Below are 56,117 nucleotides of genomic sequence, written 5' to 3'. Positions count from 1 at the left end.
CATGGCCGATATCCCCATGGACGAGCCGGTGGTGATCGAAGCGACGATCACCATCCGGCAATAGGGTTATTCCTCGCCCAGCACCATGACGAGGCCGCCATTGGGCTCAAGCGTCACCGTTTGCGTGACCGATTCCAGCGTGCCCTCGTCACTGGCAAAACCGCCTTCGCCATCGTCGGACAGCGTGAACAGGGCCTCGCCGCTCTCCGCGATGCCGGTCAGGTCGAGATCGATCTCCATCGCCTCGCCCGTGCCGTTGATCGCGCCGACATACCAGGCATCGCCCTTGCGCCGGGCGACGACCGCGTATTCGGCAATCTCACCGGCGAGCAGCTTCGTCTCGTCCCACGCCGACGGCACGGAGCCGAGGAAATCGCGCCACTCATCCGGGATCGCGCGATAGGCGTCGGCACTGTCTGACAGGTGCAGCACGCCGCTTTCAAAGAGGATCGCCAGCGCTGCCTCATGGGCGTTGGTGGTAATACGCGTATTGTTGGCAAACTGCGAAAAATGCACCGGCGTGTAGTCCATCGATCCGATGACATTGCGCAGGAACGGGTGGATCGCATTTTGCGCCGGGGCCTTGGCGGTGTAATCCGCCTGGCTGTCGAAGGAATAGAATTCCGCGCCGCGCACGGCCTCCATCGTCATCATGTGCGGCCATGTCCGCTCCCAGCCGCGCGGGATGGTCGAGCCATGGAAATTCGTCATGATGCCGAACTCGGCGGCATCCGCCATCAGCGCGTGGTAATAAGCCATCATGTCCTGCTTGTCGGACTGCCAGAAATCGACCTTCACGCCGCGCACGCCATGGCGCTGGAGTTTGGCGAACTCGGCCCGGCGCTTGACCGGATCGTTCATGATGTTGCGCGGCTCCTCGCCGACGAAATTGTGCCGCCCGCCTGAATTGTACCAGAACCACAGGCCGACGCCCTTTTCGTCTGCATACGCCACAAGGTCTTCCATGGCGGTGTCGCCCATCGTGTTCCAGTTGGCATCGATCAGCGTGTATTCGACGCCCATTTCGGCGGCTGCGTCGATGGAGTTTTTCAGCTTGGCCATGTCGGTCGGCGAAGCATGATCCGACAGCCAGCTCCATGTCGCCGTGCCCGGCTCGACGAAACCGTCCTCCTCGACCCTTGATGGTTCGGCGAGGTGGAAGACCAGATTGCTCTCGGCAATATCCGCCAGATCATCGGAGACGATGGCAAAGCGCCACGGCATTTCCCAGGGCAGCGTCCAGCTCGCCGTGTTCTTGCCAAAACCCTGGGACTCTTCGGCCATCGGCGGGGCGATGGTGTAGACCCCGCCCGGCGCGTCCTTGGCCAGGTGCGAACCCTGATAGCTGCCATCGACATCGGATTCATGGATCAGCACATAGAGATCGTTGACCTCGAACAGCGACGGGAAGCCCCAGGCCGTGCCGGCATCATCCGGCGTCGGCGTGCCCGTCGGCTGGCTGGTATAGAACGTCTCGTAGGACGGGTGATGCGCCGTGTAGAAATCATAGGCCGCGCCCCAATGGGTTCCGCCCTCGCCGAAATTGAAGCCGGTCGCCTCGCCCGTCACCTCGTGGAAGAACTTGTCCTTCTCAGGCACGACATAGCGGAAGGCGACGCCCTCGTCATAGGCACGCAGGTCGATGCGCAACAGGCGCTCGGTCTCGTCATCGCGGAAGGTCAGCGACAGGCCGTTCCAGTCGGCCTCGTTCTCCAGCTGCTTGCCGGTATGCATGGTATAGGCGTCGGTACCTTCATCCTCATCAGCCGACACGAAGCTCAGGCCATCGCTGAAATCCGACACCGTCTCGATGCGCTCATAGCCCTGGATCGTGGCCATCGAGAATCCCAGCGGCGACCAGCCGATCGCCTGCCGGCTCTCCCCGTCACTGGCAAAATCGACGCGCCAGGAAACGCCCTCACCAGCCTCGTGCCGGGCGGTGATCGACAGCTCGCCATCCGGCGATGTAACGGTCCAGTCTTTCGCAGACGCAGTGCCCGCAAGGCAGGCAGCAATAGTGGCAAGTGCGGTCGCAGCGGCAAGGCGCATGATGTTTCCTCCATCCCATGAAACTTATTTCAAATATAATTAAGCTGACTGTAGCCGCTTTTTTCCGCCGGTGCACCCCTGAACCATGCGATCTTCATGTTTGCGCATTTGCGATATTTCCGGACATAGTGACAACCATAGGTGCATCAGGGATCATCGAGAATGAACAAGACAGCAGCAATTATCCTGTCATCAGCAGTTGTTCTCTGCACCGCTATCCTCGCCCATGCCGAGTTACCCGCACCATGCGCCGGTGATGGTCTCGACCCTGCTGACCGGCCAACCGTTCAAGGCGTCTTTGAGAGGGCAATGCTTCTGGATTTGGAGTTTGCCCTTGACCCTGATTTTCAAAGCACTCTGCGCAGCCATCTGCCGGCGGAGGAACACTCGGTTCTGTTAGACCGATCCGAGAAATACATGCGAGACCTTGTTGCTGGATACGCCCCCGGCGCCCATCCCGAAGGCAGTATGCGGTTTGAAAATGCCACAGGCTGGAACCCACAGCAGCATTACCTCTACAAGGGGCTTCTTGCGGTTGCTGAAGCCGCCTACGCCGCTGGCGATATACAGCGCGGCAATCGCCTTTCCGATGAGGCCGCCACACTGATCGAAGCCTATTCAGCCTCCTTTGATGACCAAGCATGTCTCACCTCAAGCTCCTGCGACGCACCCCCGGACGCGTTCTGGACAGCAGAGCAGGAAGGACAATCCGGGGTTCGCAAGGAAGTCCCGGGCTCGCTTTGGGAGGATTACCTGCGCATGCTCGACCGCGCCGGCCAATGGCAAAAGGCGCAGGCAGTGGCGCGCCATATCGATGAGCGAGAGATGAGCAGGATGGATGGGCGTTATGGCGAATATGAACGCTATCCCCAGTCGATCGCAGACGCCAGGCCAGAAGAAGATGCCGGCCACCTGCGTCGCTTGCTGTTGTCTGCAAATGCCGCCTTGAAGGCAGGTGACCCTGACCGGGCAACGATCTTCTTCGCAGCCGTCATAGATCAGACCCTCATCCTCGACTGGGAAACGTTGAATCCTTACTACAGGGCCCACGCCCTGATACCGGCAAGTGAGGCGGCGGCACGGCTTTATACGATAGACGGTGACAGGGCGCGCTTTCAGCAAACGATGGGAAGCCTCTATCCGCTTGCCATACTGCCCGATGCAGAATCGCACCCGGCAAAAACGAAGCAAAGCGAGTATGCCCGCGAGCTGGATCTGGGCAGCAATCCACCGGGAAAGTATGTGCAATATGTCATGTTTTCGCGCTGCTACCGTATACTGACTGATGAGCAAGCTTGCATGTTGCCTGACCCGGTCATGCTGGACACACTGAACGCCTGTATGGAAGACCCGGATGCTCGTGAAGATTGTGCGGCTTTTCTGTTCTGGCCATTCACGGAGCGCGCCAATATCTATTTCGGTTTCCTTGGCTGGGACCCGCTCAGGGATACGCCGATCCGGACGTTTCTGGACGACGAAAACTTCGACCACATGGTCAAGGCCTTGTCCCGTACAAAATACGAGCAACGGATGAAACGCCTCGCAGCCGCCACATCCCCGTCCATCGATCCCGGCCAGCAATATCTGCAAACCTGTTTGGCTCTACGTAACTCGCCACTGGTCCAAATCGGCGAGTCCCCCGTTGCAGCCATAAAGTTTGGTCGAGATATAGAAATGGTAGCGATTTCGCAAATCGTGCAGGCCTTTGGCTGGCGCGCCCTCGCTGACGGTAAGACAGATGTTGCCAGAGCCTATGCCGAGAGTGCCTACGCCGCCATGAACGAATACAATGAAACAGGTCTCAAGTCGCGATACTTGCTGGAGATCACCCTTCTGCTGGCCGCCACGATAGAATAGCTGCAAAACATCTTCTGGTGGCTCCGGCTCAACGTATGGTGCCTACTTTATGAGTCGGTCTGCCAATGCCCGGAAGGCGTCTATTTTCGCGTCGTGTTCGGCGAAGGGAATGTTGTCGACCGTCGATGTCTGGCGGCGTGTCACGCCGTCCACTGCCCCGGCGCGCTTGCAGGCGGCAAACAGCTTCCTGTTCATTTGCGGGGACAGGTAAGGGAACAGGAGGTCGCGCCGCTCCGGCATCGCCACCGCGAGGGCGGCAACAAGTCCGTATCCGCCCCAGTTGCTGACGCCGCACAGAGTCAGGTAATCGACCTTGGTGCGGCTGACGATGGTGCTGCCCTTGTCGACATATTGCGCGATACGGTCGATCCCGACCTTGCCCATGCCGATCTCGTTGCCGCCATCGGCAAAGCCCGCTGTCTTCCACGGGCAATCGCGGAACAGGGCATCGGCTGCGATGATGTGGGAGCTGATCTGCTGGGCGCGCATGTTGTAATACTCGCCATCCCGCGCCTTGCCCGGCCGCTCGATGGCGATGAGATGGGTGATGCCGAGCTTCTTCAACTGCGTCCGGATTTCCCGGCCATAAGGTGTCCCGTGCGAGCAATTGCTGTCGAGCAGTATCTTGTCGATACCGCCGCCCGCGCTGGAACCCGCGACTTCGATGACATTTTCGACAATGCCTCCGGCCTTGTGGTCCGACAGCATGACCGTTTTCCAGCCCAGCGCCGCAAACGCACCGGCCATCATGCCGGCGCCGATGGGACCATCATTTTCGAACTGGACAGCGCCATCCGGCAGCAGGATCGGGAAGCCGGTCAGGATACCGATACAGGGTTCACCGCCACCACCGGCGAGATCCTCGGCCAGCCGGTGCAGCGAAAAACTTGCCGGTGTACGGATGTTTCCGATACCGCGATTGGCACCATCGAGGATCAGCCCCCGCGCCTCGTCACGAAAAAGGCGCAGGCGCTCGCGACGGCCAGGCCCTTGTGCGGGACCGACAGGCGCTGGATCAGCTTTTCGTCTGGTCTGGCTCATAAAGCTCGCCTTTGAAGGGTCGGATCGGCTTGGTCTTTTCCGCTTCCTTCAACAGATAGTTCCAGAAGCTGTAAATGTCGTGTCGATAGCATTTGCGCAAATAGTCCAGTACCGGCTTCATCAGTATATAGTCGTCATTGGAGACGGTTACCAGAACGCGGATGATATCGATGGGGATATTCTTGTTATAGACCAGCAACCCCAGATCCTCGAAGAAATTGCAGATCATGCGGTACTCGTCCTTCCACTGGGACGTCGTCATGAAGTCAGCACAGTTATCGTAATACTGCTCCAGTTCCTGCAGCGATGGCGGCGGCGCGGCGCGGACGACATAGAGTTTCTGCAGCACCGCCGACCAGCGGGTCGCGATCTCGAAATACAGCTGCGCCTGTTCGGTTTTCTGTGTGCGCAGCATGTTCTGCGATGTCTGCCAGATACCGATGCCGAGACCAACAGCCGTGATGATCAGCAGGATGAAGCTGGAGCCATCGAAACTCATGGCGAAAGACCAGAAAGCCTCCCAGGCCTGGCTGAGTTTCTCCGGCAATCCCGATTGCATGAGTGCGTATGGCATGATCTCTCCCCCTTTTACGCATTACCAAACAGGCCGGTTGTCCACAGCTTGTAGACTGCGAGCAGCACGGCAAGAACCATCAGACCGGCCAGCACCAGCCGCAGGATGCGGTTCTGGCGCGGACTGGCAAACAGCCTGGCGAGCCCCTCGCCCGCCAGCATCCAGACATTGTTCATGACCAGCGCAATGCCGAACCCGGTCAACCCGGCTGCGGCAATGCCAGTCCACCCCTCCAGCTGTGCCGGCACGAAGGAGGCATAGAGCGTCGCAAAAGCGGCATAGACCTTGGGGTTGACGATATTGATGATGAACCCGTCGACCGGTCCCGGCTGGCGCTTGCCTTCCGCCTGCAACTGGCTGCGCTCGATCGGCGGCGCCGAGGCGATGCCCCAGGCGATATAGAGGACATAACACAGGCTGAGGGCCAGCAGCACGATCGCCGCTGCTGGCACCGCCGCGATCAGCGCGGAAAACCCAAACGCGCTCAACAGCATCGCACCGAACAGCCCGGACATGATGCCAGCATAAAAGGGCAGCGTCGCGCGATAGCCCCAAGCTGCACCGCTGGCCGCCAGCGCGATGGGCGCGGGCCCGGGCGAGCCCAGCATGGCGAATGCAGCCATGAATAGTATGACGAATTCCTGCATCGCCTTGTTATAGGCGGGTTTCGCCAAACCTGTCAGCAGGGCCTGTCAGCAGGGCCTTTCAGCCACATCCCGCAGGCTGATTTTCTCTTCCGCGCCCCCGTTGCACGGTGCCGGGCAGCGGCCTACATCATGTCCCATGAAAACAGACACAGCGCCGCAATCGGCCCCGAAAAAGATTTTCCTGAAGGACTATGCCAGACCGGATTATCTGGTCGAGCATGTCAGCCTTACTTTCGCCCTCGACAAGACGAAGACGCGGGTGACGGCCCGCCTGTCGGTCAAGCGCAATGAGGGCGTTGCCGATGACGCGCCGCTGGTGCTGAACGGCGAGGACCTCGATCTCGTCTCCATCGCCGTCGATGGCGAGGCGCTGGGCGAGGATGCCTGGTCCTACGAGCACAACCTGCTTACCGTGAAAGAGGTGCCCGCGAGCTTCACGCTGGAGACGGAAGTCATCATCAACCCGGATGCCAACACCAAGCTGTCCGGTCTCTACATCTCCAACGGCATGTTCTGCACCCAGTGCGAGGCAGAGGGCTTTCGCCGTATCACCTTTTTCCCGGACCGGCCGGACGTGCTGTCGACCTATGATGTGCGCATCGAGGCCGACAAGAGCGCCTATCCGGTGCTGCTCGCCAACGGCAATCCGGGTGACACGGGCGACCTCGACAATGGCCGCCACTTCGCCGAATGGGCCGACCCGCACCCCAAGCCCGCCTATCTTTTCGCCCTCGTCGGCGGCGACCTCGCCCACAAGCAGGATAGTTTCACCACCATGTCGGACCGAGAGGTGACGCTGCAGATATTCGTGCAGCCGCACAATCTCGACAAGACTGACTATGCCCTCGACGCGCTGAAGCGCTCGATGAAATGGGACGAGGAAACCTTCGGCCGCGAATACGATCTCGACATCTTCATGATCGTCGCCGTCGACCATTTCAATTTCGGCGCAATGGAGAACAAGGGCCTGAACATCTTCAACTCCTCCTGTGTGCTGGCCTCCGAGACAACCGCGACCGACGGCGATTTCGAACTGATCGAATCCATCGTCGCCCATGAATATTTCCACAACTGGTCGGGCAACCGCGTCACCTGCCGCGACTGGTTCCAGCTGTGCCTGAAGGAAGGCTTCACCGTCTTTCGCGACCAGGAATTCACCGCCGACCAGCGCTCGCGCGCCGTTGCCCGTATCCGCGACGTGCGCCGCTTGTGGCAACGCCAGTTCCAGGAAGATGCAGGCCCCCTCGCCCACCCGGTCCGGCCCGAGAGCTATATCACCATCGACAATTTCTACACTGCCACGGTCTATGACAAGGGTGCAGAACTCGTCCGCATGATGAAGACCCTGCTGGGCCCGGAGGACTTCCGCAAGGCGACGGATCTCTATTTCGACAGGAATGACGGCACCGCCGCCACGGTGGAAGATTTCGTCGGCGCTATGGAAGAGGCTTCCGGCCTCGACCTGACCCAGTTCCGCCGGTGGTATTCCGATGCCGGCACGCCGAAAATCGAAGCGCAGGAAGCATGGGACAACGGCACTTACGCGCTGACCCTGACCCAGCATACCGACCCGACGCCCGGACAGGACGAGAAGGCACCGCGCCACATCCCCGTGCGCATGGGCCTGATCGGGCCGGACGGACCGATGGTCGATGAGAAGGTGCTGGAGCTGAAAGAAGAGAGCCAGACCTTCACTTTCGATGGCCTGCAGTCCAAGCCGGTCGCCTCCCTGTTCCGCGGCTTCTCCGCCCCTGTCACCGTCAAGCGTGACCTCGACACCGAGGAGCGCCTGCGCCTGATCGCTCAAGACACGGACAGTTTCAACCGCTGGGCCACCGCCCACGCCTTCGCCATGGACCTCCTTAAATCGATGGCCGGTCAGCATGAGATGGAGAACACGCACGAGGCGCTGATCTCCTATGCCAAGGCGATCGAGACGATCATCAAGGACGACACGCTGGAGCCGGCCTTCCGCGCCGAGGTGCTGCGCGTGCCGACCGAGACCGATATCGGCCGCGCCGTCCCGCAGATCGATCCGGATGCCATCGCAGAGGCGCGCCGCAAGTTCCGCCGCGGACTGCTGGAAACGCTGCGCGGCACGCTATCCGATCTCTACAAGGCAAATATGGTCACGGATGAGTACGATCCCGGTGCCGACCAGGCAGGCAAGCGCGCGCTGAAAAACGCCGCCCTCGCCCTGTTGATGGCCGAACCGTCGGATTCCACCGTCGACCTCGCCCTGAAACAGGCGGCTGACGCAACCAACATGACCGACGAGGCGGGCGCTGTCTCCCTGCTCGCCCAGTCCGACAGGCCGGAGCGCGAGGGCGCCCTGTCGCGCTTCTATGACAAGTGGAAGCACGATCCGCTGGTCGTCAACAAATGGCTGGTCTGGCAGGCGCTCGCCGGTGGCGAGGATGCGCTGGAGAAGATCATCGCGCTGACGAAGCACGAGGCCTTCGACATGGGCAATCCGAACAAGGTCCGCTCGCTGATCGGTGCCTTCGCCATAGAAAACCCCAAGGCATTCCACCGCGCCGACGGGGCAGGTTACGACTTCTTCTTCGAAAAGGTCCGCGAACTCGACAAACGCAACCCGCAGGTAGCCGCACGCCTGCTTACTGCGACGGAGAGCTGGCGCAAGCTGGAGCCGAAACGCCGCGACATGCTCGGCTCCCGCCTGAAGGCCCTGTCGCAGGAAGACGGCCTGTCAAACAACACGTTCGAAATGGCCGAACGCCTGTCGGATTAATAAACGGACAGCTACGTACACAACCCATTCATCCTGCAGTGGATGAATGGGTTTTTTGTGCCCGTAGTCTAAACGCTGTGAAATCAGGCAGGAATGTGATCATTCCATTCTTACTGCGATTTAAGCTCAGTACACCCCGCCTGTTGCACGATCAACACACCCTGAGAGATGCCACAATAATACCCAAATTCTTACCGGAACAATCCTCCCCTCACGTCGTTTCTGGCACATGTCTGAAACGGAAAGGACGACATCATGAGTAAGAAAATCCTTATCGCGACCGCAAGTGCCCTTGTTATGGGCGGTGCCACGACTGCCATGGCCCAGGACTATGCCACTGAAGACACCGGCTTCTATGTCGGCGGCGGCTACACCTTCCTTGATGTGGAAACAGAGGATGACATCGGTGACAACACCAACGCCCTGACCGGCCGCATCGGCTATCAGTTCACACCGAACTGGTCGATCGAGGGTGAAGGCACGTTCGGCATCGATGATGGCGAGTTCGACTATGAAGGCAACGAAGATGATTTCGACTTCGACGCCAACAATGACGGCGACATCGACGACGCCCTGATCGGCACCGGCGACGTCGGCCTCGATTACCAGGCCGCGATCTTCGGTCGTTACACGATCCCGGTTAATGACCGCTTCGACGTTTTCGCCCGTGCCGGTTATGGCTTCACCGAGATCGATTCCACGATCGAACTGCCGGATGGTTCCGAGGTTCAGGTCGGTGGCTCCGAAAACGGCCCGGCCTTCGGTGCAGGTGCTGCATTCGACGTGACGGAATCGAGCTCCATCCGCGCCGATTACACCCGCTACGAGTATGACGACGCTAATGGCGATGCCGGCACCATTTCCTACGAATACAAGTTCTAGGAATATCCAACATCATTGCTGTGGCGTTCCCCTGCCCGGGCGCCGCAGCCTTAAAAGCCGCTCCGCATCTCGCGAAGCGGCTTTTTTGTGCTTCAGATAAACCCTCCACAATTGTGGATTGGGGAGAAATAACCGGTGAAATCAGGGGTTTGTTAACCCTTTTGGGCGTGACAGGGTGAGTCGAACCGGAATAGTTTCCAAAGAGTAAATATCCGGAATCTTCTGACCACGAGAACCCGAGCACTCATGGCTGACCTCGACAACACCAAATCGCCTCTGGCACTGGGCATACCGCGCGATGACAGCGCGGACCATCCCCGGTCGCGGGCTGGCGAGTTGTCCGGTGATGACGAGATCCTGGAGGCCATCTCCCGGCACCAGTCCGGACCGGAGAAGGCAACTGACGAGCGCTTCGTCATCGAGATGCCGTCCCTGAAAGCCGTCGGCATCATTGGTGCCGTGCTGATGGCAGCAATCTCCCTGCTCATCATGTTCCGCGCCGCTGGCGAGGCGGGTGACCGCCGGATCGAGACCGAACTGGTGCAGAACCGCATCGCCGTGGCCGCTGCCGATCAGGTCGAGGCGCTGAGGGCATCGGACCCCGCTGCCGAAACCAGCCTCATCCGCCGCACCATGCTGGACAATTCCGTCGGCCCGCGCACGGCGGTATACGAGCTTGCGGCCGATCGCGCCTCCTATATCAGCGCTGGTGCGACCGATTATTACGCCCTGCATCCGAATGACATGGCAGGCTTCAACCTGGCCCAGCCCGGTGTCTCGCTGTTCGACAAGGGCGAAGTGGCCAATGGCACCATCGGTGAAACCATGGTGACCTGGCGGCCAATGGCCGATGGCCGGGCGATCGTGGTCCTGTCGCCAGCACGGGACATTTTCGCCCGCACCCCGCCATGGATCACCTATTCCATGATCCTCGCCGTGTTCCTGCTGATCGCCGGCAGCCTGTTCCTGCTCGTGCGCCGTCAGTCGATGGCGATGACCCGCGCCAGCAATGCCCTTGCCGACGCGCAGGAGCGTCTTTCCGCCTTTGAGACTATTGGCGGCGGGACATGGTCGGTCGATCCCAAGGCGGGCCTGATCACGCTGCCAGCTGCACTAATGCAGCATCTCGGCATCGGCTCGAAGGACCGCAAGCTGGTCCTGCGCGAAATCTCCGGCATGATCCACCCGAAGGATGTGCGCCCGGTCCTCGCGCTGTGGTCCGGCAAGTCCGACAGTGCCCAGCCAATGCAGTTCCGCATGCGCTCCGGCACGCGCGGCTGGATCTGGGTCATGACGCGCCTGAACGAGTTGTCCGACCCGTGCCATGGCATTATCGTGCCGCTGGGCGACAGCCCGGTCGACAATGGCCGCGCCGCCAAGCTGCAAGCCCGCCTGACTGACGCAATCGAGAGTATCCCGGAAGCGTTCCTGCTGTGGGACGATCAGGGGCGCCTCGTCACCTGGAACAGGAAGTTCTGCAACATCTTCCGTATCCAGCCGACGCGGCTCGTTGCAGGTCAGACCATCGGCCTGGTCTCCGATCTCGCAGAGGAAGATGCAGAAACGATCACCGAATATTTCGGCCCGCCGGCCGATGGCCGGGAACAATCGCTGGAAGTACGCCTGCCCGGCAATCGCTGGGGCCATGTCTCCCGCCGCCGCACCCAGGAAGGCGGCTGGGTCTGCGTCGTCACCAATATCACCGACATGAAACGCCGCGCCCGTGCCCAGAAGCGCAAGGAACGTGAACTGGAAATGACGGTCGAGACGCTGGAACAGTCCCGTTCCGAGCTGCGCGAGGCGATGCAGAATTACCAGATCGAGAAGAAACGGGCCGAGGACGCGAACCTGTCCAAGTCAGAATTCCTCGCCAATATGAGCCACGAGCTGCGCACCCCGCTGAATGCCATCAACGGTTTTTCCGAGGTCATGCAATCGGAGCTGTACGGCCCGATCGGTCATGCGAAGTACAAGGAATATATCGACGATATTCTGGGTTCCGGCCGTCACCTGCTGGCGCTGATCGACGACATCCTTGACATGTCAAAGATCGAGGCCGGCCGGATGGAACTGCATCCGCAGCCCGTCGACCTCGAACGCATCCTTGGCGAGGGCCTGCGCTTCGTCGAACCGGAAACGCGCGAGCGCGACATCCTGCTGACCTCCTCGATCAGCGCCCTGCCCTCCGTCTGGGCGGACAATCGCGCAACGAAACAGGTCTTCGTCAACCTCCTGTCCAATGCGGTGAAATTCACCGAGGCCGGTGGCTCCGTCACGGTCACGGCACAGGCCGATCTTGATTCCGTCACGGTACTGATCGCCGATACCGGCATCGGCATCGCCCGGGATCGCCTGGAGAAACTGGGCGAGCCGTTCGAGCTGATCGAGGATCATCTGGCCAAGAGCCGCAATGGCTCGGGCCTCGGCCTTGCCCTGTCGAAATCGCTGATGGAGCTGCAAAGCGGCCTTCTCGTCTTGGCGAGCGAAAAGGGCCGTGGCACCGTTGCCGCCTTCACCATCCCGCGCCGCGCCGGGGTAACGGTGAAGGTGCCGGAACTCCTGCGCCGCCAGGGCCATGTGCTGACCAAGCTACCAAGCCCGGCAAAAGCCGCGAGGGGCGGTTCCCAGGAACGCGCTGCGGAATAACGACTATTCCTCTTCCGGCGGCCCCATATCTTCAACGGGCACAGGACGCATGTCACGGGACCCTTCCCGGTCTTCTCGCCATTTGTCCGCCCGGTCGCGCCAGCGGGCACGCATTTCCTCGTCCTGCTCGATAACGCGTTCGGCAAAGGCAATCCGCTCCTCGTCGGGCAGGCTCGCCACCATGTCCAGCACCGTTGCATACATCAGGGCCTTGCCCTCTGCGTCCAGCGTCCTGATCTCCTGCGACAGCTGGCGGAAGGCAGCCTCGTCGAAATCAGCCTGGCGCATCAGCTCCAGCGCCTCGCGGCGCTTCTTCCAGATTTCACGGTGAAGGTCACGGGCGGCGGGGATCTGCGCACGGATCTTCTCGCGCATTTCCTGCCGGAATTCCTCTGGCAGGTCCTCAAAGGCTCGGGGCGAGAGAAACAAGTCTTCCCCGCCTCTCATATCATGGTGGCGGGGGCCGTCTTTCGGCGGCTTGCCATTATGCAGCAGTGAACCACTGAGGATGGCGAAGGCAAGAAACACGTTGACGACGAGCGAAGCAATCAGGGCAAACCGCATATCAGAGGTCCTCTTCCAGCAGCGTGGCGAATGCATCGTCAGACTGCAGATAAATGGCAAATTCCTGTTCCGGCGTCACATCGCTCTCGGCTAGGGTGGCAGCTGGCAGGATACCCCCCGCGACAAGCCCTGCCACACCGGCAATGGCGAAGGCCTGCCAGACGGGCGGGCGAAACAGCCCGGCGATGGCCGAAAGGCCGAAATTCCGACCAGAACCCGGCCGCACGGATGAGCCACCTGGCTGCACCGTCGCAGCAGCACTGGCCTGCGGCACCTCCGCCATGATCCGCGCCATCGCTGCCTCGCTGAGGCGCGGTGCCGGATCATCCGCCCTGTCGCGGGCAATCGCCGCGGCAAGCTCCCGATCTTCAGGATTTCTGTCTGTATACGTGTTCATCTTCTTACCATCACTCATCATTGCCCCCGCAATTTCATCATTCAGCCATATCGTCAGCCAGCTCGTCGTTCAATGCGGCGGCCAGCTTCATGTCCTTGCGCATCGAGCGGCGCGCGCGCGCCAGCAGCGATTCCAGCGCCTCGACACTGATGTCCATCGCCTCTGCCGCTTCCTGGTTGGACAGATCCTCATAGTGGCACAGCACGATCGCCATCTTCTGGCGCTCCGGCAGCCGGTCCAGCGCCTCGCGCACGGCAAGCCCGCGCTCGCGCCCTTCCAGCATCGCATCCGCCGCGGGCTCGTCTGCCGCCTCTTCCGGCAGGTCATCGCCTGCAGCCTGCTCATAGCGTGTCGATGCCTTGCGCAGCCGGTCATAGCACAGATTGACCGTCACCCGGTGCAGCCAGGTGGAGAACAGCGCCTTGCCTTCTTCCCATTTCGCAGCCTGCCGCATCATCCGGATAAAAGCTTCCTGCACAATATCCTCGGCAGCATCACGCGCCCCGGTCATGCGATAGGCGACCGCCATCAGTCGGTCGGAATGGCGCAGCACCAGCCGCGACGCGGCAGCCGCATCACCCCCGGCCAGCAGCCGGATATCCTCGATGTCAGGGTCTTCCAAGGACAAGGCTGTTTTCCGGTCTCCTGAGGCGCAAGGCGACTGCCGCTCGCTGACATGACTATAACGGGCCAGCGGCACAAATCCGTCGCGGGTCTGCGAAAAAGCTTATAGCGCACCGACATAGCGCTCGAACAGGCCTCGCACCTCGGCCTGACGTGCTTCCAGCCAGCCCTCTATACCGTCAGGATCGTCGATGCCGATCTTGCGGGCAATCAGGCGGCGTACGGCGGCGGGCATGGTCGATGGGTCGGCACCGCGATCCAGCGTGATGCGGGTGACCTGGATCACCGCCTCATAGCCCTGCGCCGCCTCCATCAGCGTTTCGGCATCGGCGCGCTCCATCAGGCCGAGATCGGCCATCACCGGCAGGGCATCAAGGATATGCGCCGGGAAGCGACCCTTCTCGGCGGCGTGGACAAGGCTCAGATACTGGCAGATGAAGTCGATATCGGTCAGGCCACCATGGGCCAGCTTGACGTCGAGCACGCTGCGGCCGGGCTTGTTCTCCAGCAGGCGGCGGCGCATGTCGATGACATCCTGCGCGGTGTCTGCCGGGTCGCGTTGCCGGGTCAGGATCTTTTCGACATGCCGGTCGAGCCGGTCGGCAAGGTCGTCATCACCGGCGATAATCCGCGCCTTGACGAGCGCCATCTCCTCCCACGTCCATGCGTCTTTCCGGTAATAGGTTTCGAACGCGTTGCGGCTGACGGCGGCAGGGCCAGCCCCGCCGGACGGGCGCAGGGCCATGTCGATCTCGTATAGCTCGCCCTCCTCCGTCTGGGCCGACAGGGCGGTGACGAGGCGGCGGACATAGCGGGTGTACCAGGTCGTCGCATCCAGCGCCTTGCCGGTACCGCCTTTGGACTCCGCATCAGGCGGCGCATCATAGATGAAGATCAGGTCGAGATCGGATGTCGCGGTCAGCGACACCGCGCCGAGGCGCCCCATGCCGATGACCGAGATTGCGCCGTCAATCTCGCCATGGGCCTCGACCATCTCGCGCATGGCGATGTCGACACAGGCACCGATGCCGATATCGGCCAATGCCGCATAATTGCGGGCGGCATCGCGCGGGGCACTTCGCTCCAGCAAGAGGCGACAGGAAATCTGGAACCAGACTTCGCGGTCTTCGCGGCGAAGCGCGTTTAGCGCCTCCTCGTAATCGACGGCTCGTTCCACCGCGTCGAGGATTTCCTCATCGTTTATGGTGATATCGGCATCGGAGCGTTGCAGGAAAGCCTCGTCAAGCAATACCTCGACCAACCGTCCGTGCACGGCCATTTCCCGTGCCAGCCGCGGGGATATGCTGACAAGCCCGGCGACGAGATCGAGAATCTCCAGATTGTTCAGCATCAGGGAGAAGACCTGCACCCCGCCCGGCAGATTGCGCAGGAAACCGTCGAATGCGGCAAGCGCAGCATCGGGGTCATCGACATTGGCGCAAGCCCGGATGATCGACGGGACAAGTTTCGTCAGCAGCGCCCGGCCGCGGGCAGAGCGCGTTGCACGCATATTGCCCTGGTGCCACCTGCGCACGGTGGCAGACACGGCCTGCGGGTTCTTGAAGCCAAGCTCGGCGAGCGTGCGCAGGGTCTGCGGATCATGATCGACACCGGTGAAGACGAGAGAGCCGATACCGGCGGACAGGTCCTCCTCCTCGTGAAACAGGTCAGCATAATGATCATGAACGATTTTCAGCGTCTCGACCACATCCAGCTTCAGCGTCGCGCTGTCGTCATAACCAGACAGGTGGGCGAGACGGGCGATTTCCTCCGCACGCTCGGGGATCTCGTGGGTCTGCTCATCGTTGACCATCTGTATACGGTGTTCCAGATGGCGCAGGAACAGATAGGCAGCGCTCAGCTCTTCGCAGGTCTTTTGCGCCACCTGCCCTGCCCCGACCAGCGCCTGCAGGCCGCCGAGGGTCGTCTTTTCGCGCAGGGACGGGATACGCCCGCCAAGGATCAATTGCTGTGTCTGGACGAAAAATTCGATCTCGCGGATGCCGCCGCGCCCGAGCTTGATGTCATGCCCCTCGAAGACAAAATCCGCCTGCCCGCGCACGGCATGGATCTGGCGCTTGATCGAGTGGATATCCTCGATCGCCGAATAATCCAGATATTTCCTCCAGATGAACGGCGTGAAGATCGAGTTCATCGCATCGGCTGTCCGCTCGTCGCCTGCGATGAAGCGCGCCTTGATGAACGCCGCCCGTTCCCAGTTCTGGCCATAGGTCTCGTAGTAATGCTCCGCAGCCGAAACGCTGACAGATGCAGAGGACGAGCCGGGATCGGGGCGCAGCCGCAGGTCGGTGCGGAAAACATATCCCTCCGCCGTCTGGTCCTGCAGGGTCGCCATCGCCCGCTGGATCGTGCGGTCGAGGAAACGGCGCGTCTCCTTCATCTTCTCCGTCATGTCCCTCGGCGCGAGGAACGCCTCGACCAGTTTGGTCTCATGAAAGATGACAAGGTCGATATCGCTGGAATAGTTCAGCTCGCAGGCGCCATGCTTGCCCATGGCATAAACGGCAAAGCCTGCCTGTTCAGCCACCAATTCAGTGCCCGCAATGCCGGTCAACTCACGCATGGCATGGTCGAAGGCAGCGCGCACGGCGGAGTCGGCAAAACGGCTGAGACCCGACATCACCGCGCGATCATCCCACAGGCCGGACAGGTCGAGGACCGACAGGATCATGGCGACCTGTTTTTTCAGTGAGCGGAGCGTTGCCGGGGCCTGCGGGTCCGTGCGTGCGGCCTCGGCCTGTTCCACGATGCGGTCGATGGCTGCCTCGGGCGACAGTCTCAGCAGATCGACCAACACTTCCAGGTTCAGCCGGAACGTCCGCTCCAGAAAGGGGGAGCCAGAAGCGATCAGGCAGAGCAGATCGATGACGGCAGCATCGAGATCGCCCGCACGCCCATCCAGCTCGCTGCGCATGCGGTCTGCCCGCTCGTTGTTATGGCGTCGTGGCCAGCGGGCACGGTCCGCCCCGGCGATCAGATCTTCGATGGTACGGCCCTCAGCCATCTCGTTCCTTCCTGAATTGTGGCTGGCGCTGCATCTGCCCAACTCTTTTCACAAGAGTATAAGGCAGAGCGGGCACAAAAAAACCCGCCATCAAGGCGGGCTTTCCTGGAAAATCATGCGCGGCGCTTACTTTGTGCCTGCAGCTTCCTTCAGATTGGTCGACGGCTTGAAGCGCAGCGATTTGGAGGCCTTGATCTTGATCTCCTCACCCGTGCGCGGATTGCGGCCCTTGCGGGCGGCGCGCTTGGTGATGGTGAACGTGCCGAAGGTACCGATCGTGTACTTGCCTTCTTTTTTCGCTTTCTTCAGGCCATTTTCGATTTCGCCGAAAACCAGCTCGACAACGCGCTTTGCTTCGGCGTTGCTCATGTCACCGGATTTGGCAACGTTGGCGATAAAGTCTGCTTTGCTCATTTTGGATTTTTCCCAGATCTTTGTTGAAACGGACCCGCCCTCATTCCGTGGGCGGATGCTTAAACAAAGACCTGATTTTTACAGGGTTTCAAGCGGGAAGGTGCCATGAATCCCTTGTTTTTGCGGGTTTTCAGGCCGAAAAGGCACTTGCGGGGTCCAGAATCAGGGGCCGTTTGTGGCCTCAGCCTTTCTGGTTACCGATCTTGATCATCTCGAACAGGTTCTTGGGCGCAGGCGGGAAAGCGATTCTGATGCCGAGACCGTAATTGCCCGGCTGGTCTAGGGAGTGCTTGTCCTCATGGCGCGGCAGGCCCGGACCAACGGAAAGCTGGCCATTATGGAAGCGCGCAATGGCCGTGACCATCGACAGGCCGAGACCGGAGCCATGGGTGGAACGGCTTTTTTCCAGACGCACGAAGCGATTGAGAATGCGCTCGCGATCGATGGGAGAGACACCCGGGCCGTTATCGGAGACAGACATGAGTGCGCCGCCACCGACACGGGGCGCGACCTTGACCTCGATGGTCGGCTCGACCCCCTCCTCGCTCGTCCGGCCATATTTGAAGGCATTATCGAGAAGGTTCGCGAGCGCCTGGGAGATCAGCTCGCGCGAGCCCATCACCTGCGGCGTTGCCTGCAGGTCCACATTCAGGCGGAAGCCGGCATCCTGCGCGGCCGGCTCGTACAGCTCCGTCACTTCCTCGACGAGGGCGACGAGATCGACAGGCTTCATCGTGCCGTAGCGTTCGCCGGATTCGATGCGCGTGATCGACAGGAGCGCGTTGAAAGTCGCGAGCAGCCGGTCGACATCAGGGATCGTTTGCTCGACCACCGTCTTGTAATCGATCTCCGGCTCGCTGACGGCAGACTCCAGCCTGTTGCGGATACGGGTCAGCGGCGAGCGAAGGTCATGGGCGATGTTGTCGGAGACCTGCTTCATGCCGGTCATCAGCCGCTCTATCTGGTCGAGCATGGAGTTGAGGTTACGGCCCAGTGCATCGAACTCGTCTCCAGCCCCGGACAGCGGAATACGCTTGCCGAGATCGCCCGCCGTGATCGCTTCTGCCGTGCGATTCACGTCGTCGAGGCGGGCAAGGAAGGCGCGCGAGGAAAAATATGCAACGACGAGCGCGAGGATGAAGGTAACCCCCGCCATGCGCACGAACACATCGCTCGCCGCTTCGCGGATGCGCACGAGATCTGTGATGTCGCGGGCAACGAAGACAATCGCCTCCTGGCGGCGCGTTTCGGGATTGTACATGCGCCGCATCCCGCCGATGCCATAACGCATCTCGATCTTGTCCGGGTCCAGAATATTGTTGCGGGCGCTCGCCGTGATCCGCTCATAGCTGAACTCGACGATGTTTTCGCTGTCGAGTGCCTCCGGCGGGATCTGTGAGAGGTCACGCACCGGGGGCTGGCGATTGTCAGGATCAATCAGGATGTAAAGCGCATCCTTGGTATAGGCGCTGCCGCGGGCATTGTATGAAGACGAGCGAAGGCCGATGACACGGCGCAGGCCGGGATAGCCGGCCCGTTCATAGACCTGCTCCAGCGCGGCGACTTCCTCGGTTATCTGGTCTTCCATATCGCCGATGGCATCGCCGATCGTGGCGCGATAGACGAAGGCACTCAGCACGAACACGGAGATGATGAACAGGATCATGGTGATCAGGGTAAACCTGAACGATGTCGTCCTCACCAACCGGAAAAGGCGGCTAGAGCCCTTCCGGCTGTTGTCCTGTCTTTCCTCTGCCATGCCCCTCGCCCTGACGATCAGTCTTCGTCAGAGAGCGTGTAGCCTGCCCCCCGGACGGTCTTGAGAAGCTGTGTATCGAAGTCCTTGTCGATCTTGCCGCGCAGGCGGGAGATGTGGACGTCGATAACGTTCGTCTGCGGATCGAAATGATACTCCCAGACGTTTTCCAGAAGCATGGTGCGCGTCACGACCTGGCCGGCATGGCGCATGAGATATTCGAGAAGCCGGAATTCGCGCGGCTGCAGGTCGATCTTGCGGCCGCCACGACGCACGGTCCGCGACAGGATATCCATCTCAAGATCGCCGACGGAAAACTTGGTCGTCACGTTGGACGGGGCACGGCGACGGCCGAGGGCCTCGACACGGGCCAGCAGTTCGGAAAAGGCATAGGGTTTGACGAGATAATCGTCGCCGCCAGCCTGCAGGCCGGAGACACGGTCATCGACCTCGCCCAGTGCCGACAGGAACAGGGCCGGTGTCTCGTCACCTGCCTCGCGGCGTTTTTCCAGCATGGTCAAACCATCCATCTGCGGCAGCATACGGTCGATGACATAGGCGTCATAGCCGCCATTCTCGGCCATGTTCAGGCCGGTCGCGCCATCGATCACATGGTCGACAGAGTGACCTGCCTCGCGCAGGCCCTTGACCAGATAGGCCGCCGCATCCGCATCATCTTCGACTACCAGGATCCGCATGTTCGAACTTCCTTTCGTTCCCCGAAAATATCTTGCCGCCGGTCTATCAGCACCGTGTGGCACAAAAAAGGACAAACAGGCTGCCCTGAATAAAGACAGCCTGCTTGCTTATAATACTTGCCCGCAACAATGGTTCAGAAGCTGCAGCACGAACAGCCTTCAGGACTTTTTAAGCGGCAGCGCGCGGAAGTCCTTGCGATCACCGGCCTGGACGCGCAAAAGCACCGCTTCCTTGCCACTGTCCTGCAACGACTTGATCTTGCTTTCGACGTCACTTGGCGAGCTGACCGCATCATTGTCGATCTCGTAGATCACCATGCCACGCTGCAAGCCTGCCTGTGCAGCCGGGCTGTTTGGCGCGACGGATGTGACGAGCGCACCGCGCAGTTCTGCCGGCAGGTCATATTGCTGGCGAGCCTGATCCGTCAGTGCACTGAAGCGCACGCCCAGCTCGGAGGTGATTTCCGGCGTCGGGCTGGCACCATCATCGCTCGGGATGTCGGCTTCGGCGAGTTGCTCTTCATTGCGCTCGCCCAGCTTGACGCGAAGGTTTTTCTGTTCGCCATTGCGCCAGACGGTCAGCTTGGCGGTCTCACCCGGTGCGACCGCGCCGACAGCGCGGGTCAGCGTGCGGGCATTGTCGACCTTCGTGCCATTGAAATCGAGCACGATGTCACCGCTTTCGATACCGGCCTTTGCCGCAGGCGTACCGGACTGGACATTCACGACCAGCGCGCCGTCATCGCTGTCGAGACCGACAGCAGCAGCGTGATTGTTGTCGAACGGACGGATCTCGACGCCGAGCCAGCCACGGGTCACGGTGCCCTTTTCGATCAGCTGGTCGACGACGAAGCTCGCCGTCTGGGCCGGGATCGCGAAACCGATACCGACAGAACCGCCAGTCGGGGAATAGATCGCGTTGTTGACGCCAACGACACGGCCATTGAGGTCGAAGGTCGGACCACCGGAGTTACCGCGGTTGATCGGCGCGTCGATCTGGATGAAATCGTTGTAGACGCCCATGCCATTGTCGCGACCGATGGCGGATACGATACCGCTGGTGACGGTGCCGCCAAGGCCGAACGGGTTGCCGACGGCGAGAACCCAGTCACCGACGCGCAAATTCACATTGTCGGCAAAGGTCACGAAAGGCTGGTTGTTCGGTGCATCGACCTTCAGCACCGCGATATCCGTTGCGGCATCGGTGCCGAGCAGCACTGCATCGAGCTCTGACCCGTCATTCAGGCGGATCGTGATAGTTTCCGCGCCATCGATGACGTGGTTGTTGGTGACGATATGGCCGTCACCATCCACGAAGAAACCGGAGCCTTCGGCAGCGGCCTGGCGTTCCTCACCAAAGCGCTCCTCGAAATCCTCGCCGAACTGGCGCTCGAAGAACCACTGGAACTCGCTGGGGATCTCCGGCTGCTCGATGGTTTTCTCGGTATGGATGGAGACGACGGCCGGGCTGACCTGCTCGACCAGGTCGGCAAAGGACATCTGACCGCCAAAGCCGGTCGGCGGTGTCATCAGGCGCGGTGCCTGGGCATAGGTCGTGTCGGGAAGCGCGATGGCTGCTGCGCCGATGGCGAGCGCCCCCACGCCTGAAAGAATTAGTTTTTTGAATGGTGTGTTTGCAATCGTGCGGAGTGTCATCTTCTTACCCTTATCTCCAGTTTGATCCGAAACCTGCCCGGTTTTTCGAAGCGGAGGGCAGCGAGACGGTTATCTCTAGTTCCGGCCAGCCCCACTGGCAGCCAACTTCCCCTGTAATATGGTGACATTACTCTTACATGACCGTGTCGCAGGAGTTACATCTTAGTAATGGACACTGCACGCAAGTGACTGTTTTAACAGAATAAATGGAATGTTAACCGGGACGGACCGTCAGGCGGCGAGCTTTGCCTGCTCAAGTGCGTCCTGAAGGGAGACCTTTGCCCCCTCGCTGCCCAGCAGTTCGGCGATCGGCAAAAGGAAGGCTGCACGCGTTGCATAATCCTCCAGTTCCGGACCGGAGAGTGATTGCAACCGCCTGATCACCTGGCCGAGATACTGGTCCAAGAAAGTGACCGTCTCGCGATGCAGTGACCGCCAGACCTCGCTCTTGCCATAGAGCGGCGCCATCATGTCGCCGGCCTGCAGGAAATGGGCGGCGTCATGCCCGATGCGGACAAGACGACGAACCTCTTCTGAACCGGTCTGCCAGGACAGGTCGGGCACATCGCCATCGGAATCGTCGGCACGCACCCGCAACACGGCTTCAAGCGAACCGGCGGCGGTTTCGATCAACTGCTCGAACATGTCGGAACCAGCCTCGACCAGGTCGTCTAGCCGGTCTTCAAGCTCCTCGCCGCCAAGGAGCGAGCGTTTGCCGATAATGCCCGACAAGAGTTCGGAGAAGCCGAGGAACGGGTCGAGGGCACTTGCCTCTCCCGCCTCTGAGGTAACGCGTCGCGCGAGCCAGTCGCTTTGCAGGTCGAGTACAGAAAGCAAATGACGCGCGATCAGGGAAACGGGCTTTTGCCGCCCTTCTTCCTGCGCAGCCTCGTTCAGGGCAGCATGCAGCCATAGCGCCTGCCAGGGTTGTTCGAGATTCGACAGGATCGCGAATTGCAGATAGGTCGCGAGCGAAGGCCTGGCGCGATGAACGTCCATGATATGGGCGGCGATATCCCCGGCATTGGCCTTCAGTCGCTGGTCGATCAGGGGACGAACCTTGTTGAACTCCCCCTGGAATGACAGGATGAGCGGCAGCATTTTCTGCAGCTCGGCGAAGTCGCCAAGGCCGGTCTCTCCACCGAGCCGTGAAACGAGCGCGCGGCGCGTTGCCTTGTCCTCGCGGGCGCGAACCCAGAGATTATCGACGATCACGCGGGCTGCTGCATGCATTTCACTGGTGATATGGCGGTAATATTCTTCCGGCTGGTCTGCCCCTTCCAGCTCTGCCCGCATCCAGATATCACGGATGACGGCGCCGGAGCCTTCGTCATTCAGCATACGCCATATACCGGGCAGCGACGTCGAGCACAGATAGCCATCGATGCGGCCGGCATAGCGCGGCGGATCGATGATCAGCGACTCGAACGGCAGGAAGAAGGCATGCATCGCGTTGCGCGGCGGGGTGAAGACAGACAGCTCATCGCTGTCTTCCGCCTCCTCGCTATCGGCATCGAGCATCAGCGGTTCTTCGCTATCGATCTCTTCAGCCATCGCTTCTTGATTGCCAAGCTCGATACCGCGCCCTGCGGCGGCGTCACCGATCAGGCGCAGCAGGATGGTATCGACATCGCCGGAAGCACTCTTTTCGCCCGAAACGCTTTTGCCCAAGGCAGCGTAAAGGCCGCGCAACAGGTCCGCCGGAACGGCCTGGAACAGCGCTAAAAGCTTTTCTTCCTTTGCGGATCCAATCAAGTGTGCCGCCCCTTGTTGCCTGTCGAGACAATCAGCAACTATCAAGGGTAAAGTGTGTCGGGCGGGCGGCGCAATAGCCGAGCCTATAGTTTTAGCTTCGATCTGGGGTCGTCTTCGCGATCGCCATCCCAGTTCTTGGCAAATTCTTCCAAGGCCTCGTCCGGTTTGTCGGGGAGGACGATGCGCAGGCGGGCGATCTGGTCGCCATGGGTGCCGGTCTTTGAATTCTTCAGCCCCTTGCCCCGCAGGCGAAGGGCCGTGCCGGAACTGGCGCTCTTGGGCACGGCAATCGAGACCTCACCATGAACGGTGGGGATGGTGATCTTTCCGCCCAGCACGGCCTCGCTGAGGGTGACCGGCACGTCAAGGGTGACGGTGTCGCCTTCCAGCTTGAAAAACCGGTGCGGCTTGACCGTGACATCGACATAGACATCGCCGGGTTCGCCGCCATTCATCCCCGGCTCGCCCTGGCCACGCAGGCGCAGGGACTGGCCGTCGCGCAGGCCCTCCGGAATATTGATATCGAGCGTGCGCCCGTCGGGCATGGTCACCCGCTTGCGATTGCCGCGTGCCGCCTCGAGGAAATCCACCTCCATGCGATAGCGCACATCGCGGCCCTGTTGCGGAGCCGAGGCCCGCGCACCGCCACCGCCGAACATCTCGGAGAAGATATCGGAGATATCCTCGAAACCGGCACCGCCGGTGGAGCGATAGGTGCGCGACTGGCCGCCACCGGGATGGCCATAAGCGCCGGCGCGGAAACCGCCCGGGCCGCCTGCACCGCCACCATAGCCGCGCCCGGCAAAGGCGCGTTCATTGCCGTCGGCATCGATCTCGCCGCGGTCGTATTTCGCGCGCTTGTCCTTGTCGCCGACGATCTCGAACGCGGCGGAGGCAGCCTTGAACTTGTCCTCGGCAGACTTGTCGCCGGGATTGCGGTCCGGGTGATACTGCTTGGCAAGCGCACGATAGGCCTTGCGGATCGTGTCCTGATCCGCAGATTTGTGTACGCCCAGAACCGTATAGGGGTCTTTAGCCAAGTCGAAGTCCTTCTTAGTACCGGAATAGAGCCGTTCAGGGAGTATACGGCCTGTTTCATGGAATGTTCCATATGTCTGTTTTTCATCCGGTTTTTCAAGGGTGGCGATAAGCGGGCCTAAAGGCTGACGGTGATTGTCGCGGCCCGGCCCCGCCCGAAAATGGCAGAGCGCTGGGCGACGCGAATGGTCACCGTGCCTCCTGAGGGGAAGTCTGCCGCAATCATCGCCGCATCCCATATCACCGCAGGGACGGTCGAGGTGAGCGTGCGCTTCAGGCTTTCACCGTCCAGAATGTCGATATCGTAGAACTCGCTGTCCTCACCAAGGGGGACTTCCTCGACTTCCCAGTTGTCGCCACCGATCCGTGTGCGCCGTATCCAGCTGATCGCGATCCCGCCACTGACCACCTCTGCCTTTAGGAATACCGGAGAGCGTGGCCGCCAGCCGAGACCCTGCGGGGTATCGGTGCGCGTGACGTAGGCGTCGCTGTCGGGCGCATATTGGCGCGGTCCGGCCAGCCGGGTAACAGGAAGGAGCCGCGCTTCGACCGGCAGGGAGAACGCCTCGACGGCGCTGGTCAGCAGGATTGCGCGGGCACCCGCCTCAGCGCCAGCCATGGCTTCCCCCTCCGTACCGGCAAGCCCGCGCAGAAGATCGGTCAGCAACCAGCTGCCATCTGGCTGCAGGCTGGCGGTTGCAAAGCGCAGCACTTCCCACTCGCCGGTCAGGGACTGTACGGCGAGGCCATTCGCCCCGGCGAGCACGTTTTCTTCCGTCGCCGATGAGACCGTGCCGCTCGACAGGCGCATACGGAGGGACGATGCCCTGTCCCAGCGCCCGGTCGGGCCGGCGGGCAGGTCCGCTTCCAACCGGCCCATGCGGGCTGGCGCTTCGAGTATCTCCTCCAGCACCGGGTCGCCGCCCGTCTCGCGATAGACGGCGATGCCACCCGGCCAGGGGCTGGCATAGGCCGCGGCATGGAGCGAGGGCGTGTCGCCCGATCCCAGCAGCGGCAGGTCGACAAGCTCGAACACCGGCGCGCCATAGCTTGCGGGCGGCGCCTCCGTGCGGCGGCGGGAGGCCGCGATGTCGATGCCATAGATGCCGGGCGCCGTCGCGACCGCCTGGACCTGCCGCGCCTGACCGTCGAGGATTTCACCGATGCGCAATGTCACTGCGCCTTCCGGCAGGTCGAACGCGATGACATCGGTCGGCTCCAGTGCCATCATCGATGGCGGCAGGGCAAAGCTGGCGGCGCGAGCCATGACCATGGCGTCGGCAATCAGCGCCCGGGCCCGGCCTTCGGCCTCGCCTGTCTCCATGATCACCGGCGCATCGAGGCTGACCGTCCGCTTGCTGATGGAGTAGGATTGCCGCACGCCAGCGACGGAGAGGGCATAATCCTGCCCGTCATCAAGATAGGCGATTTCAAGCGCCGCTGGCAGGTCACCGGCCTGCGCCATGGTCAGTTCAAAGGGCTCCCCTTCGCCTGCGACAAGGCGGTCGGGCGAGATCGTGAGCGTTGCTTCACCGCCGCGCGGCACGAAGGAGATACCGGTCGCGGTTTCCAGCGCATCGACCTGATAGAGCCCGAGCAGCGGCTCCAGCGCCGCACGCGGGCTCATCGGCCGGTCGATGACATAACCGGTGACGAGGCCCTGCAAGGCGCCGGTCTCGATCTCGGTCAGCCCTGTGCGCCCGGCGATTGCTGCCGTCAGTTGGCCCAGCGGCACGCGCCCTGCCCGCCCGTTCAGCCAGTGACCGAAGGTCCAGTTGTCGCCATCGGACCAAAGCTCCGTACGCGCCGGGAAATCAGGAAAAGGCCGCGCATCCCAGGCGTATAGATAGATGCCCGAAATATCGACCATCGGCCCGCCATAAATGGGCGAGACCGGGTTGTTCTCAACCTCGGACCAGAAAGACAAGTGCGCCTCGATGAAGCGGCGCTGGATGAAATCGTCTCGATTACCGTTGGAGAAATGCGGCAAGGCGCTTTCGGAACTTTTCGGATCGAAGAAAACATTCGGTTGGTTCGCGGCCTTGTCGATCGCGGCGCAGCCAAGCTCGGTAAAGCGGATCGGCTTGGCGCGCGGCACGAAAGGTGTCTCGCTGGCATTGCGCACGCCGCCGGGGCGCTCGTGGTGGACATTGGCCCACCAATTCCACAGGTCCTTCGGGCGGAAGACCCAGTCTTCGCCATGGGCCGTATCGTCTATGGGTGTACGCAGTTGCGCCGCGCGGTCGGCGTCGGTGGCATAGTACCAGTCATAGCCTTCACCGCCCCTGATATTGCCTTGCAGATAGGCAAGCTCATACGGGCTACGCCAGCCGAGCTGCGCGTCAAGATGGCCCTGCCCGTCGCGCCAGTCGGCGAGCGGCAAGTAATTGTCGATGCCGATGAAGTCGATATTCCCGTCCGCCCACAGAGCATCGAGCGGGAACAGCACATCGCCCGACCCGTCAACAGGCTGGTAGCTGGCATATTCGGACCAGTCGGCGGCATAGGAAATCTCTGTAGAGACGCCCAGCACAGTGCGGACCTGCGCCGCCAGCGCGATGAATTTTTCCACTGCCGGATACGCCCCCGCCCCGGCGCGGGTACGCGTCAGCCCGCGCATCTCCGACCCGATCAGGAAGGACGAGACACCGCCCGCCGCCTTCGCCAGATGAGCATAATGCAGGATCATGCGGTTGAGGCCCCACTCAGCCGGGCCGGTATAGGTGACGCTGATACCGGACACGGAGAAATCGTATGGCCCAGCCGTGCCGAACAGGGCGTTGACGGCGGTCCGCGCGGCAGCGGTCTTGTCGAGACTGCCTGGCCGGATGCGCCCGCGCCACGGGAAGGCCGGCTGACCGGATGTACCGCTGTCCGGATCAGGCAGCGCATTGCCCGGCGCGATATCCATCAGGATAAAGGGATAGAACAGCACCTCGAAGCCTTGCGCCTTCAGATGCTGGATCGCCTCGACGACCGAGCGGTCTGACGGCGTGCCGCCATAGGCCGGGCGGCCATCAATGGTCGAGACAACATGGGCGTCCTCTCGGCTCGTGCCGCCCACGGACCATTGGAACGGCGTCGTGTCCTTGTCGGCCAGCTCGACACCGGGCTTCACCTCGCAGAAGCCTGCGCGCAAATCGGTACCGAACCAGGAGACGATCAGCGCCACTTTGGAACAGGCAGGCAGCGTCTCCGTCAGCGCACGGACCGAGGCGACAAGGTCCGTGCCGCCGGCATTGTTGTTGACATTCTCCTGCCGGGTTACGCCCTCGCCATCATCGACGAGTACTGGCGTGGTCGCATAGGCAGACTCGCCTGACCCCGGAATCATGCAGACAGCCCGGGCGGCGTTCTCAAGACTGGCGCCGTCCTCACTCGTCAGTGGGCACTCGACCTCGAAGGAGAATTGCGGGATGCGGTTGCCGAAGGCGGCCAGCGGCAAATCCTCGAACACGACATAGGCAAGGCCGCGATAGGCGGGCGCGAGGCCTGCCCCCTCCACCGCCTCGATGGCGCTGTCGGGCAACTGGTCCTCCGTGCCCGTATAGAGACGGTGAGTGTAGTTCTGAAGGCTGACCGGCTTGCCATCGGCCCAGACCCGCCCGATTCGGCTGATCTCGCCTTCGCACAGGCCGATGGCGAGGGAGACGGAATATAGGTACGTCGTGGTGGTCGTCTCCACCGGGCGGCGGGTGCCGCCGCCCTTCCCGCCTCTTGTCGTCGTGTCGGTGGAAACGGTTTCGAGGAAATCCGACGCCCAGATGATCTCTCCCGACAATCGCGTACGGCCATAGACGGCGGGGATGGGCGTGCCTTCGCTTGCCGTCTGCAGGCGGAAGGCATCGACCTGCGGACCTGTACGCTGGCGCTTGACCGGGCCATAAATGAGATTTTCCGCCTGACCGGTAACGTAAGCCGCTGCGCCCCTGGCGATGCCGGAGGCGAGACCGCGGCCAAGGCTTCTGGCAGCGCCGCCGGCGATGCGCCCGGCAGTGATGACGAGTTGGCTCATGAAATGATCCTCTTACTGAAAGCTGTTATTCGACGCCGGGGAAGGCGTAGAGACCGGCGATGCGTGCCTTCCACCAGCGCGATAGCCAGCTCTCGCATACGGCCCGCCCGGCATAGGCGTGGATGAAGCGATCATCGCCCATCAGCACGCCCATATGCTTGGCTGGGCCGCCCGGCACGACACGGAAGAGAACGACATCGCCGGGAACAAGGGCGCCGTCATTTCGCAACACCATCCAGCGGCTGGCGGCGGCCAACAGGCGCTCATCGCCATGGCGCTCGATCCAGTCCGGCGTATAGGGCGGCGGGGCTTCCGGCTCCTCGCCATAAAGCTCACGCCAGAGGCCGCGCACGAGGCCGAGACAGTCCGTGCCTGCCCCTTTTGAGCTCGCCTGATGGATATAGGGTGTGCGCAGCCAGTCGCGGGCGGCGACGACGATCTCCTCCCGTGAAGGTCCGTTGGGTATGCTCATGAGCGCTTGCCCCCTGTGTTCGGCTCGCCGGAGACCGGATAGCGCGTGACGAAATCATTGCCCGGAATATGCGGCATGCCCCTGAAATTGAGCCCATTGGAGAATTTCGTGCGGCAGGTGGCAAAGCGCCTGTCGCATCCGGCGGTGACGGTGAGTGTATCGCCCTCGGCGACCGGGCGGCGCGGCAGCTGCCACAGGATCAGCCTGTGGGTTGTGCCCGCGACATGGCGGCGGACAGGCACGCGCAGGCCCTCATTCTGCCCGCTCGTGAAGGTGACAAGCCCATGGGTGAACCAGCCATCGGCGAAGGCGTTGAGGCCGGTGACGGCGATCTCGCCCCTTCCGTGGTCATGGCCCGGCACAGCGCTGACCGTGGCGCTGCCCCTGTAAGCGGGAGCGTCAATATCGACGCCGCAGCGCGCATCGCCAAGCACGGCGTCACAGCCATGCTGATAGACGCGGCCCGTCTCCTCGTCGAGGCGCGCGCCGAGGCCACGCAATTCTGCGGTGTAGGACTGACCGCCCCGGCGGACCTCACCCAGCGTGCCGGTCTTCAGCAGCACGCGTTGGTCCGTGTCCTGCCAGTTGACACGCCATACTTCCAGCATCGCGCCATCATAGCGCCCGGCATCGAGATCAGCCGCCGTCAAGGCGACGGCGTTGAAGGCCCCCTCGATATCGGCATTGTCGACCGATAGCCCGGCGGAGCTTTCCAGCGCGGAGAGCGTGCCGCCGGTCATTGCGGCGAAAGTTGTGCCGTCGAAGACCAGCGCCCGGTCATGATCGGTGAAGCCGAACACGGTGCCGTCGCTGCGCGTCAGCCGCCAGCAGGTGGCAAGCGTGGTCGTGCCTGAGTCGAGATGGGTCTGGAGGGCGGGCGGAATGATACGCATCAGGACAACACCTCGATGACCGGAATGTTGGGAATGTCGCCAGCCTTTAGCGCGGCAAGGCTGATCGACAGCGTGTCGCTGTCAAAGCGCACCGGGACGTCGAACTCGAACCCGGCGGTGATCGCCGCGCCATCCGCCGGGGCCGTGTCGAAAGTGATGAGACCGGTCGTTTCGTCGATGCCGTAGTTACCCGGATCAACAGTTACACCATTGACGGCAACCACGACCGTCCCATCGACCGGCTTGGTGATCTTACGGGTATGGCCATGCCCGCCACTGACATATGTCTTGGCGAGTTGAAACTGCGTTGCCTCACCATCCCCGGTGCCGATGGGCTGGTCGTCCGGTTGAGGCGCATCGGCTATGCTGCAGGATTTCCAGTCGAAGGGATCGCGCCAGCGAAAGGCATGAAGCCGCCCGTGGCGGGCCTCGAAAAAGGCGATGACCTGTTCGATTTCTGCCAGCGACTTGATGCCATAGCCGGCATTGAACCGCCGCCGCGACCCGGCCCAGGGGGAGTTCCTCTCCTCGTGTCCGGAGGAAAGGGTGACGATGTCGGTGCGCCGTTCCGGCCCGCCATCGGAGGACAGGGAAATATCGACGGGAAAGCGGATGTCGTGAAAAGCCATTCTGGTTGCTCCTTATACGATCCTTGTACTGGCTGCCTTGACAGCGGGGATAAATTCACTGGCGCGAGATCGCAGTCGCGCTTAAGGTGAGACAAACAGCTCGGGGGAGTGACGATGAGCAGGCAGGATCCATATGACGCGACGCAGCCGGCCGGGCTGGAGCCGAAGGGCTATTCCCTGATCGGCGATACCGGGCTGTGGTTCATCGTGCTCGGCAATCTCTTCATCATTGGTCTTGCCAAGATGCAGAACTGGCCGCTGGGCGAGGTGCTATGGGTCTACTGGCTGCAGAGCGTCATCATCGGCGCCCTGCACTTCTTCCGCCTGCTGGCGCTGAAGGATTTCTCGACCGAGAATTTCACCATGAACGGGCGCAGCGTCCAGCCGACGACTGGCACGAAGATCCGTGTCGCGATCTTCTTCGCATTGCACTATGGGTTCTTCCACGTAGTCTATGGTTTCTTCCTGCTGGTGCAGTATCACGAGGATCTCGGCAATGCGGGGATGGGGCTTGCCGTCCTCGTTTTCCTCGTCTCGCATATCGCCTCGCTGATCCGTGGTGGCCGCCCGGAAAAGGTAAAGCTTAATATTGGCTCGATGATGTTCATACCCTATCTGCGTGTCGTGCCGATGCACCTGATCATCATGCTGGGCGGCGTCTATGCCGGGCTCGACATCATGCTGTTCATGGCGATGAAGACCATTGCGGATGGCGGCATGAATGTGGTCGAACAGAGGATCTATGGTGCCGGGACAAAAGCCGCCAAGGCAGAGACGGGGCGGGTCTAGCCATTCCTGTTCGCGCGGGCGAGTGCCCGCTGGAGAGCGGCGGCGATTTGCGGGGCAGATCGGCGATAGCTTTCCGCATCACCTGTCTGGGGCATGTTCAGATTGACGGTCACGTTTCCTGCACCACCGCCAAGCGGCGCGATGCGGCCCGATTGTGGCGGGACAAACATCTCCGGCCCGCTCTCCCCGACCAGGAAGGCATTGCCCGGCGCAACGAAGCCGCCACCTGCCCTGCCGCCGCCAAAGCCTGAAAAGATCTGGCCGAGCGCCGCTTCCAGCGGCTGGCGGATGACCGTGTCGGCGGCGAGCCCGGCGAGGTCTGCCAACACTTCCTGCACCATCGACCTGAACGACAGCGTGCCGGAGCGGGCCGCCTTTTCCAGTTCGTCGGCGATGGAGCGCGACGCGCTGGCAAAACTCTCCTCCATTACCGCGGCAAGCGGCACGATGTCTTCGCGCACGGTGCGTTCCATATCGTCGGCCATGGCGCGCATGGTCTCGCTGGCGTCGTCTGTATCAATGCTCACTCTCATGATCGATCCTTGTCCGGATAAAGTTTTCTCAACTGGTCGAAGCTCTCGCGGGTCAGCGCCGCGCCGCCTGCCTCCCCGCCCGAGACCAGCCGCCATTCGGCGAGGCTCATGGCCCAGAACTGGTCAGGCGGCAGGCGCATCAGGCCGAGCCCGGCCCGGCACCAGCTGCGCCAGTGTTCTGGGATAGAGGCTTTCCCGGCCTCTCTCCATCGTCAGCACCGAGCGCGAGAGCAAAGGCCCGCGCGACAGCAGCCATAGCAGCTTTCAGGTCGAAACTTTTCGATTTCAATGTGTCGACGGCCACGTCATGTCCGCCACCGCCGAGCAGGGCCGAGAGAATGACCAGCAGGTCACGGGCGGACGGGTTGGCAAGCCGCGCCGTCAGCCCGGCAAGGTCGTCCGTACCGAGCGCGGTTTCGATCTGCGCCAGGGCGCCGAGGGTCAGGCGCAGAGTGTGGGTCTCGCCGTCGATTTCCAGCGCTACGTCGCCGCGAAACCTGTTCATCCCATTGGCCATCATTCTGCCTCCGTGAAGGTGAGCGTGCCAGCCGACTCCAGTGCCAGCGAGACAGTCATCTCGCGGGCATGGTCGCCTGCATAGTCGAGATTTGATATCAGGAACGCGCCCTCGATGACCCCGAAATCCGGCAGCACGACCTGCCAGTTGCGCAACGTGCCGGCGAAGAAAACGCCGCGTATCTCCGCCGCCGCTGCATCGTCGAGGAAGACGCCAGCCCCGGATATGCTCGCCTGCTTCACTCCTGCCCCGGCCAGCAATTCGCGCCAGCCATCGGACGAGGCATTGGTGACGTCGATGGCGCGGGCGTTGAGCGACAGCGTTTTCGTGCGCAGCCCGGCTACGGTCACAAAGCTCTCGCTCGCCTCGCCATCGCCGATCTTCAACAGAATGTCTTTTCCCTTCTGGGCGGTCATGTCTTTCTCCTAAAGTGGATGGGTTACGGCACGAAAGCGCATCACGCCCTGCCATGTTTCATTGTCCGCCAGCCGCCACGTGTCGCCAAAGACATAGCGTATACTGATGAGATGGAAGCCGGTGACGCTCAGGGCTGAGTCATGCAGGGCGGCATGGACGGCGGCGATGACTTGCTTCACCTCGCTGCGCCCGCCATACCGCGACCAGGCGGTGAGGCGGAGGTCATGCTCCTGCCCGCCATCGACGCCGGGCCAATCGCGGGTGCGGGCCGCGCCTATGGTGAGATACGGAAAAATCGTGTCCTCCGGCACACCGTCATGCACCCGCGCAGGATCGCCGAGCAGCGCCTTGACGCCATCATCGGCAGTGAGCTGCGCATAGACCGCCTGCTGCAGCGGCCAGCTTGCCTCGGTCAGGGTCTCGCTCATCGGCACACCTCCTCACAATCGAGCTGCAGCCATTCGCGCCCCTCACCAGTTCTCTGGATCGAGGTGATGCGAAATGTCCGGCCGTCATGCGAAAGCCGAGTGTCATGGCCGATATCGGCGCGATGACGCAGGGTGACGCGCAAGCGCAGGAGGCCGATATCGCGCTCGCCTGTCGTGTCGCGGCGGGAGGACAGGCTCTCTGTTTGGGCAGGCAGGGTGTCGCCTTCTTCCCATGTGACTGCTGCCCCGCCGCCGCCATCGGGCGTGCGCTGGCGGGTCAGCAGGGTGACTTGTTCTGTCAGCGTACCGATCACAGCCGCACCTCCCGCAAGGGCGCGAGCAGCGCCCCGGCCGAGTTCGGCATGGTCGTCACCCGCCGTTCCGACGCCGGGGTGCGGTGTTCGTGATAATGGGCGGCGAGCAGGCGCACGGCCTGTTTCAGCGTGCCCGGCACGGCATCAGCATCGCCGAAGCCGGCGGTAAAGTCGATGCGGATGCCGCCGGCGGCTATCCCCGGGGTTGGCGGCGGGGCTTTCAGCAACACACGCGCCGGATAGCCGGGGATGAGGGCATAGTCGCCCTGGTCCAGTTCGGTCCAAACGCCGTCTATGCCTTGGACACTGATGGCGGTTATCGCCTGTACCGGCGGACGCAGCAGCGCGATCGGCTCCTCCGGCCAGCTATCGAGCGTAAGCCGCCAGCCCTGTGTTATCAGGGCGAGGCCCGTCACCGCCTCGACCTGGCCGCGCGCGGCTTCGGCGAGATCGGCGATCAGGTTATCGTCCGTGTCATGAGCGACGCGCAGGAAGAACTTTATTTCGGCCAGCGTCAGGGGTTCGCCCGCGGGGGCGGTGATCAGGGTCAGGGACATGAGATCCTCAGGGAAGTGTTTGAATGAGCCCCCGCGGGCAGCCAAGCAGCCCGCGGGGCAGTCGGGAGGGAAACCTTACGACGTGCCGAATTTCAGCAGCTTGATCGCATCGAAATGCTGCACCCCACCGCCGACGCGTTTGGTCGTGTAGAACAGCACATAGGGCTTGGCCGAGAACGGATCACGCAGCACGCGAATGCCGACACGGTCGACGATCAGATAGCCGCGGGCGAAGTCGCCGAAGGCAATCGAGAAGGAATCGCTGTCGATGTCTTCCATCTCCTCGGCCTCGGTCACCGGATAGCCCATCAGCGTCGCCGGGGCACCGGCCTGGACCGATGGCTGCCACAGGTAATTGCCATCGCCATCCTTGAACTTGCGCAACTGTCCGACGACAGAGCGGTTCATGACGAAGCGGCCATTGGCGCGGAAAGCCTGTTTGGGTGCATAGATCAGGTCGATCAGCGCATCCATCGGGTTGGTGCCAAACGCGCCATCGGCGCCGGTGGCGATATAGCCGATCTTGTTCCACGCCCAGCTGCCCTCGGCGACCTTGTCATAGTCGAGGAAGCCGCGCGGCTTGTTGGTGCCATTGCCTGACACGAAAGCCGCCCCTTCCTGGGCGGCGAATTCGGTCTGCACCTCGTCAGCGATCCAGCGTTCCAGGTCGACGATGGAGTCGTCCAGCAGCGCCTGCGTTGTTGCCGGCATGGCGTAGAGTTCCATGGTGGGGAAGTCGACAGCGGCAAGCGTCGATGTGGTCGTCTGTGTACGGTCCCCGGCCTCGCCGACCCAGCCCGCCGCCATGCCGGTGGTCGAGACCGGTTTGCGATAGGAACTGGCACCGATCTGGCGCACGGTCGCGATCTGTCGGATGGGGGAGATGTCCTTGACCGCCGCATTGATCAGCCGCTCTGTCTCGTCGGGTGCAAGATAACCGCCATCCGGGTCGGAGCCGATGGAGAGCGCTTTTTCCTCCAGCATACGCGAGGCATCGCCGGTGCGCACATAGCGCTCGAAGGCATGCTTGCGCTCGTCAGGGCGAGCAAACTCTGCACCACCGCGTGAGGACCGCTGGCGATCGAGCAACAGCCGGTCGATGGCCGATTTCTGCTCGTCGAGCGCGGCATTGATGCGGCTGACTTTCTCGGTCAACACGACATCTTCGCGGGACTTGCCCTCCAGTTCGGCAAGGCGCTGGTCATTTGCACTCTTGAATTCCTCGAAGGCGTTGAGGAAGTCGTGCATGGCGGCCCGCACTTCCGGCGAATCGCCGCCTGCTTTCGTTTCCAGTTGTTTCGTTTCCAGTGTCATATCTCATCTTCTCCTGTTATAACGTGAACTGACGTGTTGCTTCGCGGATAGTGTCCGCTGTATCTGCGTCCGCCGGGATCAGCCGGGTGATCCGTGCGCCCGGCGCCATGGGGAAAGTGACGACCGAGACCTCCCACAGGTCGAGGCGGGTCAGCTCCCGCCCGCCGGCAATCTTGCGGGCCGCCCTGGTGCGGAAGCCGATGGACAGGCCATCAAGCGCCCCGCCGGCGACGAGCGTCGCCACCTCCCGGGCGCGCGGACTGTCCAGAATGATCTCGCCACGGACATAAAGCCCCCTTGCCGTTTCCTTCATCTCCAGCCAGCGACCGATGGGTTGGTCCGCCGCGTGCTGGTAAAGCATCTTCACCGCTGGCAGCCGCCCGGGGATAAGTTTTTCGGCAAAGGCGCCTCTTTTCACGATATCGCCATTGAGGTCGCGCTCGCCGAAGATCGAGGCATAGCCCTCGATCACGGCCACGGGTCCGCCTTCGCGGGAAAGCCCCGCGCTATCATTCATCAGTCTCATGATTTTATTCGCCTATTCGTAGGGCTATTCGTCTTCGGTGATCTGCTGCAGGCGCGTGTCGATCCGGTCGAGGGTGGAGCGCATGTAATACATCTGCTCTTCCAGCCGCGCGGTGCGCTCTATGACCTGCGCCGTTGAGTCGGCGCGGCGCTCCAGCTGGTTCAGCCGCTCGCTGGCGGCGCCAGCCCATATCAGCGCCACCGCCGCCTGGATCAGCATGCCGGTGCCAAGAGCGAGGGAAAATCTCAGCTCCGTTGCGGGCAGTTTCATCTCACTCATCGTCGTTCTCCATTACAGGGTCAGCCGGGAAGCCGAGTGCAACACGCTTCTCCCTGTCGGTCAGGAAATCGGCCCGCATGATGCGGTCGAGCCGGGCGGAGCGCTCGCCCGACAGCGCCTCGATGCCACTGGTGTCAGGCGTGATCGCCTCACCGTCCCCGCACAGCCAGCCCGACAGCGCGCTCGCGGCGCGGCTTGCCAGCGGCAGCACCGTCTGACGCCAGAAGGCAAGATTGGCCTCGCGATAATTCGCATAGGTATTATCGCCCGGAATGCCGAGCAGTTGCGGCGGTACACCGAAGGCGAGCGCCACGTCGCGTGCGGCGGAGTGCTTGGCCTCGATAAAGTCCAGCTCTGCCGGGGAGTGCGACATGGGCTTCCAGTCGAGCCCGCCATCGAGTACCATGGGCCGACCGGCATTGGCTTGGCCCTGATAGGTTTCCTGAAGTTCCGATTTCAGGCGCTCGAACTGGTCGGCAGTCAGGTTCGCGGCATCCTCCGGACCTTTATAGATGAGGGCGCCCGACGGCCGGGCCGCGTTATCGAGCAGCGCCTTGTTCCACGAACATGCGGCGTTGTGGATGTCGACGGCATTGCCTGCCGCCTCCAGTGGTGCGAGCCCGTAATGGTCATTGAGCGGATGAAACAGCTTCAGGTGCAGGACCGGCATGAAGCCGTCCTCCTCACGGCGGAAACTTGTCCGACGCCCGCCGGCCTCATAATCATAGCCGCCGGGCCAGCCATCACGGCTGGCGTGGACCTTCATCCGGTCCGGGCGCAGCGCGTAGAGCTCCCGCACCTCACCGTCGAGCCTGACTGCCTCGACATAGGCATTGCCCGCTGTCTGGAGATAGCCATAGACCTCTTCCATCAGCGCCGTGCCGGACTGGTCCGGGTTCGGCGATTTGAGCAGGCGCAGGTGATCATGATCGGCCATCGTCTCGCCCCGGCAGGTGACCGCGAAAGGGATGGAGGCCGCCGCCTCCGCCACCAGCCGGATGCAGCGATAGGCGATGACGTTGCGCATGAAGCCATTGCGGGCGAGCGCTGCATAATCGCGCGGTGTCCACACCGGCCCGGCGGCCGTCTGCAGCGCGATGACTTGGCGCGTCGCGCTGTGCTTGGCCTCTACAGGCGCAGGCATTTTCTGATCGAAAGCAGCGCGTAGGCTGGAAAGAATGGTCGGCATCGGGACTGTCTCCTAGATCGTTCTTATCGTCGGGTCGGGTGCCCTGGCACCCAGCATCAAATCGGTCAGTGCCCAGACGAGGGCATCGAGGCGGTCGGGGCTTGCCCCTTCGCCGGTCCATGAGACGAGCTGGTCTTCCAGCTTTGCCAGGGACCCGACATGGCGCACCAGCCCGCGCTCATAGAGGGCGGCGACCGGCTCTGCCCGCACCCGCTTGCCCCGGCTGGCGCGCACGGCGCGCACCGGCACGGTTGGGTCGACCTGGCGCAGGATCGCCGCGACCATGTCTCCGCCCTGATTGACCTCCGCGACGATGCGGTCGGCCTTGTGACGGTGACAGGCGGCAACTGCCCTTCGACCCCAGTCTAGGGGCGATAATCCTCGCGAGGATAAGTCTTCCATCACGTAGGCGATGCCGCCGCAGCGTCCGGCGACGATGATGCCGCATTCATCCGCCTCCGCGCCCGCTGTCGCCGGCGGGTCGATGGCGATGACCAGCCGGTCCATCTCCGGCGCATGGTCGACATGGCAGGCCTCGATCATCGACCAGCGCCACAGGGCACCGGCGGTGTCCTCGACCAGCTCGCCATAGAGCTCCTGCCGCCCAAGCGGCGTGTCCTGATAGACGGCGGTGATTTCACTGAGGAACGTCTCGGCGAGGTTCGCCTTGTTCTCCCAAGTGGACGCGCGGGTCAGATTCGTGCCCTTGGCAGCCCATCAATCGCTTGATCAGCACCGTCGGACGCGGTGTCGTCGTCACCACCTGGCGCGGTCGGTCGCCGAGGCGCAGCCCGAGCTGGAGGTTGCTCCACGCCGTGTCGGCATATCGCCATTTGCATAATTCGTCAGACCACGCTGCATCGAACTGATAGCCACGCAGGCCTTCAGGGTCTTCGGCAGAAAAGCACTGGGCGGTCGCACCATTTGGCCAGACAAGGCGGCGGCGCGAGGCTTCATAGCTTGGCCGCCATTTTGCCCGCGGTATCGCCATCAGCCCGGACTCGCCGTCGATCATCACTTCGCGCACATCCTGATAAGTCTCGCCGACCAGTGCGATGCGTGAGGCGGCACCGGTTTCCGCGAGCCCTCTCACCCATTCCGCGCCGGTGCGCGTCTTGCCCGCACCGCGCCCGCCCAGCACCAGCCAGGTAAACCAGTCTTCGTGCTGGGGCGCCAGTTGGTCGGGCCGCGCCCAGAACGGCCACTCATGCGTCAGGTGAACGACGAGGTCCGGCGGCAGCAGGGTCAGCCACTTTTTCTTCCAGGTTTTTCGCAATGCGATCGAGACGGCGTTCAAGCTCGGCACGCATGCGCTCGACCTCGGCGGGGCTGTATTCGCTGTCGCCGTCCTGTCCTGACTTGTCATATTTTCTCTTCATCTCTTCGATCCTTTCGCTCTCGCGCAGCAGGGTCGACAAGGTGCGCGCGGTGCGGTCTATCGGTTCTTCGCTATCCGGCTGGTGACAGAACTGTGCCACCAGTTCGTCCAGCCGCTTTTCGAGCAGACCCAGTCGGGACAGGACAGGGTGATCGGTGCGGATATCCTCCGGCATTATTTCTCCGTATGGTGATGGCTTATCCGCCGCGGGTTACCGCCTGCCCCGTCCCGGTGCTGGCTGTTTCGACAAGCGCGAGAATAGGCGCGCCGGAGAGGGCGGGGATAAGTTTTGGAGGATCGGAAAATAATTAGTCAGCCAAGGCCTGTAAGGCGGAATCCGCCTTACAGGCTTGCCGAGCAATTGTTTTGCCGGGCAGGATCAGTCAAGGGCGGCTTTGCCGCCGCGAAGCGGTTTCACCCTTGACAGATCCTGTCCGGTGAAACCACCAACTGTCAGAGTAACAGCTTAAACCCCTCATGGGTCGCTTCGAACCCCAGCCGCCCATAGAAGCGGTGCGCGTCGGGGCGGCGCTTGTCAGAGGTCAGCTGAACGAGGCCACAGCCTGCTGCCTTGCATTCCCCTATCGCCCAGTCGACGAGGGCCGAGCCCAGCCCCTGCCCGCGGCAATCGGGCTTGACGTGAATGTTTTCCAGAAGGCCACGGGTCAGCCCGCCCTTTGTCAGGCCGGGGATTATCGTGATCTGCAGTGTACCGATGACCTCGCCTTCCCGTTCCATCACGATCAGGCGGTTGTTCGGATCGGCTGCGATGCGCTCGAAGGCGGTGGCGTAGGCCGGGTCGCTGGCATCGGACTTGGCCAGCGCCACGCCCGCCGGGCGACCGGCATCGCTTAAGGACAGGATCGCGGCGATGTCGTCAGAGGCAGCATCACGGAAAGTCAGATCGCTCATTTCAGGTCTTTGCCACTCAACCGTCTCGTCACAACATGATCCTCCAGATCGCGCATATCCACATCCTGTTCGCGGGCAAGTGGCAGGCGCACCGCCTTGCCCGCCCGGGCGACGCTGTCGCGCTCACCAGAAACGAGCGGATGCCAGTGGGCGAGGCCGCGCCCCTCTGCCAGCCGCCGATATGCGCAGGATTTCGGCATCCAGCGCAGTTCCTCGATATTGTCAGCAGACAGCTGGACGCAGCCGGGGACATGTTTCTGGCGATTGGCATAGTCCGAGCACGCGCGGCAGCCCTGGTCGAACAGCTTGCAGGCGACATCCGTCTCCCAGACATCGCCAGTGTCCTCGTCCTCCAGCAGCATCAGACAGCATTTGCCGCAGCCATCGCACAGGGCTTCCCACTCCTCGGCGGTCATCTCGCCCAGGGATTTGGTCTCCCAATATCGGTCGGTCAGGGTGATACGCATCGCCTCCGCTGCGACAAACACGCCCGCAGCATCATTGCCATAATTTTACCCGCTTTTTCGCAGAAAGCGGCCCGTTTCATGATAGACCATGCCGCAGAGCGGGAAAAGTCAGGGCGTTCCGGGTGAGCAAGAAGAAGAGCACCAACAAAAACAGCAAGCTGCTGCATCAGGCGGGCAATGTCGCGCTCGATTTGTGGGCGGGCCTGCGCACGCTCGGCTGGGTCTTCGGCCAGGCCGTGAAGCCTGCCGCCGCGCCCATCGGCCGCCGCCTTAAACAGCGCAAGACGTGGGAAAGCGCCGCGCTGCACGCCTCCTCGCTGGCCTTTGCCGCCATGCTGGTTGCGGGCTTCGGCCTGTTTCACCTGACCCGCGCCTATACCCCGCCGGAAGATGTCGATCTGTGGGCGATCAACCGCCCGGCCAGCATCACCTTCCTCGACAGCGATGGCGACGTGATCGGCACGCGCGGCAGCTATTACGGCGATCCGATCCCGGTCGAGGAATTGCCGCCCTATGTCATCTCGGCGTTCCTGTCGACCGAGGACCGGCGCTTCTATGACCATTTCGGGTTCGACCCGAAGGGCTTTGCCCGCGCCATCGTCACCAACATCCGTCGCGGCAGGCTGGCCGAGGGCGCCTCGACCATCACCCAGCAGCTCGCCCGGAACCTGTTCCTGACCAATGAGAAGACGCTGGACCGAAAGCTGCAGGAGCTGAACCTCGCTTTCTGGCTGGAAGCGCATCTGACCAAGGACGAGATCCTGTCGCTGTATCTCAACCGCACATATCTCGGCGCCGGCACGTTCGGCATAGAGGCAGCATCCCAGCTCTATTTCTCCAAGTCGGCCCGTGAGTTGACCCTGTCCGAAGCCGCGCTGCTGGCCGGCCTGCCCAAGGCGCCCTCTGCGCTCGCTCCCACCACCAATTTCGGCGGTGCGACCACCCGCTCGGCAGAGGTGATCGACAATCTCGTCGAGACGAAAAAGATCACGCCGGAAGAGGCCGAGATCGCCAAGGCATCCCCGCCGGAGCTGATCGTCATCGATAACAACCCGGATGTCGGCTATTTCTTTGACTATGTCATGGCGCAGTCGGAGGAGTTGCTCGGTGGCACGGTCGAGACCGACATCGTGGTGACGACGACCATCGATCTCGACATGCAGCGCCAGGGCCAGCGCGTGATCAGCACCGCCATGACTGACGAGATCAAGGCACTGGGCGCCGAACAGGCCGCCCTCATCGCCTATGACACGGACGGCGCGATCCGCACCATGGTCGGCGGCTTGTCCTATGAGGAGAGCCAGTTCAACCGGGCGACGCAGGCGCTGCGCCAGCCGGGCTCGACCTTCAAACCGTTCGTGTACCTCGCCGCGCTTCAATCCGGCATGAGCCCGCGCACCGTCTTCATCGACGAGCCGGTGACCGTCGATGGCTGGTCACCGCAGAACTATTCCGGCGACTATGGCGGGCCGATGCCAATGACGACAGCGCTGGCCCGCTCCATCAACACTGTCGCGGTGCAGGCAAGCGAGGCGATCGGGCGCGAGCGTGTGGTCGAGACGGCGCAGGCTATGGGCATCCACCATACGCTGAAGCCGCTGCCCTCCATCGCGCTGGGTGCCGCGAACGTCACCCTCGATGAACTGACCGCCGCCTATATTCCCTTCGCCCGCGGCGGTGTGACGGCGAGCCCCTATGCGATTACCCGGATCGAGAACCGGCGCGGGGAAGTGCTGTATGAACGCCAACCCACGCAGGAACGCCAGGTCTTCGACCCGGAGCGGGCCGAGCAGATGAACTACCTGCTGCACCAGGTGGTGGTGAATGGCACGGGGTCGCGCGCCAATCTCGGTGCCCGACAGTCTGCCGGCAAAACCGGCACCACCAATGACTGGCGCGATGCCTGGTTCGTCGGCTATACGGGCCAGCTCGTTACCGGCGTGTGGGTCGGCAATGACGACAATAATCCGATGCAGAAGGTCACCGGCGGCGGCGTGCCCGCCTCGATCTGGAAGAACTTCATGCTCGCCGCTCATGAAGGCAAGCCACGCCTCGCCCTGCCCGGCGCGGACCGCCTGAAATATGACAGCAACGACCTGCGCCTCGCCCAGTTCTATGGCAACCTTCAGGCCGACATGGCAGCGCTCGCCTATGGCAGCCAGCAAAATTATGCAGAGAATCGCTATCCTGAGGACAGCGGCTCACGGCAGGTTGTCGGGCGGGCCTATAACGATCCTGAACCGGCGCGCACGCGCGAGGATGACCGCGAACAGGAACAGCCACGCAAGCGACGCGGCTGGTGGATTTTCGGCCGCAACTAGGCCGGTCTTATCCTATGTTAAGGCTGAATAAACCCGCAATTTTACGGTAATGTTAGCGCTTTCTTTAAGGGTCCAGGGATAGTGTGCATCCAGAGAGAAAACGCCCATGCCCGCACAGAAGACACCGCTGGAACAGCTGATCGACTTCCCCAGGGACGGGGAAAGCGCGGAGCGTCGTGAGCTGATGCGCCTGTGCACGGACCGATTGCTGGCCGCACCGGACCGCTATGGCATCCGCGAGATGGAGTTCTTCGACCTTCTCTATTCCAATACAGCGCGGCAGATGGACACCCACACCCGCAAGCTGATGATCGCAACGCTGGCCAAGGCCGGCCTGCCCAGAGAAAAAATCCATGCGCTGATCATCGCGCCACCATCCATGCTCGGCCAGATCCTGCGCCGGTCAGCAACACAGACGCTGCCCGATCTCGTCGACATGATCCGCGACAAGACCCGCTCGCATTTCGGGCCGGATGCGCTGGCCCCGGCGGGCAAGATCCATATACCTGAACACCGCTTTACCCTGCCATCTGCCCTGCTGAACGAAATGTTCTGCTTCATTCGCCTGTCGATTACCCGCGAGGCTGTCGCCAGGGGACAGGGCAAGCTGGCGCCACTGATCGCCCATTCGGTCAAGCTCAATGGCCAGCGCCTGATCGAGGAAAGCTCGGTCGAGGCACGCGATGCAATCCTCGAAGCGCGCACAGCCGTGCAGAAGCGGATCCGCGAGCGCAAGATGAACGAGGCGTTCCTTGAAGAACTGCTGGCGACCGGCCACAGGCTGCAATTCACTCTCAGCCTGACCCACATGCTCGATGTCGATACGACGACGATCCTGCGCATCCTCAACGATGCGACATGGGAATCACTGGCGATCGCCTGCCGTGCCTCCCGTATCTCCCGCAGTGCCTTTTCGGTGATCATAAATTCCATGCACAAGCGCGAAGACGACAAGCAGAGCGCGTTACGCATCATGGGGCTCTATGAAAAGATCCCGCGCGAATCGGCCGATCGGGTCATGCGTTTCTGGCAGGTGCGGGTCTCTGCGCTAAAGGAAATGTCGTATGATGACGACTTCGTTCTGAGCGGTCCGCCTGCGAACAATAATGACCCCGCACCGGGACCGAAACCGGCGACGAATGCGGCCGGAAAATCCTTCGGCCGTCGCTGAACCGCTCAAGCGCTGTCACCGTCCAGCAGCTTCTCCTGCAGGAAAGGCCGCCCCTCCCGGTCCTCGACCTCGACGATCCACAGATCCGGATCGAAGCTGACTTCCCGCTCAAGCAATTTGTCGGCTTCCTGCTCGCTTGCCCCGCCCCTGGTCAGGTCGCGCCAAGCTTTCTCGCCATCGAGGTCACGCGTTTCCATCCACACGCGCATCGGCTCACCGCGCTGATAGACCCTCACGGCAACCATGCCTGCATCCTCGTCACCCTTGCGCAAGATGGTCGCAAAGGCACCACCCTGCTGGCAGCGGCGGCGCCAGGCATCGACGAATATGGCGGTCTTTATACGGATCATGGAAAAGGTATAGGCAGCCGGGTGCGATGGCGCAATGGCTTATGCTACGCCGCGTTCGCGGGTGGCGGTCTCGCTGGCGATAGCAAGGCCGAGACGGTCGAGCACAGAGCTGGCGTCGGCGTCTTCATCGTCAGCAGACTGTTCGCCGGCTGCGACGAGTGGCAGGCACAATACCGCGCGCGTACCCTCGCCCTCGCGGCTGGCAAGGCGCAACTCACCCTCATGAAGGCGGGCCAGCGCATCGCACAGGGCAAGACCAAGGCCCGTGCCCTTGGCACCGCGCACGCCATCGCGCTGGGCCTTGGTGAAACGCTTGCCGATATTGGCGAGCTGATCGGCATTCATGCCGATGCCGGTATCGATAACGGAGATCCACATGCTCTCGCCATCATGGCGCAGGCGCACCTCGATGCCGCCCTCGCGCGTAAACTTCACTGCGTTGGAAATGAGGTTCAGCACGATCTGGCGAAGCACTTTCTGGTCGACCAGCACGTCATCCGGCAGGGCGTCGAGATCGGCGGTCATGGTCAGGCCCGCTTCCTCTGCGCCGAGACGGGTCATCTCCACGCAATCATTGACGAGGCCTGCAATATCCGTCGGCTGCGGCTCCAGCTGATAGCGTTCCGCTTCCAGCTTCGACAGGTCGAGCAGGTCGGACACGAGCGAGAGAAGATGCTGGCCGCTCTTGTGAATGAGGCCTGCATATTCCTCGTATTTCTGGTGACCCAGCGGCCCGAACGTTTCGTGCTTCATCATCTCGGCAAAACCGATGACGGCGTTCAGGGGTGTGCGGATTTCATGGCTGAGATCGGCGAGATAGGTGGTGTGGGCCGTCGCCTGTTCCTCTGCTTCTTCGCGGGCCGCGGCATGGGCCTGCACATTGGCATGGCGTTCGCCGATGTCGCGGATGATGGAGCGTACACGGCCCTTGCCATCGGCGGAGACTGCCATCTCGGCCCAGCCGATGGAGCCATCGGCTTTCAGGATACGGAATTCGGCCCGCGCCTTGCCGCCACGATAACACGCACTGGCGAGTGCGTTGAAGGCCGCGCCGCGGTCACCCGGGGCGATAATGGCGCTGAGTGGCTTGCCTGCCAGGGCCTCGGGATCATGCCCCGTGACCAACCGCGCCGATTCGGAAATCCGGCTGAAGCGCCCGTCCGCGTGATGCAGCGCGATCATGTCGTCGCTATCGCCAGTCCACAGACTGTCGGCATGGGAAGACCCGGTCAGGAATGTGCGCAACGCATTGATCATCGGGTTAACCATTGAACCCCGAATCTTAACGCTTCCTAAAGATAGCCCCCATTTGCCAGAATCCGCTCCAATATTGGTATCCAGCGAATTTTACGGGTTCGGATAAGCAATTTTCAGCAGGTCAAATGTTAAATTTTTGGACAGATGGCATTTCGGCGATTCTTTTTGGCTGAAATATGTTACCCATAGTCCCGTGGGATGAAACGGGAAGTGTTGTAGAGTTTAAGGAGCAGGTTCATGGTATCCCGGGCAGGATTTCTGAAGTCAGTATTTGCAGTTACGACCCCCAAAAAACCATCCCCCCAGAAGCAGTTTATCATGACCATGATGGCGACGATGGCCTGTTCCGTCGGAGCAGCCTATGCCCAGCCGGTCTCGGCGGCGACACTTGCCACCCCCCTTGAAAAAAGCGCGATCAAATATGTCGAGTTTCGCGGCGACCTCGGGCTGATCGCGGGATCATCGATCGACAGCCAGTCCGCCATGCGCGACGTGCATATGCGCCTCGCCTCCCACGACCCGACGGCCCTGTCTTCAGGCTGGGTCGCCTATGCCGCCCTTGTCGCGGCTGACACGCCTGAATTCGCGCAGGCCATCCAGGCGAGCATCGCCACGCCGGAAACCAAGAAGGTCTTTCTCACCCGCCTGCGCATGGAGCCACGCTCGATCCGCGAGCTGCCCGGTGCTGACAAGGCGATCGAGGCCGTGATGATGATGGCGGCCCGTGATGCAACGAAGATCAATTCCCTCGGTGAAAGCTTCATCGACCGCGCCTATTCCATGCAGAATGTCGGCTGGGCCAAGAAGAAGCTCAGCGAAGGCATGAGCCGTGTCTATGAGGCCCGTGACTATGCCGCCACGCGCGAACGCGCCGGCACGCCGGTGCTGCCGGCCTATGTTTCTGCCGGTGTGCAGCTTCCCGCCCTCGACCAGACCGACCCGGAATGGCAGGCGACGTGGTCGGATGAAGATGCAGTACCGCAGATCAATCCGCGCGCCACACCGATCATCGACCGTGTGCTGGTTCTCGCTGCCCGGTATTCCGTCGGCGAAGTAACCGACCCGGTCGTCGATGGCTATGCCAAGTCCGACCAGTCACGCCGCTGCCTGAACATGGCGATGCTGAACTTCGACCAGTGCATTGCGGCCACCCGCACCGCTTATGAAGAAGCCTTCTGCATTGGCGAGCATGGCCTGAACGACGTATCCGGCTGTCTTGGCTGGGTTGCCGGCGCAGGCGAAGCGGAAGAATAGGACGTCGGACGGGGTTGCGCCGTCTGCCCGATCCGCTATCAAGGCCGCCGCAATGGCGGCCTTTTGCTTTCGTAGCCACTATATTGAGATCAATGAACGATTTTCAGACCATAGCCGACGACATCGCCTTTCTCGACGATTGGGACGAGCGCTACAAATACATCATCGATCTCGGCCGCACACTCGAACCGCTGAGCGAGAACGAACACAGCGACGCCAACAAGGTGCGCGGCTGTGCAAGCCAGGTCTGGCTGGTGTTTGACGAGACGGCATCGGACAGGATCGCTTTTCGTGGCGACAGTGACGCCCACATCGTGAAAGGGCTTATCGCCCTGCTCCATGGGCTGTATAATGGCAAGAGCGCGGGCGACGTGCTGGCAATCGATGCGTCGGCAGCGCTTGCGAAAATCGACCTGCAGGATCACATAACGCCGCAACGCTCCAACGGGCTGACGGCGATGATCGCACGGATCAGGGCCGTGGCAGAACGGCAAAACGGATAAGTTTGGATTTAAAGGGGGATAGCAGCATGCCTTTGCGACCCGCTCAGGTGGAAGACCAGCCCGCGATCATTACCCTTCTGGCCCAGTCCTTCGAGACGACGGCGGAGGCCTCCCTCGTCGAGGCGATCAATCGTGGCGGATATGATCCGGTCTCCATCGTCCATGAGAGCGATGGCGAGGTCGATGGCTATTGCCTTATGTCGCAGATGCGCTCCCCTGCCGATTGCCTTGGTCTCGGCCCGATTGCGGTTGCCGCCCAACACCGAAAGGCCGGCCTTGGCGCCAAGATGGTGCGCGAGGCAATCAACCGCGCCGTTTCCAATGGCTGGCGCGCGATCTTCGTACTCGGCGATCCGGCCTATTATGGCCGTTTCGGCTTTTCCGTCGACAAGGCCGCCCGGTTCGAGACGCAGTACCCGAAAGAGTACTTCCAGATCCTCGAACTGGAAGACGGTGCGGCGGATAAACTGGCATCGAAAGTGCTCTATGCAGAGGCGTTTGACGCCCTGACCTGACACGGCGCACCTGTCCTATCGATCCTCCGTTTGCTGACCTTCTATCGGTTGAAACGTATAGAACTTCCCCTTTGCGGTACGGATGATCAGGGGCTTCTCGATCGTGATCTCGTGGTCGCGATTGCCGGCCTCGCGTGCCGCTTCCACCGCCAGCAGGCGCTGCATCTTCAACTCTCCAACGCGTTTCATCATCAGCGATTCAAGCCGCATCAGGCCATTGTCGAAATAATCCTCGTCGCGCCTGTCCTCGATCCGGGCACAGGCATGGGCGACGGTTGTCCGGTCACGTCCGAAATGCGGGCCGGTATCGCTCAACGGCACCTGCCCGATCACATGGGTCAGATACATGGCGACCTGCCGCCCCTCGGCGATCCAGGCGCGGCAGCGGTTCTTCGCCAGCATCTGGTCGAGGGTCATGTCATAGGCATGGGCGGCAATCGCCTGCGCCGCGGCGGCACAGGCCGCGTTCCAGCCCTCTTCGTTCAGCAGGATGCGAGCGGAACTATCGCCCTGCCGCTCATGCCTGCCTTGGGACCTGCCGTCCTGCCTCACGGCACCGGGCGCATTGTCCGCAGGCGCACCGCCAACCGCGTCGGCAGCGCCGTCTCTCCTGTCCCCAACCATCAACTGTCTCCTCAACGGGTCTCGCCTGCCCCGTCAGGACAGCAACGAAAGATCACGATGTAGAAACAGCCAGCAACAAGAACATAACATGAACACGCGCGCGAGGCAAGCACAATTGCACTTCAGGTTGTGCGGCGCCAACCAGCTCAGACAATCCGAATTTCGAGATCCGTCAATCAGTAGGCGATGAAGGTGACGATCAGCATCAGGCCCAGCACCAGGGCGGTGAACAGCGCCATGAAGCCGACCGGCCAGGAGCGGGACAGCGCCCCTTCAGGCCCGTGGGTGTTGTAAAGCCCCTTCACGACGCCCTTTACCCCGGCCTGAATGCCCCACCAGACCCGGTGCCACACGGCAGCGGTGCCATGGACGAGGCCCATCAGCACAACGCGCCCCGGCACCCGGTAGACCCAGTCGATATCGACCAGCGCCCCGTCACGCGGCGTGCTGGCGAGGCCGGCCTTCTGCGCAAGCGCGAACAGCAGGATCGAGAACAGGATCAGCTGCATCTGCGTGATCAGGTGATCGGTCGTATAGGCGTGATACTCATAGTCGAACGGCAGCATCGACCAGAGCAGGTTCGGCTGCAGGCCGACGATGAAACAGATGGCCGCGGCCAGCCCCATGGCGACCAGCATCGGCAGCGGCGCATCGCCGGAGACCTTCGCTGCCGTGGTGCGCGGACCGAGGAACGTGTTGAAGAAGATACGCACACCGATGTTCTGCACGGCACCGACAGTGGCAACGATAAGCGCCAGCCACACGAACAGGTGCTCGTAATAACCGGCGGCGGAAATGGTCATCGACTTGGTCACGAAGCCGGCAAAGAACGGCACGCCGGTAATCGTCATCGCCCCGATAAAGGCGATCACGGCGGTCAGCGGCATGGCGCGATAAAGGCCGCCCAGTTCGCCAGCGCGCATGGTCCCGGCGCGGGTCAGCACCGCGCCCATCGCCATGAACAGCATCCCCTTGTAGATGACGCTGGCAAAGGCGTGGGCGACCGCGCCGTTCAGCGCCAGATCGCTGCCGATACCGACGGCACAGACCATGAAGCCGAGCTGGCTGTTCAGCGAATAGGCCAGTACCCGTCGCAGGTCGCTGGCTGCGGCACCGAAGAAGATGAAGATCACCGCCATCGCCGCACCGATGACCATCAGGATGTCCTCGCCCGGGAAACCGCGCACGAGGGCATAGATCGCCATCTTCGTGGTGAAGGCAGACAGCATCACGGCGCCGACCGCACTGGCGCGCGGATAGGCATCGGGCAGCCAGAAATGCAGGACCGGGAACGCGGCTTTCACCCCAAAGGCGATGAAGATAAGCAGCACGGGCAGGTTCAGCGCGCCGGCCTCATCGGTCAGGCTCATTGCCGTGAATGCGAGATCGCCGCCCGTCGCCGCCATCAGCGCGATGCCGGAGATGAGCGCCATGCCGGAGCCGACCTGGATCACCAGATAGCGCATCCCTGCCTTGAAGGCTGCATGGGTGCCACCGCCCCAGACGATGAAGACCGAAGACAGCGCCGCCAGCTCCCAGAAGATGAACAGCGTCAGCAGGTCGCCTGCCAGCACACCGCCGATGGCGGCACCGGCATAGATCAGCCCCATGGATGCTTCTAGCCGCGTTGCGTGCAGCCAGCCGTAAATGGCGTTGAGTGCCGCAGCGATCAGGAAAAGGGTCGAGAACAGCACGCTCAGACGGTCGATGCGCACGGACGTCAGTTCAAAGCCGAACAGCGATCCCTGCCCGGCCAGAACCGGGGCCTCCATCGGCGCGCTGCCATAGGATGCGAGCAGCGCCCATGCCGCGCCAACGGCGACGAGCGAGGCGATCGCCCTGACCTGGCGGCCGGGCAACAGCGCGACGATGATGCCCGCAGCGATCAGCAACATGCCGGGATTAAGGGCGAGGCCGGTCAGGAGCTCAGTCATGGCCACCCTCCGCGTTCCCGTCCTGCGGATGGCGCAGATCGGCATCGCTGTCGTAATAGTCCGGTGCCATGGTCAGCATCTGCGAAAGCAGGCGCCCGCCTGCCCCGATCACGGTCGCAGCGACCGCGCCAACGAGGGCATAGAAGACGGGCAAGGCATCGAGCGTGAAATAGGGATGCATCCAGTGCAGGATCATGCCGGCGACGCCCAGCGCTGCGACGACGACGCAAAGCGCGATCAGGACGATCCACATCATGCGGATCGTGCCGGGCTTTTCGAAAAAACCGAGATCGTCAGGGTCTTGATGATGATCGCTCATGTCAGCCCCCCACCACTGCTGATAACTGGCCCATGGCACCGGTCACCGGTTCGAGGAAGGCGAGCAGCGGCTTGATATAGAAGAACAGGACGATGGTGCCGATCGCGGTGATCCAGGCCGGCACGAGACAGAATAGCGGTGCTTCGGCGAGGCCGCCCTTTTCCAATTTCAGGCTCGGCGACAGCGGATCCATGAAGCCGCGCAGCATCGGCGTCAGCAGGTAGACGATGTTCATCAGCGACGAGGCAATCAGCACCAGGAAGATCAGCTGGTGGCCGGCATCGGCAGCGCCCCACATCAGCATGAATTTCGGCCACGAGCCCGCCATCGGCGGCAGGCCGATGATCGAACAGGCACCGATGATGAAGGCAATGAAGGTGAACGGCATCTTGCGCCCCAGCCCGCGCATGTCGGAGATGAGCGACTTGTGATGGGCGACATAGATCGCGCCTGCGCACATGAAGAGCGTCATCTTGCCAAGGGCGTGGGCGGCGATCTGCGCCGCGCCACCGGCAGCGCCCATGGAGGTCGCCAGCATCGCGCCGATGGTGACATAGGAAAGCTGGGAGACGGTTGAGAACGCCAGACGGGATTTAAGATTGTCCTGTGTCATCGCGATGGCGGAGGCCGCAAGCACCGAGAAGGCTGCAAGCCAGAGGAAGAAATCAGCGGCCCAGCCCCCTGCCAGGAAGTCGATGCCGAAAATGAAGATGACGACTTTCAGCATCGCAAAGACACCCGCCTTCACGACCGCAACGGCGTGCAGGAAAGCAGAGACCGGCGTCGGCGCGACCATCGCTGCCGGCAGCCATGGGTGGATTGGCATCAGCGCCGCCTTGCCGATGCCAAAGGCAAACAGGGCGAGCAGCACGAAGACAACCGGTGAGGTCATCATCAGCAATGGCCCGTCGGCACCGCCGGCAAACAGCCCGCCCAGGGTGAACTCGGTCGTGCCGGTAATCACCCAGGTCAGCACGATCGCCGGCAGCAGGAGACCGATGGATGTGCCGAGCAGGATGCCGAGATAGATACGCCCGCCATTCCTTGCCGCCTCGTTTTCCTTGTGCGTGACCAGCGGGAAGGTCGACAGGGTCAGCACTTCGTAGAAGATGAAGAAGGTCAGCAGGTTGGCCGAATAGGCGATGCCGAGCGCCGACATGATGGCGATGGCAAAGCACATGTAGAAGCGCGTCTGGTGCTTCTCGTGGGTGCCGCGCATATAGCCGATGGAATAGAGGGAATTGACGATCCACAGGCCGGACGCGATGACGCCGAACATGGCGCCCAGCGGCTCGACCTCGAACCGGATAGCGAGACCCGGGATGATCTCGGCGACCTCAAAGCCCGGCCGCGCGCCGCCAGAGACGGCAACAGCCACGATGATCGCCATGTAGAAGACGATGACACCGGTCACGAGCGTCACGCCCTCGCGCACATTCGGCGCCTTGTCGGCGAGCATGATTCCGAAAAGGCCGAAGATCGGCACGATCAGGCTGACATACATCGCCAGTTCAGGGCTGAGGAGAGAGAACATCAGTATGCCCCCCCATAGCCAAGGCCGGTATCAAGCAATGCCTGCGCCGCGCGGGTCGCAACGCCGACCGTGACATCGGTCTGGAAGAAGAACCAGATATTGGCCAGCACCATGATCCACATGGTGATCCGCATCAAGTGCGGCGCTTCCTTCACCGGCTCTGCATCCTCCGGCACCGGCTGGAGCAGCATCGCATAGGCAAGACGGCCGATATAGATCGCGGCAAGCAGCGAGGATGCACCGATCAACAGCACGATCAGCAGCGGCGGGATGATGGTCTGGGTCTGGAAGGCCGCTTCCATCAGCTTCCACTTGGAAATGAAGCCGACCGTCAGCGGCACACCGACCAGCGACAGGCCGGAAATGATCAGCCCCCACGCCGTCCATGGCATGCGCTTGGCGAGGCCATTGAACGCCGAGAAATTGCTGTAGCCGATGCGGAGCACGACACAGCCGACCCCCATGAACAGGGCGGCCTTCATCAGCGCGTGGTTGAAGACGTGGATCAGTGAGGCGGCAACGCCGTCGACCGTGCCGAAGGAGATGCCGAGCAGCATGTAGCCGATCTGGGCAATGGAAGAATAGGCCAGCATTTGCTTCACGTTATCGCGGAAGACGGCGACGAAGGACGCATAGAACATGCCTGCGATACCGAGGATGATGAAGGCGTTCAGCGCGACATCGAGGAAGGCGAACTCGAACCCGAACACGGTGAACATGAACCGCAGGATGATATAGACCTGCACTTTCGTGGCGGTCGCCGCGAGGAAGGCAGAGATCGCCGAGGGCGCGTAGCAATAGGCGTTTGGCAGCCACAGATGCAGCGGCACCATGGCAAGCTTCAGGCCGATACCGGTGATGATGAAGGCAAAGCCCGCCTCGACCATTCGGTTCGACTGGCCCATAAGCTGCTGGTGCAGGTCGAGCATGTTGAGCGTGCCGGTTGCCTGATACAGAAGGCCGATGCCGATGACGAAGAAGGTCGCCCCGATCGTGCCCATGACGAGATAATTGAAAGATGCCGTCAGGGCCCGGCGGTCATTGCGCGCGCCCATGGCAACGAGCGCATAGGTCGACAGAGATGAAATCTCGAGGAAGACGAAGACGTTGAACGCATCGCCCGTGATCGTCACGCCGAGAAGCCCGGTAAAGCAGATCAGCAGCGCGGTGTAGAACGCCGGCGTCTGGCGATGGTCGATCTCTGACTCGACCGAATAATAGGCATACGGAAAGACAACGGAGGCAATGCCGGCAACCAGTGTCAGCACCAGCGCATTGGCAAGGTCGATGTAATAGGTGATGCCCAGCGGCGCGGTCATGCCGTCCGGTGCGCCCCACCCGCCCATGGCATACTCGATCGGCCCGTTGACCCAGACGCCTTCCAGCAGAAGCAGCGTGGTGACAAAGGTGACCCAGCTGACCAGAGTCGCCCACGCCCATGGCGCGCGCCCCGGCTTCATCAGCAGCGTCAGCGGCGCCGCGACGAGCGGAATGACGACCGGCAGCACCGGCAATTGTTCAAGACCCGGAATTGCCATTACGCAGCCCCTCCCTGGGTCTGGCTGCCCTGACCTCGCCCCTGCCCCTGTTCAGGATGCAGCGGCACGCCGAACTCGGCGAAATGATCTTCGGCTTCAAGCTCGTCTTCCTCGATTGTGCCATAGGCTTCGCGGATACGAACCGCGAGCGCGAGACCGACAGCGGTGGTTGCAACGCCGACCACAATCGCCGTCAGGATCAGCACATGTGGCAGCGGATTGGTATAGATGACTTCCGCGCCCTGTGCGGCGGCATCGGCAACGCTCGCATAGGCGGCATCGGTGCCGCTCGCCATGTCAGCGGCGGTCTCCGGCATCTGGTGCAGGCTGCCGGAGGCAGCGGAAACTTCACCCCCTGCAGGAACATCGGCAGACAGGCTGTTGGACGGAAGATCAAGACCGTCAGTGTCGTGCAGGTTTTCCGACGCGCCGGAGTTCCCGTGATCGGTGACCGTGGCGTCTGCGCCATACCCATCGCCGTGACCATCCCCATAGCTGTCATCGGCCTTGTAATTGCCGACAATGATCGGTGCCGTGCCGCCGACGATCTTGCCGATGGAGATATAGAAAATGAAAACGGAGGTCTGGAACAGGTTCAGGCCGACAATGGTCTTCACCAGGTTGCCACGCGAGATGACGATATAAAGACCCATCATCATCAGCGTGATGAAGATCCAGTAGTTATACCGACCAACGATGAATTCGATAATGTCCATTACCAGTCCTCGTCCCTGATCTCGGGCTCGCGGCCGGCGAAGTGGTAAAAGATCGTCAGCATGGTCGAGGCAACGGCGATGCCGACACCAAGCTCGACGAGAATGATGCCGATATGCTGGCCTGCATGGTGATGGCTGTCCGGCTGCAGGATGTCATAGTCGAGGAAGTTCTCGCCCAGCAGCAGCGTTGCGACGCCGGTGCCCGCATAGAACAGGACACCGATGACCATCAGCCATGGCAGCACCTTTGGCGGCAGGACTTTTTTGGTCTCGTCGATGCCGAAGCCGAGGGCATGCAGCACGAAGGCAGCGGCAAAGATCACACCGGCCTGGAAGCCGCCGCCGGGGCCGTAATCGCCGTGAAACTGCACATAAAGGGCGAAAATGATGATCGGCGCGAACAACAGCTTGATCGTCACACGCAGGATAAGGTGAGCCATCATGGTCTAGAACTCCCTTCCATCGTGTTCGGTTTCATCATCGCCGGGACGGTCATCCTTCACCTTGCGGCCGCCGCGCAGGGAGCCTGCACCGAGCAGCAGCATGACGCCGACACCGGCGGCAAAAACGACCAGAACCTCGCCCAGCGTATCGAAACCACGATAGGAGGCGAGCACGGCGGTGACGATATTCGGGATCTCAATGTCCTGCGGCGTGCGCTCGACAAACTCCTGGCCGATATGGATGTTTGCGGGCGCATTCGGATCGCCGAAGGCCGGCATGTCGATCGTCGCATAGAACAGTGCAGCGCCGGTCACGAGGCAGATTACCATGGCGATATTCTTGTGCCCCGGCACGGCAGGCTTTTCCCGCCGCGCGGTCAGCAGCATGCCGGTCAGCATGAGAACGGTGGAGATACCGGCACCGACCGCCGCCTCGGTGAAGGCGACATCGACCGCATCGAGCGACACGAAGAAAAGCGCGGCCAGGAACGAGAAAATGCCCGACAGCATGACGACCGCAAACAGGCGCCGTACACGCATCATCGCAAAGGCGGTTGCGATCAGCAGCGACAGGATCGCCAGGTCGAGCAGGATGATCGGCTGGAGTGGCGTCTGGAAATCTTCCATCAGGCGTCCTCCTCGCGCGTTTCGGCGTCACCATCGCGGCGCAGGTCCGGCCCCAGCATCGGCTTCAGCTTGCCGACCCATGCGGCATGGGCGATGGCGTGGGTGGCGACCGGGCTCGTCAGCAGCATGAAAAGTGCGATCAGCAACAGCTTGACGATGGTGATCCAGTTGTCGGACTGGAAGATCATGGCGAGCAGCATCAGCTCGACACCCAGCGTGTCGGTCACGCCGGCCGCATGCAGGCGTGTGTAGAAATCCGGAAAACGCAACATGCCGAGCGAGCCCGCGATGATGAACAGCGCGCCAAGCAGGAAAAGACACCAGCTGAGAATATCGAAGATCATTCCGCCTTCTCCTTCTCGATCTGGCGCAAATCGTCCATTGTCGGTGACATGGTCCGATAGCGGAAGAATTTCAGGATCGCGATGGTGGCAACGAAGTTGATGAGCGCGTAAAGCAGCGCGATATCGAGGAAATCCGGACGCCCGGTCAGATAGCCCATGATGCCGAGCAACAGCACCGTCTTGGTGCCGAAGGAGTTGCCCGCAAGGATGCGGTCATAGAGTGACGGACCGAGCACGGCGCGGGCGAAGGTGATCACCATCGCGACGATGATGGCAGCAGCGGCAGCAGCGAACATCATTGGCCAACCTGCCTTCCGCCAGCCTGCCTTTCAGCGGCGGCCTTGTCGGCTGCCGCATGACGTTCTGCCTTGCGCTGGCGGGCCCATTCGCGCCCTTCGAGGCCATCGAAGCCGCAAACCTTTTCGCCCATCGCCGTCATCCCGCCGACATCGGCCAGGTCCTCGGTCAGCGCGTGGACCAGAATGTCGTTTTCATGCAGGTCGACGGTAACGGTACCGGGCGTCAGCGTGATGGAGTTGGCGAAGATCACCTTGCCGAGATCGCTTGTCTGATAGGCAGGCACGGTCACCATTTTCGGGCTGAGCTTCAGCCTCGGCGACAGCGCATGCATGGTCACGGCGATGTTAGACTTGCCGATCTCGA

58 protein-coding genes (2 of these 58 cut by a window edge) are annotated in these 56,117 nt (G+C 62.0%); 11 read left to right on the top strand and 47 right to left on the bottom strand.

Annotation, left to right across the window (positions count from 1 at the left end):
• On the top strand, positions 1-64 hold the final stretch of the coding sequence (locus FF098_RS17025; RefSeq protein WP_166426611.1) for a DUF6807 family protein. The gene continues 848 nt to the left of window position 1, outside the view; the window shows 64 of its 912 coding nt (coding positions 849-912); its start codon lies beyond the left edge, outside the window; it ends in the stop codon at positions 62-64.
• A 2-nt stretch (positions 65-66) separates the two neighbouring features.
• Here FF098_RS17025 and FF098_RS17020 read toward each other — a convergent pair whose 3' ends face one another.
• Positions 67-2,049 carry a glycoside hydrolase family 97 protein gene (locus tag FF098_RS17020; protein ID WP_155142834.1) on the bottom strand — a complete coding sequence of 661 codons (1,983 nt, stop codon included), beginning with the start codon at positions 2,047-2,049 and terminating at the stop codon, positions 67-69.
• Between the two features lie 162 nt (positions 2,050-2,211).
• On the opposite strand from FF098_RS17020, the gene FF098_RS17015 reads away from it, so the two are divergent.
• Entirely contained in the window at positions 2,212-3,906 is a 1,695-nt protein-coding gene (locus tag FF098_RS17015) for a hypothetical protein (protein ID WP_155142832.1), read from the top strand.
• 42 nt (positions 3,907-3,948) lie between these two features.
• On the opposite strand, the gene FF098_RS17010 is transcribed toward FF098_RS17015, so the two are convergent.
• The 3 genes from FF098_RS17010 to FF098_RS17000 are packed head-to-tail and all read right to left on the bottom strand — an operon-like array spanning position 3,949 to position 6,195.
• Positions 3,949-4,947, bottom strand: coding sequence for a glutamate cyclase domain-containing protein (locus FF098_RS17010; RefSeq protein ID WP_155142830.1), 999 nt, complete (start codon positions 4,945-4,947; stop codon positions 3,949-3,951).
• Positions 4,922-5,521, bottom strand: coding sequence for a hypothetical protein (locus tag FF098_RS17005; protein ID WP_155142827.1), 600 nt, complete (start codon positions 5,519-5,521; stop codon positions 4,922-4,924). The genes FF098_RS17010 and FF098_RS17005 overlap by 26 nt, the downstream gene beginning before the upstream one ends.
• A gap of 14 nt (positions 5,522-5,535) precedes the next feature.
• Positions 5,536-6,195, bottom strand: a complete 660-nt coding sequence (locus FF098_RS17000; RefSeq protein ID WP_155142825.1) for a LysE family translocator — start codon at positions 6,193-6,195, stop codon at positions 5,536-5,538.
• Between the two features lie 109 nt (positions 6,196-6,304).
• Between FF098_RS17000 and pepN the strand changes: the two genes are divergently transcribed.
• The 3 genes from pepN (at position 6,305) to FF098_RS16985 (ending at position 12,448) form a co-directional block, all read left to right on the top strand.
• Positions 6,305-8,920, top strand: a complete 2,616-nt coding sequence (gene pepN, locus FF098_RS16995) for an aminopeptidase N (protein ID WP_155142823.1) — start codon at positions 6,305-6,307, stop codon at positions 8,918-8,920.
• Positions 8,921-9,175: 255 nt separating this feature from the next.
• Positions 9,176-9,802 (top strand): porin family protein, encoded by a 627-nt coding sequence (locus tag FF098_RS16990; protein ID WP_155142821.1) that lies wholly within the window; start codon positions 9,176-9,178, stop codon positions 9,800-9,802.
• A gap of 246 nt (positions 9,803-10,048) precedes the next feature.
• On the top strand, positions 10,049-12,448 hold the full coding sequence (locus FF098_RS16985; protein ID WP_155142819.1) for a sensor histidine kinase: 2,400 nt from the start codon (positions 10,049-10,051) through the stop codon (positions 12,446-12,448).
• 3 nt (positions 12,449-12,451) lie between these two features.
• Here FF098_RS16985 and FF098_RS16980 read toward each other — a convergent pair whose 3' ends face one another.
• The 14 genes from FF098_RS16980 to FF098_RS16915 all read right to left on the bottom strand — a co-directional run bounded on the left by FF098_RS16980 (position 12,452) and on the right by FF098_RS16915 (position 30,384).
• Positions 12,452-13,012, bottom strand: a complete 561-nt coding sequence (locus FF098_RS16980; protein WP_166426610.1) for a periplasmic heavy metal sensor — start codon at positions 13,010-13,012, stop codon at positions 12,452-12,454.
• 1 nt (position 13,013) lies between these two features.
• Positions 13,014-13,409, bottom strand: coding sequence for a hypothetical protein (locus tag FF098_RS16975; protein WP_155142814.1), 396 nt, complete (start codon positions 13,407-13,409; stop codon positions 13,014-13,016).
• 37 nt (positions 13,410-13,446) lie between these two features.
• Positions 13,447-14,109 (bottom strand): RNA polymerase sigma factor, encoded by a 663-nt coding sequence (locus tag FF098_RS16970; RefSeq protein WP_268235296.1) that lies wholly within the window; start codon positions 14,107-14,109, stop codon positions 13,447-13,449.
• A gap of 27 nt (positions 14,110-14,136) precedes the next feature.
• Positions 14,137-17,058, bottom strand: a complete 2,922-nt coding sequence (locus FF098_RS16965; RefSeq protein ID WP_155142812.1) for a bifunctional [glutamine synthetase] adenylyltransferase/[glutamine synthetase]-adenylyl-L-tyrosine phosphorylase — start codon at positions 17,056-17,058, stop codon at positions 14,137-14,139.
• 126 nt (positions 17,059-17,184) lie between these two features.
• Positions 17,185-17,472, bottom strand: coding sequence for an HU family DNA-binding protein (locus FF098_RS16960; RefSeq protein ID WP_155142810.1), 288 nt, complete (start codon positions 17,470-17,472; stop codon positions 17,185-17,187).
• A gap of 181 nt (positions 17,473-17,653) precedes the next feature.
• Complete coding sequence (locus tag FF098_RS16955; protein ID WP_155142808.1) at positions 17,654-19,231, bottom strand: sensor histidine kinase; 1,578 nt, start codon at positions 19,229-19,231, stop codon at positions 17,654-17,656.
• Between the two features lie 17 nt (positions 19,232-19,248).
• A complete protein-coding gene (locus tag FF098_RS16950; protein WP_155142806.1) occupies positions 19,249-19,926 on the bottom strand; it encodes a response regulator transcription factor in 678 nt (225 codons plus the stop codon).
• A 159-nt stretch (positions 19,927-20,085) separates the two neighbouring features.
• Positions 20,086-21,582: a DegQ family serine endoprotease gene (locus FF098_RS16945; RefSeq protein WP_155142803.1), complete on the bottom strand. Its 1,497-nt coding sequence runs from the start codon at positions 21,580-21,582 to the stop codon at positions 20,086-20,088.
• 231 nt (positions 21,583-21,813) lie between these two features.
• Positions 21,814-23,337 carry a hypothetical protein gene (locus FF098_RS16940; protein WP_155142801.1) on the bottom strand — a complete coding sequence of 508 codons (1,524 nt, stop codon included), beginning with the start codon at positions 23,335-23,337 and terminating at the stop codon, positions 21,814-21,816.
• Positions 23,338-23,420: 83 nt separating this feature from the next.
• Complete coding sequence (locus FF098_RS16935; RefSeq protein ID WP_155142800.1) at positions 23,421-24,377, bottom strand: DnaJ C-terminal domain-containing protein; 957 nt, start codon at positions 24,375-24,377, stop codon at positions 23,421-23,423.
• Positions 24,378-24,493: 116 nt separating this feature from the next.
• A complete protein-coding gene (locus FF098_RS16930; protein WP_155142797.1) occupies positions 24,494-28,390 on the bottom strand; it encodes a baseplate multidomain protein megatron in 3,897 nt (1,298 codons plus the stop codon).
• Between the two features lie 25 nt (positions 28,391-28,415).
• On the bottom strand, positions 28,416-28,862 hold the full coding sequence (locus FF098_RS16925; protein ID WP_155142795.1) for an NlpC/P60 family protein: 447 nt from the start codon (positions 28,860-28,862) through the stop codon (positions 28,416-28,418).
• Positions 28,859-29,755, bottom strand: a complete 897-nt coding sequence (locus tag FF098_RS16920) for a DUF2163 domain-containing protein (RefSeq protein ID WP_155142793.1) — start codon at positions 29,753-29,755, stop codon at positions 28,859-28,861. Before FF098_RS16920 ends, FF098_RS16925 begins: the two co-directional genes overlap by 4 nt.
• On the bottom strand, positions 29,755-30,384 hold the full coding sequence (locus FF098_RS16915) for a DUF2460 domain-containing protein (RefSeq protein ID WP_155142791.1): 630 nt from the start codon (positions 30,382-30,384) through the stop codon (positions 29,755-29,757). Before FF098_RS16915 ends, FF098_RS16920 begins: the two co-directional genes overlap by 1 nt.
• Before the next feature lie 114 nt (positions 30,385-30,498).
• Here FF098_RS16915 and FF098_RS16910 point away from each other — a divergent pair, with 114 nt between their 5' ends.
• Complete coding sequence (locus tag FF098_RS16910) at positions 30,499-31,173, top strand: DUF6498-containing protein (RefSeq protein WP_155142789.1); 675 nt, start codon at positions 30,499-30,501, stop codon at positions 31,171-31,173.
• Here FF098_RS16910 and FF098_RS16905 read toward each other — a convergent pair.
• The 16 genes from FF098_RS16905 to FF098_RS16840 form a co-directional block, all read right to left on the bottom strand.
• Positions 31,170-31,700, bottom strand: a complete 531-nt coding sequence (locus FF098_RS16905; protein ID WP_166426609.1) for a phage tail tape measure C-terminal domain-containing protein — start codon at positions 31,698-31,700, stop codon at positions 31,170-31,172. The genes FF098_RS16910 and FF098_RS16905 overlap by 4 nt on opposite strands.
• Positions 31,701-31,702: 2 nt before the next feature.
• The gene (locus tag FF098_RS16900) at positions 31,703-31,846 is read right to left on the bottom strand and encodes a phage tail assembly chaperone (protein WP_155142785.1); all 144 of its coding nucleotides are present in this window, start codon (positions 31,844-31,846) and stop codon (positions 31,703-31,705) included.
• Positions 31,846-32,226 (bottom strand): gene transfer agent family protein, encoded by a 381-nt coding sequence (locus FF098_RS16895; protein ID WP_205967556.1) that lies wholly within the window; start codon positions 32,224-32,226, stop codon positions 31,846-31,848. The genes FF098_RS16900 and FF098_RS16895 overlap by 1 nt, the downstream gene beginning before the upstream one ends.
• Positions 32,223-32,639: a phage major tail protein, TP901-1 family gene (locus tag FF098_RS16890; protein WP_155142783.1), complete on the bottom strand. Its 417-nt coding sequence runs from the start codon at positions 32,637-32,639 to the stop codon at positions 32,223-32,225. Before FF098_RS16890 ends, FF098_RS16895 begins: the two co-directional genes overlap by 4 nt.
• A 9-nt stretch (positions 32,640-32,648) precedes the next feature.
• Complete coding sequence (locus tag FF098_RS16885) at positions 32,649-33,068, bottom strand: DUF3168 domain-containing protein (protein WP_155142781.1); 420 nt, start codon at positions 33,066-33,068, stop codon at positions 32,649-32,651.
• Complete coding sequence (locus FF098_RS16880) at positions 33,065-33,382, bottom strand: head-tail adaptor protein (RefSeq protein WP_155142780.1); 318 nt, start codon at positions 33,380-33,382, stop codon at positions 33,065-33,067. The genes FF098_RS16885 and FF098_RS16880 overlap by 4 nt, the downstream gene beginning before the upstream one ends.
• A complete protein-coding gene (locus tag FF098_RS16875; protein WP_155142778.1) occupies positions 33,379-33,939 on the bottom strand; it encodes a head-tail connector protein in 561 nt (186 codons plus the stop codon). The genes FF098_RS16880 and FF098_RS16875 overlap by 4 nt, the downstream gene beginning before the upstream one ends.
• Positions 33,940-34,014: 75 nt before the next feature.
• Complete coding sequence (locus FF098_RS16870; protein ID WP_155142776.1) at positions 34,015-35,253, bottom strand: phage major capsid protein; 1,239 nt, start codon at positions 35,251-35,253, stop codon at positions 34,015-34,017.
• A gap of 16 nt (positions 35,254-35,269) precedes the next feature.
• Entirely contained in the window at positions 35,270-35,779 is a 510-nt protein-coding gene (locus FF098_RS16865; RefSeq protein WP_229714602.1) for an HK97 family phage prohead protease, read from the bottom strand.
• Positions 35,780-35,803: 24 nt separating this feature from the next.
• Entirely contained in the window at positions 35,804-36,058 is a 255-nt protein-coding gene (locus FF098_RS16860) for a hypothetical protein (RefSeq protein ID WP_155142774.1), read from the bottom strand.
• On the bottom strand, positions 36,051-37,247 hold the full coding sequence (locus FF098_RS16855; RefSeq protein ID WP_155142772.1) for a phage portal protein: 1,197 nt from the start codon (positions 37,245-37,247) through the stop codon (positions 36,051-36,053). Before FF098_RS16855 ends, FF098_RS16860 begins: the two co-directional genes overlap by 8 nt.
• A gap of 12 nt (positions 37,248-37,259) precedes the next feature.
• On the bottom strand, positions 37,260-37,790 hold the full coding sequence (locus tag FF098_RS17625; protein WP_205967555.1) for a DNA-packaging protein: 531 nt from the start codon (positions 37,788-37,790) through the stop codon (positions 37,260-37,262).
• A gap of 94 nt (positions 37,791-37,884) precedes the next feature.
• A complete protein-coding gene (locus FF098_RS17620; protein WP_205967554.1) occupies positions 37,885-38,553 on the bottom strand; it encodes a terminase large subunit domain-containing protein in 669 nt (222 codons plus the stop codon).
• Entirely contained in the window at positions 38,453-38,800 is a 348-nt protein-coding gene (locus FF098_RS17615; protein ID WP_205967553.1) for a hypothetical protein, read from the bottom strand. The genes FF098_RS17620 and FF098_RS17615 overlap by 101 nt, the downstream gene beginning before the upstream one ends.
• A gap of 278 nt (positions 38,801-39,078) precedes the next feature.
• Positions 39,079-39,537: a GNAT family N-acetyltransferase gene (locus FF098_RS16845; protein ID WP_155142770.1), complete on the bottom strand. Its 459-nt coding sequence runs from the start codon at positions 39,535-39,537 to the stop codon at positions 39,079-39,081.
• Positions 39,534-40,004 carry a YcgN family cysteine cluster protein gene (locus tag FF098_RS16840; protein WP_155142767.1) on the bottom strand — a complete coding sequence of 157 codons (471 nt, stop codon included), beginning with the start codon at positions 40,002-40,004 and terminating at the stop codon, positions 39,534-39,536. The genes FF098_RS16845 and FF098_RS16840 overlap by 4 nt, the downstream gene beginning before the upstream one ends.
• A 122-nt stretch (positions 40,005-40,126) precedes the next feature.
• Here FF098_RS16840 and FF098_RS16835 point away from each other — a divergent pair, with 122 nt between their 5' ends.
• Together FF098_RS16835 and FF098_RS16830 are read left to right on the top strand one after the other, a co-directional pair.
• A complete protein-coding gene (locus FF098_RS16835) occupies positions 40,127-42,325 on the top strand; it encodes a transglycosylase domain-containing protein (protein ID WP_155142765.1) in 2,199 nt (732 codons plus the stop codon).
• Between the two features lie 106 nt (positions 42,326-42,431).
• The gene (locus tag FF098_RS16830; RefSeq protein ID WP_155142763.1) at positions 42,432-43,496 is read left to right on the top strand and encodes a DUF2336 domain-containing protein; all 1,065 of its coding nucleotides are present in this window, start codon (positions 42,432-42,434) and stop codon (positions 43,494-43,496) included.
• Positions 43,497-43,501: 5 nt separating this feature from the next.
• Here the strand turns inward: FF098_RS16830 and FF098_RS16825 are convergent, their stop codons facing one another.
• Positions 43,502-43,846 (bottom strand): DUF1491 family protein, encoded by a 345-nt coding sequence (locus tag FF098_RS16825; RefSeq protein WP_155142762.1) that lies wholly within the window; start codon positions 43,844-43,846, stop codon positions 43,502-43,504.
• A 39-nt stretch (positions 43,847-43,885) separates the two neighbouring features.
• Entirely contained in the window at positions 43,886-45,115 is a 1,230-nt protein-coding gene (locus tag FF098_RS16820) for a PAS domain-containing sensor histidine kinase (RefSeq protein WP_155142760.1), read from the bottom strand.
• Positions 45,116-45,421: 306 nt separating this feature from the next.
• On the opposite strand from FF098_RS16820, the gene FF098_RS16815 reads away from it, so the two are divergent.
• The 3 genes from FF098_RS16815 (at position 45,422) to FF098_RS16805 (ending at position 47,375) form a co-directional block, all read left to right on the top strand.
• Positions 45,422-46,357, top strand: coding sequence for a hypothetical protein (locus FF098_RS16815; protein WP_155142758.1), 936 nt, complete (start codon positions 45,422-45,424; stop codon positions 46,355-46,357).
• A gap of 92 nt (positions 46,358-46,449) precedes the next feature.
• Entirely contained in the window at positions 46,450-46,860 is a 411-nt protein-coding gene (locus FF098_RS16810) for a SufE family protein (protein ID WP_155142756.1), read from the top strand.
• A 26-nt stretch (positions 46,861-46,886) separates the two neighbouring features.
• Positions 46,887-47,375, top strand: a complete 489-nt coding sequence (locus tag FF098_RS16805) for a GNAT family N-acetyltransferase (protein ID WP_155142754.1) — start codon at positions 46,887-46,889, stop codon at positions 47,373-47,375.
• Positions 47,376-47,390: 15 nt separating this feature from the next.
• Here the strand turns inward: FF098_RS16805 and FF098_RS16800 are convergent, their stop codons facing one another.
• From FF098_RS16800 to FF098_RS16750, 11 genes are all read right to left on the bottom strand, one after another.
• On the bottom strand, positions 47,391-47,999 hold the full coding sequence (locus tag FF098_RS16800) for a helix-turn-helix domain-containing protein (RefSeq protein WP_155142752.1): 609 nt from the start codon (positions 47,997-47,999) through the stop codon (positions 47,391-47,393).
• Between the two features lie 176 nt (positions 48,000-48,175).
• Entirely contained in the window at positions 48,176-49,933 is a 1,758-nt protein-coding gene (locus FF098_RS16795) for a proton-conducting transporter transmembrane domain-containing protein (protein WP_166426608.1), read from the bottom strand.
• Entirely contained in the window at positions 49,926-50,252 is a 327-nt protein-coding gene (locus FF098_RS16790) for a DUF1129 domain-containing protein (protein WP_155142748.1), read from the bottom strand. Before FF098_RS16790 ends, FF098_RS16795 begins: the two co-directional genes overlap by 8 nt.
• Position 50,253: 1 nt before the next feature.
• On the bottom strand, positions 50,254-51,786 hold the full coding sequence (locus tag FF098_RS16785) for a proton-conducting transporter transmembrane domain-containing protein (protein WP_155142746.1): 1,533 nt from the start codon (positions 51,784-51,786) through the stop codon (positions 50,254-50,256).
• Positions 51,786-53,324, bottom strand: a complete 1,539-nt coding sequence (locus FF098_RS16780; protein WP_155142744.1) for a monovalent cation/H+ antiporter subunit D family protein — start codon at positions 53,322-53,324, stop codon at positions 51,786-51,788. The genes FF098_RS16785 and FF098_RS16780 overlap by 1 nt, the downstream gene beginning before the upstream one ends.
• Positions 53,324-54,040 (bottom strand): sodium:proton antiporter, encoded by a 717-nt coding sequence (locus FF098_RS16775; RefSeq protein ID WP_155142742.1) that lies wholly within the window; start codon positions 54,038-54,040, stop codon positions 53,324-53,326. Before FF098_RS16775 ends, FF098_RS16780 begins: the two co-directional genes overlap by 1 nt.
• A complete protein-coding gene (locus FF098_RS16770) occupies positions 54,040-54,483 on the bottom strand; it encodes a Na(+)/H(+) antiporter subunit B (protein ID WP_155142740.1) in 444 nt (147 codons plus the stop codon). The genes FF098_RS16775 and FF098_RS16770 overlap by 1 nt, the downstream gene beginning before the upstream one ends.
• Before the next feature lie 3 nt (positions 54,484-54,486).
• Positions 54,487-55,110, bottom strand: a complete 624-nt coding sequence (locus FF098_RS16765) for a DUF4040 domain-containing protein (RefSeq protein ID WP_155142738.1) — start codon at positions 55,108-55,110, stop codon at positions 54,487-54,489.
• Positions 55,110-55,454, bottom strand: coding sequence for a monovalent cation/H(+) antiporter subunit G (gene mnhG, locus FF098_RS16760; protein ID WP_155142736.1), 345 nt, complete (start codon positions 55,452-55,454; stop codon positions 55,110-55,112). Before mnhG ends, FF098_RS16765 begins: the two co-directional genes overlap by 1 nt.
• Positions 55,451-55,750 carry a monovalent cation/H+ antiporter complex subunit F gene (locus FF098_RS16755; protein ID WP_155142855.1) on the bottom strand — a complete coding sequence of 100 codons (300 nt, stop codon included), beginning with the start codon at positions 55,748-55,750 and terminating at the stop codon, positions 55,451-55,453. Before FF098_RS16755 ends, mnhG begins: the two co-directional genes overlap by 4 nt.
• Positions 55,750-56,117 carry the 3' portion of a Na+/H+ antiporter subunit E gene (locus tag FF098_RS16750; RefSeq protein ID WP_155142734.1) on the bottom strand. The gene runs 232 nt beyond the window's last position, so the window shows 368 of its 600 coding nt (coding positions 233-600); its start codon lies beyond the right edge, outside the window; its stop codon occupies positions 55,750-55,752. Before FF098_RS16750 ends, FF098_RS16755 begins: the two co-directional genes overlap by 1 nt.

The organism is Aquisalinus luteolus (assembly GCF_009712425.2).
In the GTDB taxonomy this organism is placed as follows: Bacteria; Pseudomonadota; Alphaproteobacteria; order Caulobacterales; family Parvularculaceae; genus Aquisalinus; species Aquisalinus luteolus.
Note: the sequence above shows the minus strand (reverse complement) of the source record. Positions and strands in the feature narration are given on the sequence as shown.

Bases quoted from the DNA above. Each gene is read 5' to 3' on its own strand.
- FF098_RS17020 (WP_155142834.1), bottom strand. From the start codon at position 2,049: ATGCGCCTTGCCGCTGCGACCGCACTTGCCACTATTGCTGCCTGCCTT.
- FF098_RS17015 (WP_155142832.1), top strand. From the start codon at position 2,212: ATGAACAAGACAGCAGCAATTATCCTGTCATCAGCAGTTGTTCTCTGC.
- FF098_RS17010 (WP_155142830.1), bottom strand. From the start codon at position 4,947: ATGAGCCAGACCAGACGAAAAGCTGATCCAGCGCCTGTCGGTCCCGCA.
- FF098_RS17005 (WP_155142827.1), bottom strand. From the start codon at position 5,521: ATGCCATACGCACTCATGCAATCGGGATTGCCGGAGAAACTCAGCCAG.
- pepN (WP_155142823.1), top strand. From the start codon at position 6,305: ATGAAAACAGACACAGCGCCGCAATCGGCCCCGAAAAAGATTTTCCTG.
- FF098_RS16990 (WP_155142821.1), top strand. From the start codon at position 9,176: ATGAGTAAGAAAATCCTTATCGCGACCGCAAGTGCCCTTGTTATGGGC.
- FF098_RS16985 (WP_155142819.1), top strand. From the start codon at position 10,049: ATGGCTGACCTCGACAACACCAAATCGCCTCTGGCACTGGGCATACCG.
- FF098_RS16980 (WP_166426610.1), bottom strand. From the start codon at position 13,012: ATGCGGTTTGCCCTGATTGCTTCGCTCGTCGTCAACGTGTTTCTTGCC.
- FF098_RS16975 (WP_155142814.1), bottom strand. From the start codon at position 13,409: ATGAACACGTATACAGACAGAAATCCTGAAGATCGGGAGCTTGCCGCG.
- FF098_RS16965 (WP_155142812.1), bottom strand. From the start codon at position 17,058: ATGGCTGAGGGCCGTACCATCGAAGATCTGATCGCCGGGGCGGACCGT.
- FF098_RS16960 (WP_155142810.1), bottom strand. From the start codon at position 17,472: ATGAGCAAAGCAGACTTTATCGCCAACGTTGCCAAATCCGGTGACATG.
- FF098_RS16955 (WP_155142808.1), bottom strand. From the start codon at position 19,231: ATGGCAGAGGAAAGACAGGACAACAGCCGGAAGGGCTCTAGCCGCCTT.
- FF098_RS16950 (WP_155142806.1), bottom strand. From the start codon at position 19,926: ATGCGGATCCTGGTAGTCGAAGATGATGCGGATGCGGCGGCCTATCTG.
- FF098_RS16945 (WP_155142803.1), bottom strand. From the start codon at position 21,582: ATGACACTCCGCACGATTGCAAACACACCATTCAAAAAACTAATTCTT.
- FF098_RS16930 (WP_155142797.1), bottom strand. From the start codon at position 28,390: ATGAGCCAACTCGTCATCACTGCCGGGCGCATCGCCGGCGGCGCTGCC.
- FF098_RS16925 (WP_155142795.1), bottom strand. From the start codon at position 28,862: ATGAGCATACCCAACGGACCTTCACGGGAGGAGATCGTCGTCGCCGCC.
- FF098_RS16920 (WP_155142793.1), bottom strand. From the start codon at position 29,755: ATGCGTATCATTCCGCCCGCCCTCCAGACCCATCTCGACTCAGGCACG.
- FF098_RS16915 (WP_155142791.1), bottom strand. From the start codon at position 30,384: ATGGCTTTTCACGACATCCGCTTTCCCGTCGATATTTCCCTGTCCTCC.
- FF098_RS16910 (WP_155142789.1), top strand. From the start codon at position 30,499: ATGAGCAGGCAGGATCCATATGACGCGACGCAGCCGGCCGGGCTGGAG.
- FF098_RS16900 (WP_155142785.1), bottom strand. From the start codon at position 31,846: ATGCGCCTGCCGCCTGACCAGTTCTGGGCCATGAGCCTCGCCGAATGG.
- FF098_RS16895 (WP_205967556.1), bottom strand. From the start codon at position 32,226: ATGATGGCCAATGGGATGAACAGGTTTCGCGGCGACGTAGCGCTGGAA.
- FF098_RS16890 (WP_155142783.1), bottom strand. From the start codon at position 32,639: ATGACCGCCCAGAAGGGAAAAGACATTCTGTTGAAGATCGGCGATGGC.
- FF098_RS16885 (WP_155142781.1), bottom strand. From the start codon at position 33,068: ATGAGCGAGACCCTGACCGAGGCAAGCTGGCCGCTGCAGCAGGCGGTC.
- FF098_RS16875 (WP_155142778.1), bottom strand. From the start codon at position 33,939: ATGTCCCTGACCCTGATCACCGCCCCCGCGGGCGAACCCCTGACGCTG.
- FF098_RS16870 (WP_155142776.1), bottom strand. From the start codon at position 35,253: ATGACACTGGAAACGAAACAACTGGAAACGAAAGCAGGCGGCGATTCG.
- FF098_RS16865 (WP_229714602.1), bottom strand. From the start codon at position 35,779: ATGAGACTGATGAATGATAGCGCGGGGCTTTCCCGCGAAGGCGGACCC.
- FF098_RS16860 (WP_155142774.1), bottom strand. From the start codon at position 36,058: ATGAGTGAGATGAAACTGCCCGCAACGGAGCTGAGATTTTCCCTCGCT.
- FF098_RS16855 (WP_155142772.1), bottom strand. From the start codon at position 37,247: ATGCCGACCATTCTTTCCAGCCTACGCGCTGCTTTCGATCAGAAAATG.
- FF098_RS17625 (WP_205967555.1), bottom strand. From the start codon at position 37,790: ATGATCGAGGCCTGCCATGTCGACCATGCGCCGGAGATGGACCGGCTG.
- FF098_RS17615 (WP_205967553.1), bottom strand. From the start codon at position 38,800: ATGCCGGAGGATATCCGCACCGATCACCCTGTCCTGTCCCGACTGGGT.
- FF098_RS16845 (WP_155142770.1), bottom strand. From the start codon at position 39,537: ATGAGCGATCTGACTTTCCGTGATGCTGCCTCTGACGACATCGCCGCG.
- FF098_RS16840 (WP_155142767.1), bottom strand. From the start codon at position 40,004: ATGCGTATCACCCTGACCGACCGATATTGGGAGACCAAATCCCTGGGC.
- FF098_RS16830 (WP_155142763.1), top strand. From the start codon at position 42,432: ATGCCCGCACAGAAGACACCGCTGGAACAGCTGATCGACTTCCCCAGG.
- FF098_RS16825 (WP_155142762.1), bottom strand. From the start codon at position 43,846: ATGATCCGTATAAAGACCGCCATATTCGTCGATGCCTGGCGCCGCCGC.
- FF098_RS16820 (WP_155142760.1), bottom strand. From the start codon at position 45,115: ATGGTTAACCCGATGATCAATGCGTTGCGCACATTCCTGACCGGGTCT.
- FF098_RS16815 (WP_155142758.1), top strand. From the start codon at position 45,422: ATGACCATGATGGCGACGATGGCCTGTTCCGTCGGAGCAGCCTATGCC.
- FF098_RS16810 (WP_155142756.1), top strand. From the start codon at position 46,450: ATGAACGATTTTCAGACCATAGCCGACGACATCGCCTTTCTCGACGAT.
- FF098_RS16805 (WP_155142754.1), top strand. From the start codon at position 46,887: ATGCCTTTGCGACCCGCTCAGGTGGAAGACCAGCCCGCGATCATTACC.
- FF098_RS16800 (WP_155142752.1), bottom strand. From the start codon at position 47,999: ATGGTTGGGGACAGGAGAGACGGCGCTGCCGACGCGGTTGGCGGTGCG.
- FF098_RS16795 (WP_166426608.1), bottom strand. From the start codon at position 49,933: ATGACTGAGCTCCTGACCGGCCTCGCCCTTAATCCCGGCATGTTGCTG.
- FF098_RS16790 (WP_155142748.1), bottom strand. From the start codon at position 50,252: ATGAGCGATCATCATCAAGACCCTGACGATCTCGGTTTTTTCGAAAAG.
- FF098_RS16785 (WP_155142746.1), bottom strand. From the start codon at position 51,786: ATGTTCTCTCTCCTCAGCCCTGAACTGGCGATGTATGTCAGCCTGATC.
- FF098_RS16780 (WP_155142744.1), bottom strand. From the start codon at position 53,324: ATGGCAATTCCGGGTCTTGAACAATTGCCGGTGCTGCCGGTCGTCATT.
- FF098_RS16775 (WP_155142742.1), bottom strand. From the start codon at position 54,040: ATGGACATTATCGAATTCATCGTTGGTCGGTATAACTACTGGATCTTC.
- FF098_RS16770 (WP_155142740.1), bottom strand. From the start codon at position 54,483: ATGATGGCTCACCTTATCCTGCGTGTGACGATCAAGCTGTTGTTCGCG.
- FF098_RS16765 (WP_155142738.1), bottom strand. From the start codon at position 55,110: ATGGAAGATTTCCAGACGCCACTCCAGCCGATCATCCTGCTCGACCTG.
- mnhG (WP_155142736.1), bottom strand. From the start codon at position 55,454: ATGATCTTCGATATTCTCAGCTGGTGTCTTTTCCTGCTTGGCGCGCTG.
- FF098_RS16755 (WP_155142855.1), bottom strand. From the start codon at position 55,750: ATGTTCGCTGCTGCCGCTGCTGCCATCATCGTCGCGATGGTGATCACC.